42 protein-coding genes and 1 tRNA gene (1 of these 43 cut by a window edge) are annotated in these 57671 nt (G+C 66.3%); 22 read left to right on the top strand and 21 right to left on the bottom strand.

The window, feature by feature from the left end:
• The first annotated feature begins 202 nt into the window (after window positions 1–202).
• The 3 genes from AC1RL5_RS01950 to AC1RL5_RS01940 all read left to right on the top strand — a co-directional run bounded on the left by AC1RL5_RS01950 (window position 203) and on the right by AC1RL5_RS01940 (window position 2848).
• On the top strand, window positions 203–685 hold the full coding sequence (locus AC1RL5_RS01950; RefSeq protein ID WP_492588995.1) for a hypothetical protein: 483 nt from the start codon (window positions 203–205) through the stop codon (window positions 683–685).
• Window positions 686–827: 142 nt separating this feature from the next.
• Window positions 828–1790, top strand: coding sequence for a bifunctional GNAT family N-acetyltransferase/nucleoside diphosphate kinase regulator (locus tag AC1RL5_RS01945; RefSeq protein ID WP_019092746.1), 963 nt, complete (start codon window positions 828–830; stop codon window positions 1788–1790).
• Window positions 1791–2395: 605 nt separating this feature from the next.
• Window positions 2396–2848, top strand: coding sequence for a DUF1090 domain-containing protein (locus AC1RL5_RS01940; RefSeq protein WP_492588996.1), 453 nt, complete (start codon window positions 2396–2398; stop codon window positions 2846–2848).
• A 398-nt stretch (window positions 2849–3246) separates the two neighbouring features.
• Here AC1RL5_RS01940 and AC1RL5_RS01935 read toward each other — a convergent pair.
• A tRNA-Cys gene (locus AC1RL5_RS01935) sits at window positions 3247–3320 on the bottom strand.
• 405 nt (window positions 3321–3725) lie between these two features.
• Here AC1RL5_RS01935 and AC1RL5_RS01930 point away from each other — a divergent pair.
• From AC1RL5_RS01930 to AC1RL5_RS01920, 3 genes are all read left to right on the top strand, one after another.
• Window positions 3726–4826, top strand: a complete 1101-nt coding sequence (locus AC1RL5_RS01930) for a polyamine ABC transporter substrate-binding protein (RefSeq protein ID WP_103408302.1) — start codon at window positions 3726–3728, stop codon at window positions 4824–4826.
• Between the two features lie 53 nt (window positions 4827–4879).
• Complete coding sequence (locus AC1RL5_RS01925) at window positions 4880–6298, top strand: aminotransferase (RefSeq protein ID WP_011061747.1); 1419 nt, start codon at window positions 4880–4882, stop codon at window positions 6296–6298.
• 74 nt (window positions 6299–6372) lie between these two features.
• Window positions 6373–7254 (top strand): helix-turn-helix transcriptional regulator, encoded by an 882-nt coding sequence (locus tag AC1RL5_RS01920; protein ID WP_011061748.1) that lies wholly within the window; start codon window positions 6373–6375, stop codon window positions 7252–7254.
• A gap of 105 nt (window positions 7255–7359) precedes the next feature.
• Here AC1RL5_RS01920 and AC1RL5_RS01915 read toward each other — a convergent pair whose 3' ends face one another.
• Window positions 7360–8400 (bottom strand): ABC transporter substrate-binding protein, encoded by a 1041-nt coding sequence (locus tag AC1RL5_RS01915; RefSeq protein ID WP_011061749.1) that lies wholly within the window; start codon window positions 8398–8400, stop codon window positions 7360–7362.
• Between the two features lie 514 nt (window positions 8401–8914).
• On the opposite strand from AC1RL5_RS01915, the gene AC1RL5_RS01910 reads away from it, so the two are divergent.
• The 3 genes from AC1RL5_RS01910 (at window position 8915) to AC1RL5_RS01900 (ending at window position 12406) form a co-directional block, all read left to right on the top strand.
• Window positions 8915–10063: a MalY/PatB family protein gene (locus AC1RL5_RS01910; RefSeq protein WP_492588997.1), complete on the top strand. Its 1149-nt coding sequence runs from the start codon at window positions 8915–8917 to the stop codon at window positions 10061–10063.
• Window positions 10064–10341: 278 nt separating this feature from the next.
• A complete protein-coding gene (locus AC1RL5_RS01905; RefSeq protein ID WP_207239300.1) occupies window positions 10342–11400 on the top strand; it encodes a Rieske 2Fe-2S domain-containing protein in 1059 nt (352 codons plus the stop codon).
• 55 nt (window positions 11401–11455) lie between these two features.
• A complete protein-coding gene (locus AC1RL5_RS01900; protein WP_065364243.1) occupies window positions 11456–12406 on the top strand; it encodes a PDR/VanB family oxidoreductase in 951 nt (316 codons plus the stop codon).
• Between the two features lie 4 nt (window positions 12407–12410).
• Here AC1RL5_RS01900 and AC1RL5_RS01895 read toward each other — a convergent pair whose 3' ends face one another.
• The 6 genes from AC1RL5_RS01895 to mdlC form a co-directional block, all read right to left on the bottom strand.
• A complete protein-coding gene (locus AC1RL5_RS01895; protein ID WP_011061753.1) occupies window positions 12411–13124 on the bottom strand; it encodes a GntR family transcriptional regulator in 714 nt (237 codons plus the stop codon).
• A gap of 267 nt (window positions 13125–13391) precedes the next feature.
• Complete coding sequence (locus AC1RL5_RS01890; RefSeq protein ID WP_404672672.1) at window positions 13392–14630, bottom strand: OprD family porin; 1239 nt, start codon at window positions 14628–14630, stop codon at window positions 13392–13394.
• A 138-nt stretch (window positions 14631–14768) separates the two neighbouring features.
• Window positions 14769–16244 carry an aldehyde dehydrogenase family protein gene (locus tag AC1RL5_RS01885; RefSeq protein ID WP_011061755.1) on the bottom strand — a complete coding sequence of 492 codons (1476 nt, stop codon included), beginning with the start codon at window positions 16242–16244 and terminating at the stop codon, window positions 14769–14771.
• 138 nt (window positions 16245–16382) lie between these two features.
• A complete protein-coding gene (locus AC1RL5_RS01880; protein WP_207239304.1) occupies window positions 16383–17306 on the bottom strand; it encodes a ketopantoate reductase family protein in 924 nt (307 codons plus the stop codon).
• A 43-nt stretch (window positions 17307–17349) separates the two neighbouring features.
• On the bottom strand, window positions 17350–18741 hold the full coding sequence (locus AC1RL5_RS01875) for an MFS transporter (protein WP_015635941.1): 1392 nt from the start codon (window positions 18739–18741) through the stop codon (window positions 17350–17352).
• 81 nt (window positions 18742–18822) lie between these two features.
• Window positions 18823–20409 (bottom strand): benzoylformate decarboxylase, encoded by a 1587-nt coding sequence (mdlC, locus tag AC1RL5_RS01870; RefSeq protein WP_015635942.1) that lies wholly within the window; start codon window positions 20407–20409, stop codon window positions 18823–18825.
• Between the two features lie 115 nt (window positions 20410–20524).
• Between mdlC and AC1RL5_RS01865 the strand changes: the two genes are divergently transcribed.
• Entirely contained in the window at window positions 20525–21421 is an 897-nt protein-coding gene (locus tag AC1RL5_RS01865; protein WP_011061759.1) for a LysR family transcriptional regulator, read from the top strand.
• A gap of 109 nt (window positions 21422–21530) precedes the next feature.
• A complete protein-coding gene (locus AC1RL5_RS01860; RefSeq protein WP_019094486.1) occupies window positions 21531–22112 on the top strand; it encodes a hypothetical protein in 582 nt (193 codons plus the stop codon).
• On the opposite strand, the gene AC1RL5_RS01855 is transcribed toward AC1RL5_RS01860, so the two are convergent.
• The 3 genes from AC1RL5_RS01855 to AC1RL5_RS01845 all read right to left on the bottom strand — a co-directional run bounded on the left by AC1RL5_RS01855 (window position 22109) and on the right by AC1RL5_RS01845 (window position 26107).
• Window positions 22109–23455 carry an MFS transporter gene (locus AC1RL5_RS01855; RefSeq protein ID WP_103290105.1) on the bottom strand — a complete coding sequence of 449 codons (1347 nt, stop codon included), beginning with the start codon at window positions 23453–23455 and terminating at the stop codon, window positions 22109–22111. The two genes, AC1RL5_RS01860 and AC1RL5_RS01855, sit on opposite strands and share 4 nt — an antisense overlap.
• A gap of 456 nt (window positions 23456–23911) precedes the next feature.
• The gene (locus AC1RL5_RS01850) at window positions 23912–24919 is read right to left on the bottom strand and encodes a zinc-dependent alcohol dehydrogenase family protein (RefSeq protein WP_248765013.1); all 1008 of its coding nucleotides are present in this window, start codon (window positions 24917–24919) and stop codon (window positions 23912–23914) included.
• 216 nt (window positions 24920–25135) lie between these two features.
• A complete protein-coding gene (locus AC1RL5_RS01845; RefSeq protein WP_093403760.1) occupies window positions 25136–26107 on the bottom strand; it encodes a bifunctional helix-turn-helix transcriptional regulator/GNAT family N-acetyltransferase in 972 nt (323 codons plus the stop codon).
• A 181-nt stretch (window positions 26108–26288) separates the two neighbouring features.
• Between AC1RL5_RS01845 and AC1RL5_RS01840 the strand changes: the two genes are divergently transcribed.
• The 4 genes from AC1RL5_RS01840 (at window position 26289) to AC1RL5_RS01825 (ending at window position 31427) form a co-directional block, all read left to right on the top strand.
• Window positions 26289–26798 carry a sigma-70 family RNA polymerase sigma factor gene (locus AC1RL5_RS01840; protein ID WP_011061763.1) on the top strand — a complete coding sequence of 170 codons (510 nt, stop codon included), beginning with the start codon at window positions 26289–26291 and terminating at the stop codon, window positions 26796–26798.
• Window positions 26795–27778, top strand: coding sequence for a DUF4880 domain-containing protein (locus AC1RL5_RS01835; RefSeq protein WP_041774297.1), 984 nt, complete (start codon window positions 26795–26797; stop codon window positions 27776–27778). Before AC1RL5_RS01840 ends, AC1RL5_RS01835 begins: the two co-directional genes overlap by 4 nt.
• 116 nt (window positions 27779–27894) lie before the next feature.
• Window positions 27895–30315 carry a TonB-dependent siderophore receptor gene (locus tag AC1RL5_RS01830; protein WP_019094490.1) on the top strand — a complete coding sequence of 807 codons (2421 nt, stop codon included), beginning with the start codon at window positions 27895–27897 and terminating at the stop codon, window positions 30313–30315.
• 170 nt (window positions 30316–30485) lie between these two features.
• The gene (locus AC1RL5_RS01825; RefSeq protein WP_492588998.1) at window positions 30486–31427 is read left to right on the top strand and encodes an alpha/beta hydrolase; all 942 of its coding nucleotides are present in this window, start codon (window positions 30486–30488) and stop codon (window positions 31425–31427) included.
• Between the two features lie 76 nt (window positions 31428–31503).
• Here the strand turns inward: AC1RL5_RS01825 and AC1RL5_RS01820 are convergent, their stop codons facing one another.
• The 10 genes from AC1RL5_RS01820 to AC1RL5_RS01775 all read right to left on the bottom strand — a co-directional run bounded on the left by AC1RL5_RS01820 (window position 31504) and on the right by AC1RL5_RS01775 (window position 50031).
• Window positions 31504–31974, bottom strand: coding sequence for an Imm30 family immunity protein (locus AC1RL5_RS01820; protein WP_492588999.1), 471 nt, complete (start codon window positions 31972–31974; stop codon window positions 31504–31506).
• A gap of 356 nt (window positions 31975–32330) precedes the next feature.
• Complete coding sequence (locus AC1RL5_RS01815; RefSeq protein ID WP_072450099.1) at window positions 32331–33755, bottom strand: isochorismate synthase; 1425 nt, start codon at window positions 33753–33755, stop codon at window positions 32331–32333.
• The gene (locus tag AC1RL5_RS01810; protein ID WP_026020138.1) at window positions 33748–34071 is read right to left on the bottom strand and encodes an isochorismate lyase; all 324 of its coding nucleotides are present in this window, start codon (window positions 34069–34071) and stop codon (window positions 33748–33750) included. Before AC1RL5_RS01810 ends, AC1RL5_RS01815 begins: the two co-directional genes overlap by 8 nt.
• Before the next feature lie 23 nt (window positions 34072–34094).
• Window positions 34095–34874 (bottom strand): thioesterase II family protein, encoded by a 780-nt coding sequence (locus tag AC1RL5_RS01805; RefSeq protein WP_011061770.1) that lies wholly within the window; start codon window positions 34872–34874, stop codon window positions 34095–34097.
• Entirely contained in the window at window positions 34871–35986 is a 1116-nt protein-coding gene (locus AC1RL5_RS01800) for a saccharopine dehydrogenase NADP-binding domain-containing protein (protein ID WP_492589000.1), read from the bottom strand. The genes AC1RL5_RS01805 and AC1RL5_RS01800 overlap by 4 nt, the downstream gene beginning before the upstream one ends.
• Window positions 35983–41406, bottom strand: coding sequence for a non-ribosomal peptide synthetase (locus AC1RL5_RS01795; RefSeq protein ID WP_492589001.1), 5424 nt, complete (start codon window positions 41404–41406; stop codon window positions 35983–35985). The genes AC1RL5_RS01800 and AC1RL5_RS01795 overlap by 4 nt, the downstream gene beginning before the upstream one ends.
• Complete coding sequence (locus AC1RL5_RS01790; RefSeq protein ID WP_492589002.1) at window positions 41403–44873, bottom strand: non-ribosomal peptide synthetase; 3471 nt, start codon at window positions 44871–44873, stop codon at window positions 41403–41405. The genes AC1RL5_RS01795 and AC1RL5_RS01790 overlap by 4 nt, the downstream gene beginning before the upstream one ends.
• A complete protein-coding gene (locus tag AC1RL5_RS01785) occupies window positions 44863–46629 on the bottom strand; it encodes an ABC transporter ATP-binding protein (RefSeq protein ID WP_072450095.1) in 1767 nt (588 codons plus the stop codon). Before AC1RL5_RS01785 ends, AC1RL5_RS01790 begins: the two co-directional genes overlap by 11 nt.
• The gene (locus AC1RL5_RS01780; RefSeq protein WP_492589003.1) at window positions 46626–48371 is read right to left on the bottom strand and encodes an ABC transporter ATP-binding protein; all 1746 of its coding nucleotides are present in this window, start codon (window positions 48369–48371) and stop codon (window positions 46626–46628) included. Before AC1RL5_RS01780 ends, AC1RL5_RS01785 begins: the two co-directional genes overlap by 4 nt.
• Entirely contained in the window at window positions 48364–50031 is a 1668-nt protein-coding gene (locus tag AC1RL5_RS01775) for a (2,3-dihydroxybenzoyl)adenylate synthase (protein WP_072450093.1), read from the bottom strand. Before AC1RL5_RS01775 ends, AC1RL5_RS01780 begins: the two co-directional genes overlap by 8 nt.
• A 375-nt stretch (window positions 50032–50406) precedes the next feature.
• On the opposite strand from AC1RL5_RS01775, the gene AC1RL5_RS01770 reads away from it, so the two are divergent.
• The 7 genes from AC1RL5_RS01770 to AC1RL5_RS01740 all read left to right on the top strand — a co-directional run.
• The gene (locus AC1RL5_RS01770; protein WP_011061777.1) at window positions 50407–51309 is read left to right on the top strand and encodes an AraC family transcriptional regulator; all 903 of its coding nucleotides are present in this window, start codon (window positions 50407–50409) and stop codon (window positions 51307–51309) included.
• A 177-nt stretch (window positions 51310–51486) separates the two neighbouring features.
• Window positions 51487–53718 (top strand): TonB-dependent siderophore receptor, encoded by a 2232-nt coding sequence (locus AC1RL5_RS01765; protein ID WP_492589004.1) that lies wholly within the window; start codon window positions 51487–51489, stop codon window positions 53716–53718.
• 16 nt (window positions 53719–53734) lie between these two features.
• Window positions 53735–54607 (top strand): PepSY domain-containing protein, encoded by an 873-nt coding sequence (locus AC1RL5_RS01760; RefSeq protein ID WP_492589005.1) that lies wholly within the window; start codon window positions 53735–53737, stop codon window positions 54605–54607.
• Complete coding sequence (locus tag AC1RL5_RS01755; protein ID WP_011061780.1) at window positions 54594–55727, top strand: ABC transporter substrate-binding protein; 1134 nt, start codon at window positions 54594–54596, stop codon at window positions 55725–55727. Before AC1RL5_RS01760 ends, AC1RL5_RS01755 begins: the two co-directional genes overlap by 14 nt.
• The gene (locus tag AC1RL5_RS01750; RefSeq protein ID WP_011061781.1) at window positions 55724–56791 is read left to right on the top strand and encodes a FecCD family ABC transporter permease; all 1068 of its coding nucleotides are present in this window, start codon (window positions 55724–55726) and stop codon (window positions 56789–56791) included. The genes AC1RL5_RS01755 and AC1RL5_RS01750 overlap by 4 nt, the downstream gene beginning before the upstream one ends.
• A gap of 8 nt (window positions 56792–56799) precedes the next feature.
• Window positions 56800–57618, top strand: a complete 819-nt coding sequence (locus AC1RL5_RS01745) for an ABC transporter ATP-binding protein (RefSeq protein WP_011061782.1) — start codon at window positions 56800–56802, stop codon at window positions 57616–57618.
• 3 nt (window positions 57619–57621) lie between these two features.
• On the top strand, window positions 57622–57671 hold the beginning of the coding sequence (locus AC1RL5_RS01740) for an MFS transporter (RefSeq protein WP_492589006.1). 1165 nt of this gene lie beyond the right edge of the window; the window shows 50 of its 1215 coding nt (coding positions 1–50); its start codon is at window positions 57622–57624; its stop codon lies off the right edge, out of view.

Raw genomic sequence — 57671 nt, 5'->3', positions numbered from 1 at the left:
TGCGGGTCATTGCCCTCTGTGATGAGTAGTTGTTCTTAGCTATCTGCTTACCAGCCCAGGGCCTCGCCCCCCCCCATAACACCCAGCTCGCCAAATGCAACCAGGGTAGGGAGAATAGGACCTCGAACCCCTACCTGAATCTGCACTGACCGCTTTCGGCCGATTGCTGCTGCACGACAAGAGTAAAAGATGGAGCTGTATGATGATTGATAGCCTGGAGGTTCAAGAGTTCGATTACCTTGAACAGGCGTTACTTGAAGCGAGCGTGCCTTTCAGTGAAATAACACGTCAGTACGCACGCTATTTGCTCAGCCTGATCGACGGCGGTGTACTTGCTAGCATTTCCACCCCTAAGTTGAAAGTGCTGATTCCATATATCGAAAAAAGCATCCAGCGAGAACCTATAGAAAGCGATGGGGATCTCCGGAGAAGGCTTGTACTAGAACTCTGGACGGTAGAGCAACAGCACCGTAAATCAGATGAAGACTTTGCGAACCTCATACGCTGTGTACTTTTTTGCTTTGCAACAGAAGAGTGCTGGATAGCGGAAGGCACTGGGGACGCGACGCCTATTTATCTTTATTTTCTGGCTCTAAAAAAAATACTACCTGGCACAAGAAAAGCCTTTATCAACGGCTTTCAAGATTTTATTGCAGCCAACGGGAAATACACGTTTCACGAATAGATTGGCCCGGCCGGGCATCTTTAGATTCACTGCGCTGAAACGCCGCCAGACGGGCCTTGGCGGGCCGAAACTCTCGAAACCGCCGGGATGTTCGCCATTCCTCGCGGTATATCTTAAAATGCGCGGTTGCCGAAGAACCGTCATGACCATAGCCATGAAAGGCTTCCATTCTTTACAGATAAGTGTGGTCAAGATGAACAAGCCTTTCATTACACTGTGCCCTGAAATTACTCGGGCGCACGCGCTGACATTGATGGATTGGTTGGAGGATGAGCGCGTTACCTGCTTTCTGAGCGATTCGCGTCACGTCTCCCGCTCCATCGAACAAGTCATCGATCGGACTCAATTGCCGATCCTGACCCATCTATTCAACCGGGACGGCCGGTTCTTCATGGCCTATGACCGGCATGACGCCCCGGTGGGCTTTGTCCGTCTGGTCAAGACCGGCGCCAATTGCGAGATAGTCCTGGTCATCGGAGACAGCGACAAATGGGGCCGGAACCTGGGCGCCCGCACCATCCGCGAAGGCATGAAACTGGCCTTCCTCGACATGCGGGCCGAGAAGCTCATCGCCAAGATCCACCCGGACAACACGCGCTCGCTGAAAGCCTTTCAGCGCAGCGGCTTTGTGCTTGAAAGCGAAACGCCGACATTGAAATCTTTTTCCATGACGGCCGAGCGCTATCTCCAGTTCTTGCGCGAAGGTACCGTTGTCGACTCCACCGAGATCTACATCACTGAAATCGACAAGGCCAGGCTCGAGAGCCTGATCGTGTTCGAGCAAGGCCCGACGATTGTTGAACTCGAACATGAGCTTGAGCGAGCCATTGTCGTCAAGCCCCAGCAGGTGGCGCGCAACGTCATCACGATGAACTCCAGGGCCTTGCTGCAACTGGACGACGAAGAGATCGAAGTGGCCTTGGTCTACCCTGAAGACGCGGACAGCACCGCAGGGAAGCATTCGGTGTATTCCGATATAGGCGCCGCCATCCTTGGCTATCAGGAGGGGGACACCATCGACTGGCGAATCTCTGATCGCACCCGCCGGATTGAAATCAGGAAAGTACTTTACCAGCCGGAGGCTGCGGGGGATTTCCACCTGTAAGTGCGCCCTTTGCTTAGTGTTCGGCCATCAAGCGCGAGCGTTTCCCAGAGGACGGCGCCTCGCGCTCCATGCGTGAGCACCCCACCGCTTCGACACCTCCAATAGGTGCCCGTAATACTGGTGCCAAAGGGTGCCGAGCAGATCTCCCTCAGGCGCTCCGCATCTCGTCGCTACAACTCAAGAGCTCGATTGAAACCCGGGTTATTCAGGTTGCCGCGGCCTGCAGACTTGGCATGTACCTGGCCACCGCCTTCGAACCATGCGAACCGATGTCGCCGGCTACAGCGACTTGGCTGGTGCAGCGATCCCTTCCGATCGTCTAAGGAGTGGACATGCTGTTTTCCAGATACAGAAAAAGCGCTCACCCCGAGGGTATTAAAACCTCGTGACATATTCGCTGGATTGCTTATGGCGGGGTATTTTGTAATAAATTTGCAACATAAAAAACATGCTGATAATTTTTAAATATGGAATATCCCATCACATAAGAATATTCCTATTTTAATGAAAAATATGATTGCGCCATTGACACATTTATATTTTTTTGTCTGAAAAAACAGGAGTAACGGATCTGTGGGTTAGCCCGCTGAAAGGAGAACTCTGCTATGAAACTACACCACTCACTATTTCTAGCACTACCACTACTTGTGTATTCCTCGCTCTCATTGGCGACACCAAACTGTGCAATAAAAGAGCAGAAAATCAGAACACAACTCGAGTATGCAACTCACTATGGCAATATTCATCGCATTGCCGGGTTGAATCGCGCCTTGACCAATGTGCAGACCTATTGTTACGACGGCTACAAAAATGGCTATACCGGATACGATTACACCTCTGCGACTAAATCCACCACGCCCTCTGCCACTCCATCGTATGCACCGATTAGGCATTCTCAAGTGGCGGAAAAGCAGCGCAAAGTAGAAAAAATCAAGGAAAAGCTGCAAGAGGCACAGCTTAAAGGTAAACCAAGCAAAATCGCCAAGCAGCAGAGAAAATTGGATGAAGCCGAATTTGAACTAAGGCAGGCGCAGTCATTGGAGCAACAACCTGGTTGATGCGAGCAACGTTTAATCTCAGATAAACAACGCTGTAATAGCCTTTATGCCTGAAGGTGACCGATCACTCGGTCACCGAACTGCGCTATAAAGATATTATTTTATTTGTATCTACCTTGCTCATGCCTACATATTAATCACTTCAGCCCCCTTCCATTCGCAAGCTGAACAACTCAGGGTTTCACCGCTACCGCTGCCACCTTCTGGCCTCAGATCGACGATCCAATTGGCCGATTTGATGGCATCCAGGTCACGCACTCAATGGAGAGAACGCTCTCTCAAACGCCAGGCTAAGAACAGGCTATTTGCAGAATCGATCCCCACAATTGCGGAAGCGATTACCCAAATCCCAGGCAATAAAAAACCCCGTAGACGTTAATCTACGGGGTTTTCAAGGGTGGAGGCCGAGGTCGGAATCGAACCGGCGTAGGCGGATTTGCAATCCGCTGCATAACCATTTTGCTACTCGGCCCCAAATGTCCAATGCCTGAAACACAACACTGGACACGAACAAACTGGAACGGCTAACGAGATCAACTTAATCTCGTAACTCTTTGATTTCTAAAGAGTTTTTCCGTTTCCTCGCTGAGGAATGGTCGCAATTATGGACGTGTTTTCCATTCCTGGCAACTCCTATTCGAGATTTTTTCTGCCGGGCTGTTTCTACAGGTTTCCGGGCTGAGCCAATCCGTCGGGCGAACAGCCTGGTGTTCGCCAACGAGGCGGGATGATTGCACAAACCCATCCAGATAGCTGCCCCCTTCTGTGTTTGCCCACCTACCCGATCGGGTTATGGCGTGGGCCGAGGCACTCGCGGACAGTTACGCCAACGGCTCGACCCGGGCTCCTTCCATCACGTTCAAGGCGGAATTGAAGTATGCGTACAGCTTTCCCTGCGATGTTTGGCGTGGTTCTGGCACTGACGACGGCTTGGGCCCAGGCCGGGGAGCCCGGAGACAAGACCCTGCGCCTGTACAACTGGTCGGACTATATCGGCGAGAACACCCTCGCCGGGTTCGAGAAGGCCACCGGGATCAAGGTGATCTATGACACCTTCGATTCCTATGAAACCGTCCAGGGCAAGCTGCTGCCGGGGCGCTCCGGCTACGACCTGGTGGTGCTCAACGCGGCCCTGGTGCCGCCCTTGATCAAGGCGCGGGTGTTCCAGCCGCTGAACAAGGCCTTGCTGCCCAGTTGGCAGAATCTCGACCCGCAGGTGCTCAAGAGCCTGGAAAGCTACGACCCGGGTGTGCAGTACTCGGCGCCCTACACCTGGGGCAGCAATGGCGTGACCTATAACGTCGACAAGGTCCGCGAGCGCATGCCGGACGCGCCCATCGGTTCTCTGGCCATGCTCTTCGATCCCAAGGTGGTGTCGCGCTTCGCCGATTGCGGGGTGACGCTGCAGGATTCGCCCACCGACATTCTGCCGCTGGTGCTGGCTTACCTGGGGCGCAATCCCAACAGCGCCGCCCCCGAGGATTTGAAAGCGGCGCAGGATGCCTTGATGGCGGTGCGCCCCTATATCCGCAAGTTCGACTCCACCAGCTACCTCAATGGCCTGGCCAATGGCGACCTGTGCGTCAGCGCCACCTGGTCCGGCGACTACGCCACGGCCCAGGCCAGGGCCAACGAGGCCGGGGCACCGGTCAAGCTCGACTATTTCATTCCCAGGGAAGGCTCGCTGATCTGGTTCGACGATTTCTATATCCCTGCCGACGCGCCGAACGTGGCCAGCGCCCATGCCTTTATCCAGTACCTGCTGCAACCTAAGGTAATGGCCGAGGTCAGCGACTACATCCGCTACGCCAACGCCAATCTCAAGTCCACGCCACTGTTGAGCGCCGAGGTGCGGGACAACCCGGCGATCTACCCCGATGCCCAGACCCGCGAGCGGCTGTTCACCCAGAAGATCCAGACGCCCGCCAGCACCCGGCTGATCACCCGTACCTGGAACATGGTGAAGATCGGCAAGTGAGCCCCCCGCCCCCACAGACTTTCCACCCCATATTGCTACCCGAGGTGAAGCCCATGGCTATCCAACCCGACGCCTTCTTCCAGCAGTTCGACGATTCGAAACTGGTGGCCGCCGACAAGGCGCACTACATGCACGGCTTCCATATGTTCGACGAACACCGCGAGCAGGGGTCGTTGAATATCGCTGCCGGCGACGGCGCCTACATCTATGACACCGCCGGCACCCGCTACCTGGATGCCGTAGGCGGCATGTGGTGCACCAACATCGGCCTGGGCCGCGAGGAAATGGCCGAGGCCATCGCCGACCAGGTGCGGCAACTGGCCTACTCCAACCCGTTCTGCGACATGGCCAATGTCAGCGCCATCGAGCTTTGCCAAAAGCTGGCAAGCCTGGCCCCAGGGGACCTGAACCACGTGTTCCTGACCACCGGCGGCTCCACCGCGGTGGACACTGCCTACCGCCTGGTGCAGTTCTATCAGAACAGTCGCGGCAAGCATGAGAAGAAGCACGTGATCTCGCGGCACAACGCGTACCACGGCTCCACCTTCCTGACCATGTCCATCGGTAACAAAGCCGCTGACCGCGCGCCTGAATTCGACTTCATGAGCGACCTGTTTCACCACATCTCCTGCCCCAACTACTACCGGGCGCCGGCCGGCATGAGTGAAGCGGACTTCCTCGAGTTCCTGGTAGCGGAATTCGAAGACAAGATCCTCACCCTGGGCCCGGACAAGGTGGCGGCGTTCTTCGCCGAACCCATCATGGGCTCCGGTGGGGTAATCATTCCTCCCGAGGGTTATCACCGGCGCATGTGGGAAATCTGCCAGCGCTACGACCTGCTGTATGTCGCCGACGAAGTGGTGACCTCCTTCGGCCGCCTGGGTGCTTTCTTCGCCTCCGAGGAAGTGTTCGGCATGCAGCCGGACATCATCACCACTGCCAAGGGCCTGACCTCGGGCTACCTGCCCCTGGGCGCGTGCATTTTCTCCGAGCGCATCTGGCAGGTCATCGGCGAGCCGGGCAAGGGTCGCTGCTTCACCCACGGTTTCACCTATAGCGGGCACCCGGTGAGTTGCGTCGCGGCGTTGAAGAACATCGAGATCATCGAGCGGGAAAACCTGCTGGCCCATGTCGAAGAGGTCGGCGTCTATATGGAGCAGCGCCTGCAGACCCTGGCCGAACTGCCCCTGGTGGGCAGCGTGCGCTGCAAGCGGCTGATGGCCTGCGTCGAATTCGTCGCCGACAAGCGCACCAAGGCGCTGCTGCCCGACGGGCTGAACATCGCCGAGCGCATCCATCTGCGGGCCCAGGCCAAAGGCTTGTTGGTGCGCCCCATCGGCCATCTCAATGTGATGTCGCCCCCCTTGATCATCACTCGCCAGCAGATCGACGAAATAGTCGCCACCTTGCGCGACTGCATCCTCGAAGCCGCCGCCGAACTGCGCCAGAACGGCCAGTACCTGGGCCAATGACCCCTAGCCGCTGGCAGCGCGAATATCGGCCCGGGGTCTTACCGGGCCTGCGCCCGACCGTTAGACTGCCGGGCATGAGCGCACCTGCAAACACTTCTACCGCCCCCCTCAGCCTCCCTGCCCTGCAGGCCTGGCACGCCTGCCTGGCCCAGGCCTTCGGCAGCGTGGACGATGGCACTTTCCTGCAGCACCTGGCGACGGCGCTGAACGCCCTGACGCCCATCGAATCGATGATGATCAGCCTGGAACGCAAGGGCCTGCCACCGCAATTGCTGCATGAACGGGGCATAGTCGGCGCCTACCGCGACGAAATCATCAACCGCTACTTTTCCCGCGGTTATCTGCTGGATCCGTTCTGCCTGGCGGTGGAAAACGGCCTGGCCGAAGGTTTCTATCACCTGTCGGAAATCGCCCCGGACGACTTCTTCAGCAGCGAGTACTACAAGACCTACTACCTCAAGACCGGGGGCGCGGAAGACAGTTACTACATCGTCGACCTCGATCCCCAGAGCAAGATTTCCCTGTGCATGTTCCAGGGCCTGAGCGGTGAGCGCTTCGCCAGCGAACCCCTGGCGCTGCTGCGGGCGGTGGAACCGCTGGTGCGCGAGCTGATCCGCCGTTTCGGCGGTAGCGGCCTGCAACCGCTGTTGCGCCAGGCCAGTCAGGACGCGCTGCCCGCCCCGGCACCGGCCAACTTCAACCAGCAGATCGAAGCGGCGTTCATGAGCTTTGGCCAGCCACTGCTGACGGTTCGCGAGCGCGAAATTGCCCACCTGATCCTGCGGGGGCACTCGGTAAAATCCACGGCCAAGGTGCTGGAGATTTCCCCGGAAACCGTGCGCATGCACCGCAAGAACCTCTACACCAAGCTGACCATCAACTCCCAGGCCGAGCTGTTCGCGCTATTCATCGACTGGCTGACCCAGCCCGCACCCACCAGCCAAAGCCCCCTGTAGGAGCGAGCGTGCTCGCGATGCACTCAAAAACGCCGCGGTCACTGAGTGAACGCGGCGTTTTCGTTGACGATCTTCGCGAGCAAGCTCGCTCCTACGGCCTTTCCATCAGCGAGCGGCCCAGGCGTTGAAACGCTGCTCCAGCTCCTCGCCATGATCGACCCAGAACCCCGCGTCCACTGCCCTGGCGCCCTTCAAATTGGCCTCGAAGGTCGGCAGTTGCCGCTGCACCGCCTCAGGCAGCAACGGCAGCGCCTGACGATGCACCGGCCCGTAGGGGATGTTTTCAGAGAACACTTTCTGCGCCTGGGGCTGGCTGGCGAACAGAATGAAGGCTTCGGCCAGGGCCTTGTTCGGCGAGCCCTTGACTACCGCCCAGTACTCCGGGTCGTACAGGCTCTGGGGCCAGAGGATACTCAGCTGCATGCCCTCCTTCTGGGCCATGGCAATGCGCCCGTTGTAGGCTGCGCTCATCACCACGTCACCGGCCACCAGCCACTGCGGCGGCTGAGCCCCGGCTTCCCACCACTGGATATAGGGCTTGATCTGGTCGAGCTTGGCAAAGGCCCGGGTCACGCCCTCGGGGGTGTTGAGCACCTGATACAACTGGGCAGGCGCCACACCGTCGGCCAGCAAGGCAATTTCCAGGGTGTACTTGGCGCTCTTGCGCAAGCCGCGCTTGCCGGGGAAGTCCTTGAGGTTCCAGAAATCCGCCCAGGACTGCGGCGCCTTCGCCAGCTTCTGCGGGGCAAAGGCCATGACCATCGACCACACATAAGTGGCGACCCCGCATTCGGTCAACGTGCCGGGCACGTACTGCGCCGGGTCCCCGAAACGGGCCAGGTCCAGGGGTTCGAACAGGCCCTCGTCACAGCCACGCAGCAGCTCCGGGCTCTCCACTTCGACCACATCCCAGCTGGTCTTGCCGACATCGACCATGGCCTTGATCTTCGACAGCTCGCCATTGTATTCGCCGGCCACTACCCGGGCCGCCCCGCTCTGGTTGAATGGCTGGAAGTAGGCCTGCTCCTGAGCCTGTTTGGTGGCTCCGCCAAAGGAAATGACCGTGAGGTTCTGCGGCTGGGCGTAAGCCCCGGTGCACAGCAAGACCCACGACAACGCAACGCCGCAACGCAAGGTGTTGGACATGAAACCCATCCTCAAGAAAGCCGGCTCGCCCGCACGAACCCGCACAACAAGAGCCTGGAAGCGACCGTATGCAACGGGCGGTACAGCACCAGGCACTACGAGTCTTGGTCAGCGGCGCAAGGGCTCGCGCGGCGCAGGCCGCATAGCCGGATCATCACCGTTGCGGGCTCTGCGGCCCTGATCGTTTGGTGTAGTGGCGACCCGTCCGGAGCAACCGGCCGTGGTCATGCGCGAATGGCAGTTCATCGCTTGCTCCCTGTTGTTTTTGTAGGAAGAACAAATCGATCGGCAGTGCATCGCAGGAGCGCCCGTGGCAGTCGGGCAGGCGGATGCAGGGGTTCATTGTTTCCATAACCCGGGGCGTTGCGAAACGAGGTTTTTGTGAGGCACAGGCAAGGGAAAAGCTGCCTAGAGGACAACCGGGGTAAAAAAGCCGCAACCGGGCCGGCCGATTCAGCGCCAGGTGAGGCTAGAATCAGTTCCTTTCTCCCCCGCGACCCGACGAGATCCGTTCATGAGCTTCGATTTCGATACCCTGCACCCCCGTCATGGCACCGGCAGCACCAAATGGAGCCGCTACCCCGAGGATGTCCTGCCGATGTGGGTGGCGGACATGGATTTCGCCGTGGCCGATGGCATCCTTCAGGCCCTGCGCCAGCGTCTGGAGCACCCGCTGCTGGGCTATAGCGTGGCCCGGGACGAATTGCGCGAGGCGGTGGTCGCCGACCTGTGGGACAAATACGCCTGGCGCGTCAGGCCCGACGAGCTGATTTTCCTCCCCGGGGTCGAGCCCGGGTTCAACATGGCCCTGCACGCCTTCGTCCAGCCGCAGCAGAAGGTGGTGCTGCAAACCCCCAACTATCGCCCCCTGCGCCTGGCCCCTGGCAACTGGGGCCTGGACAAGGTCGAAGTGCCGTTCCAGCTCACCGTCGATGGCACGTACGACACCCCCATGGACGCCCTGCACCAGGCCTTGCAAGGCGCCGGCGCGATGCTCCTGAGCAACCCGCACAACCCCCTGGGCAAGGTCTTCCCCCGGGACGAGTTGCTGGCGGTGGCCACTGCCTGCCTGGACCAGGGCGCGTTGATCATTTCCGACGAGATCCATGCCGAGTTGTGCTTCGACGGCCGCCGGCACATCCCCACCGCCTCCCTGAGCCCGGAAATCGCCCGGCGTACCATCACCCTGATGTCGGCCAGCAAGGCCTACAACATCGCCGGGATGAAGACCTGCTTCGCCATCATCCAGGACCCTGCCACCCGCCTGGCCTTCAACAATGCCCGCGCCGGCATGGTAGACAGCGTCAGCCCCCTGGGCCTGGAAGCCACCCTGGCCGCCCTGACCCACGGCGGCCCCTGGCTCCAGGCCCTGCTGGGCTACCTGCAGGCCAACCGCGACTACCTGCTGCACGCGGTGCAGACCCGCCTGCCCGGCATCCGCATGCACGCGCCCCAGGGCACCTACCTGGCCTGGCTCGACTGCAGCGCCCTGGGCCTCGACGACCCCCACGCCTTCTTCCTCGAGCAAGCCAAGGTCGGCCTCAGCGCCGGCCTGGAATTCGGAGACGACTGCGGGCAGTTCGTGCGCCTGAATTTCGGCTGCCCACGGGCCTTGCTGGAAGACGGCATCCAGCGCCTGCAGGACAGCCTGCAACGGCGCTGATTCTGCAACCCCCACTTCGTCCCCGGCACCGCAGCCGCCAGATCCCCCCTGGCGCTGCGGCCCGCCCCCCAGCCTCGCCCCGCGACTGCCCACCGGCCCTTCGGCGCGCCGCGCCTTGACGCGCGAACAATGGATCCATAACCCCCCTTCACTGGATCCAAAACCCCTATAGCAGCCGATTATCGAACACTAAATCGGCATATTTGTTTGACACCCCCAGAGCGCCAACCATTTAATGGATCCATTAAATAAAAACAACAAGCGCCTGGAGAAACGTCATGTACCCCAAGAATGCCTGGTACGTTGCCTGCACCCCCGATGAATTGCAGGACAAGCCCCTGGGCCGGCAGATCTGCGGCGAACACATGGTGTTCTACCGCGCCCATGAAGGTCGGGTAGCCGCCGTCGAGAACTTCTGCCCCCATCGCGGCGCGCCGCTGTCCCTGGGCTATGTCGAGAACGGCAACCTGGTATGCGGTTATCACGGCCTGGTGATGGGCTGCGACGGCAAGACCGTGGAAATGCCCGGCCAGCGGGTGCGCGGCTTCCCCTGCAACAAGACCTTCGCCGCGGTGGAGCGCTACGGTTTCATCTGGGTCTGGCCCGGCGACCAGGCCCTGGCCGACCCGGCGCTGATCCATCACCTGGAATGGGCCGACAACGATCAATGGGCCTATGGCGGCGGGTTGTTCCACATCCAGTGCGACTACCGGCTGATGATCGACAACCTGATGGACCTGACCCACGAAACCTACGTGCATGCCTCCAGCATCGGCCAGAAGGAAATCGACGAGGCGCCACCGCAGACCACGGTAGACGGCGATCAGGTGGTCACCGCCCGGCACATGCACAAGGTCATGCCGCCGCCCTTCTGGCGCATGGCCCTGCGCGGCAACCAACTGGCCGACGACGTGCCGGTGGACCGCTGGCAGATCTGCCGCTTCAGCCCGCCCAGCCATGTGCTGATCGAAGTCGGCGTGGCCCATGCCGGCCACGGTGGCTACGACGCCCCTGCGCAGTACAAGGCGTCGAGCATCGTGGTGGATTTCATCACCCCCGAAAGCGACACCTCGATCTGGTACTTCTGGGGCATGGCGCGCAACTTCAACCCCCAGGACCAGGCGCTCACCGAGAGCATCCGCGAAGGCCAGGGCAAGATCTTCAGCGAGGACCTGGAGATGCTTGAGCGCCAGCAGCAGAACCTTCTCGCCCAGCCCCAGCGCAACCTGCTCAAGCTCAATATCGACGCCGGCGGCGTGCAGTCGCGCCGGGTCCTGGAGCGGCTGATCGCCCAGGAGCGCGAGCCCCGGGAACCCTTGATCGCCACTAGCCGTTAACCCCCCGAACCCGACAGGCTGGCGGCCCGGATGCGGCCACCGGCGAGGACCGATGATGATCGACGTACTGGTGGCCGCACGCCACGACGAAGCCCTGGACATCTGCAGCTTCGAACTGGCCGCGGCCGACGCAAGCCCCCTGCCCGCCTTCAGCGCCGGCGCCCATATCGACGTGCATCTGGCCAACGGCCTGGTGCGCCAATACTCCCTGTGCAACCACCCCGCAGAGCGCCACCGCTACCTGATCGGCGTGCTCAAGGACCCTGCCTCCCGCGGTGGCTCCAGCAGCCTGCACCAGCAACTGGAGGTAGGCACGCGCCTGCGCATCAGCGAGCCACGCAACCTCTTTGCCCTGGAGCACGCAGCACGGCGCAGCCTGCTGTTCGCCGGGGGCATCGGTATTACCCCGCTCCTCAGCATGGCCGAACAGCTGGCCCACAGCGGCGCGGATTTCCAGCTGCACTACTGCGCTCGTTCGGCCCAGCGCGCGGCCTTCGTCCAGCGCTTGCAGGCCTCGCCCTTTGCCGAGCGGGTGAGCCTGCATTTCGACGAACAACCGGACACCGCCCTGGATATCGCCCAGGCCCTGGCCGGGCCCCGGGACGACGTGCACCTGTATGTCTGCGGCCCCGGTGGCTTCATGCAACACGTGCTGGACAACGCCCGGGCCCAGGGCTGGAAGGAGCAATGCCTGCACCGAGAATATTTCAGCGCTGCGCCCATCGACCACAGCGCCGACGCCAGCTTTGCGGTGAAGCTGGCCAGCAGCGGCCAGGTGTTCCAGGTACCGGCCGATCGCAGCGTGGTCCAGGTGCTGCAGGACCAGGGCATCGAAGTGCCGATTTCCTGCGAGCAAGGGATCTGCGGCACCTGCCTGACCCGGGTGCTGGAAGGGGTACCGGAGCACCGCGACCTGTTCCTCACCGAGGACGAGCAGGCGCGCAACGATCAGTTCACGCCCTGCTGTTCCCGGGCCAGGAGCCCGCTGCTGGTGCTGGATCTGTAGAGCCTCACTGCGGGCGCAGGATCAGCCTCATGCGCTCGTCGGCCACGGCCGAGCCGAAGATCTCGGCATAGCGCAAGGTGGCGTTGGCATGCTCGCGCATCAGGGCCTCGGCCCGCGCACCCTGGCCATTGACCAGGGCATCGAATATCGAGTGATGCTGCATGTGGGCATAGTTGAAGCGCCGGTATTCCCGGGCCATGTCCTGGCGGTCTACTGCCAGGGCGGTGACCGAGGCGAACGGCAGGTGGTCGTTGCGCGCCAGGGCATCGGCGATCGCCGGGTTGCCGCTGCCCGCCACGATCACCTGGTGAAAACGCATGTTGAGGTCGTGATAGAGCTCCAGATCCTCTTCGTTGACATAGCCCTTGTCGAACAGCGCATCGCCCTCGACCAGGCAGCGTTCGAGAATCGCCCGGCCCTCGGCCGACAGCCCGCGCTCGGCGGTCTGGCGCGCCGCCAGGCCTTCCAGCACCCCGCGCACCTCCACCGCCCCGGCGATGTCTTCGGCGCTTACCGAACGCACCTGAAACCCGCGACCGCCGAACCGCACCAGCAGGCCTTCCTGCTCCAGGGTGCGAAAGGCCATGCGCACCGGCATGCGTGACACCCCGAACAGCTCGGCGGTGGGCACTTCCATCAAGCGCTCGCCTGCCGCCAACTCGCCCGAGGCGATCATCTTGCGCAGCGCGACCAGCACCGTTTGACCGGGTTTGCTCATCCGGGCAGCTTCCTGAAAACGTGGGCGGCCATAGTAACGCAAGCCCCCCCGCAACACGCACCCCGAGATTGCCATAGCCATACGAAGCAGCACGAAGCGGCGGCTACCTTGTAGCCGCTGCCGAGCCTCGGCGAGGCTGCGCAAAGGTCCGCAGGACCTTGCCTGGCGATCTGCCGCCGGACCTCCAGCGCCCGTGGGATCGTTGCGTCTGCTGCGTCGGAATGCCGCCCAAGCCGTTCGCAGCCTTCGGCAGCGGCTACAGGGTTTTCAGAGCGACAGCGGGTAGCTGACAATCAGCCGGGTCTGGTCGAAGTCGCTGTTGAAGCTGCGTCGGTTGGTGGCGTTGTTCAGCCGCAGGCTGAGGTTCTTCAAGGTGCCGCTCTGCAGGGTGTAGCCGATCTCGGTATCGCGCTCCCACTCATGGCCGTCATTGCCAACCTTGGTGGTGGCGCTGTCGCCACGACCGTAGCGCACCATGGCCAGCAGCCCGGGAATCCCCGAGGCAGCGAAGTCATAGTCATAACGCACCTGCCACGAACGCTCGCCGGCGTTGCTGAAGTTGCCGTTGAACATGTCGTTGCCCAGGGTCCGGCCGCTGCTGCCGTAGACCGACATCCAGGGGCTGTCGCCGCTGACTTTCTGCAACCCCAGGTACAGCGTGTGCCCGGCCCGGGAGGCGGAGAACAGACCATAGGCGGTGTGGCTGTCGACCCGGCCGATACGCGCGCTGCCATCGTCGCGGTCGATGAAGTAGCCCAGGTTCGCCCCCAGGCTCCAGTCCCCCAGCGGTTGCTTGTGCAGCAGGTTGAAGTAGCTCTGGCGGTAGATGTCTTCCAACTGCGAATGCCAGACCCCGAGCAAGGTGCGCTGCTGGTTGAAGCGGTATTCGGCACCGGCGTAGTTGAAGCCGTCGGACTTGACCCCGGGCGCGGCCCAGGCCGAAAGGTCCTGCATGTCCGAGGAGTTGCGCAGGCTGACGGCACGGTACTGCCCGGCCTGCAGCCCCAGGCCGCTGATCTCTCGGGAGACCAGCATGGCCCCGCGGAAGGTTTGCGGCAGCAAGCGGCCGTCGTCATAACGCAGCAGTGGAATGTCCGGCAGTAGCTCGCCGACCTTGAACTCGGTGGCGGAAATCCGCGCCTTGAGGGCCGCTCCGGCGCGACCGAAATTGTCCGCGGCGCGCCCGTCGTCGTGCACCGGCAGCAACTCCGAACCGCTGGCCTGGCGGCTGCTGTCGAGCTTGAGGCCGAACAGGCCGATGGCGTCCAGGCCAAAGCCCACGGTGCCCGGGGTGTAGCCGGAGCTGAACTTGAGGATAAAGCCCTGGGCCCACTCCTCGACCTGGCCCTTGGGCGCGTCATGGTCACGAAAATCCCGGTTGAAGTAGTAGTTGCGCAGCAGCAGGTCGGTCTTGCTCCCCTCGAAAAAACCGCTGTCGTCGGCGGCCCAGGCGGGCACGCACAGGCCCACGGACAAGCAAGCCCCCACCAGGGAACGGCACTGCATCGGATGACGGGTGTTCATTATTATTGTTCTCCGCTTTTCATAGGCGCAGCCGTGCCCGACAGGCCGACAAGGGCCCGCGCGCTCACGGATGCTCAAAAGCCCGGCCAGGGCGGCCGGGCGTTATTCAAAGGTGCCGGGTCAGAAGGGATACTGACGCGGCCGGTGCTGCAGGCTGATCCAGTGGTCCCGGGTGAATTCATCAATCGCCCAGTCGCCGTTGAAGCGCCCAAGGCCTGAGTTCTTCTCGCCACCGAAGGGCGCGTTGGCCTCGTCGTTCACCGGCACATCGTTGATGTGGGTCATGCCGGCGCGCACCTGCCGGGCGAAGTTCACCCCGCGCTCCAGGTTGCCGGTGAACACTGCACTGGCCAGGCCGAATTCGCTGTCGTTGGCCAGCTCCAGGGCATGGGCTTCGTCCCGGGCGCGCAGCAGCCCCACCAGCGGGCCGAAGATTTCATTGCGCGCCAGGTCCATGTCGGCACGCACTTCGCCGTACACATGGGGCGCCAGCAGGTTGCCGTTCTGCCCGCCCTCGTACAGTGGCTCGGCGCCCTGCTCGCGGGCCAGGGCGATCTTGTCCTGCAGGCCCTGCAACTGGCGGGCGTTGATCACCGGGCCGATCACTGTGTCCAGCGATTGCGGATCCCCCACCTTGAGCTGCTTGACCCGGGCCACGAAGCGCTGGGCGAAGGCGTCATAGAGGCGCTCGTCGACGATGATGCGGTTGATCGCCATGCAGATCTGCCCCTGGTGCAGGAACTTGCCGAACACCGCGGCGTTCACCGCCTGTTCCAGGTCGGCATCGTCCAGTACCACGAACGGGCTGTTGCCCCCCAATTCAAGCGCCACGTGCTTGAGGTGCTCGCCGCCACTGGCGATGCGGCCGATGCCGCGCCCCACCGGGGTCGAGCCGGTGAAGGTGATCAGCGCCGGCACCGGGTGCTCGACAAAGGCATCGCCGATCTCGCTACCGGCCCCCACCACCACGCTGAACACCCCGGCGGGCAGGCCCGCTTCCTCGAAGATCCTGGCCAGCAGCAGGCCGCCGCACACCGGCGTATCGCTGGCCGGCTTGACCACCACCGCGTTGCCCAGGGCCAGGGCCGGGGCGATGGAGCGCTGGGTCAGGTGCAGCGGGAAGTTCCACGGGCTGATCACTCCGACCACCCCCAGGGCGCTGCGGTACACCCGGCTTTCCTTGCCCGGCACATCGGATTCGACAATCCGCCCGTGGACCCGCGCCGGGAAGGACGCCGCCTCCAGGGTGATGGCCCGCGCCGCGCCCCACTCGGCCAGGGCCTTGATCCGCGTGCTGCCGGATTCGCGAATGATCCAGTCGACAATTTCCTCCTGGCGCCGGTCGAAGATCGCCACCGCCTGGTGCAGCACCGCCGCGCGCTGGGACGGGCCCAGGGCCGCCCATTGCGGCTGCACCTGGGCGGCCTTGGCGTAGGCCGCGTCCAGGTCGCTGCGGTTGGCCTGGGCCAGTTCCAGCAGCTGTGCACCGTCGAATGGATTGCTCACCACCAGGGTCTTGCCGGAGGCGCCGGCGCGCCACTGTCCGGCGATGGGTTGCAGGTGCAGGTCGCGATAGACCGCGTTGGAATCACTCATGGAAAATCTCCTCATGGAACAGCGTTCATAAACCGATGTGTCACACAAAAGCCGGCGTATGCAAGAGCTGGCTTGCCAGCGAAGGCGCCCGCCAGCGCCACACAAGCCCCAAGGCCCTCTTCGCCGGCAAGCCGGCTCCTACGAGGCGGCGCGTTTTTCGATCAGGCGCAGCAGGCCCAGCAGGGTTTCGGTGTGGGGCACGGGCACCCCCGCCTGCCGCGCCCGCTCCAGCACCTGGCCATTGATGGAGCCGATCTCCGTGGGCCGCCCTGCCAGCACGTCCTGCAACATCGAAGGCTTGTGGGTGCGGTGATGGGCAATGGCGAACGCCACACTGTCCAGGCAGCCCTGGGCATCCAGTTCTATTCCCTGGGACCTGGCCACCGCCACCACCTCCAGCACAATGGACCGGGCCAGGGCCACGCCTTCCGGCGCTGCGTCCAGCTGGCCCACGGTGCAGCCGGTGGCGGCGCACAGGCTGTTCAAGGCGGCGTTGAAGGCCACCTTCTCCCAGATAGAGGTCCAGACCTGCGGGTCCACCGCACAGTTCAACCCGGCAGCGTCCAGCACCGCCGCCACCTCCTGGCTGGCGTTGCGCTCGCGGCTGCCTGGGGCCAGCACCCGCACCATGCCCTGGCCGTGGGAATGCACCTGCCCCGGCCCGACCATGTCGGCGGGCCAGTTGGTCATGCCGATCAGCACCTGCTGCGGGGCCACATGCCGGGACAGCGCCTCGGCATTGCCCAGGCCGTTCTGCAGGGTCAGTACGAGGGTGTGGCCGGCGATGTGCCCGGCGACACTGCGCAAGGCACTGTCGGTGTGCAGGGTCTTGGTGAAGACCAGCAACAGGTCGGGGTGGCCCGTGGCCTGCTCCGGACGGCAGGCGTGCAGGCCGGTAATGCGCCGCTCGCCGCTGTCGGTGGCCAGCAGCAGGCCGTCGCTGCGGATCGCCGCAAGGTGCTCGTCGTTGATGTCCAGCAGGGTTACCCGCTGGCCGCTTTGCGCCAGCAGGCCGCCAAACAGCGAACCCATGGCGCCCGCGCCAAGAATGGTGATGTTCATCGAACCTCCTGTTTGAGTGGCCGGTTCACGCACCGGGCCGCGTTCATGACTGGCCCGGCAGGCGCCGGGGAATGTGCCGGCCCACGATCAGCAGCGCCAGCAGCGCCATGACCATCACCGAACCCAGCAGCGTGAGGTAGCCGTTGGCGCCGCCCTGGGTAATCACCAGGGCTCCGGCGAAGGCACTGAGAATCGCCCCCAGGCGCCCGAAGGCCAGGGCCGATGCGGTGCCGGTGGCGCGCACACTGGTGGGGTAGATAAAGGCGCACAGGGCAAACATGGTGGACTGCACGGCGTTGACGAACAGGCCGTGCACGCCGAAGCCGAAGATCAGCAGCCCGGTGTCCTGGTGGATGTCCACCACCTGCAACAGGAAGGCGCTGGCCGCGCCGCCGGCGCAGCAGATCAGCAGCGGCCAGAACGAACCCCAGCGAGTGATGGCCACCGCGCACACCAGCGCCCCGATCACCCCGCCCAGGTTGTAGGCGGTCAGCCCGGAACCGGCCACCGACAGCTCCAGGCCTTCGGACAGCAGCATGGTGGGCAGCCAGCTGAAGGCGCTGTAGACCGCGGTCAGGCACATGAAGAACGCCACCCAGAGGGCCAGGGTGTCACGCCCGTAGCCCAGGGCGAACAAGGCGCGGAAACCACCCTGCTTCTCGCTCTTCTGCTCCAGGGCATCGGTGTAGACCACCCCCGCCGCCATCGGCCGGCCCATGCGCCCGAGCAAGGTACCCAGTTCGTTCCAGCGCTGGGGCCGGCGCGCCAGAAAGCGCGGCGACTCCGGCAGCGTCGCCAGCAAGGCAAAGCCCAGGACGATGGGCAGGCTGCCGCCGATGAAAAACAGGGTGCGCCAGCCGTACAGCGGCAACACATGGGAGGCGAACAACCCCGCCAGCATCCCGCCCAGGGGCACGCAGACAATGGTGGCCGTCACCGCCAGGGTACGCCGCCGTGCCGGGGTGAACTCGGCCGTCACCGTGGTAGCGCTGGGCAGCGCGCCACCGATGCCCAGCCCGGCGATAAAACGCAGGGCCGCCACCGCTAGTGCATTGGGCGCCAGGCCAATGGCGCAAGTGGCCGCACCGAACACGAAGACACTGGCAATGATCGCCATGCGCCGGCCGAACCGGTCGGCAAACAGACCGGCGCATGCACTGCCGATGCCCATGCCTATCAGCCCAGCCGCCACCGCCGGAGCGAACGCCTCGCGGGTGATGCCCCACTCCTTGATCATCAGCGGAATGGCAAAGCCGATCAGTTGGCCGTCGAAGCCGTCCATGACGATGGACAGCGCCGCCAGCAACACCACCAGCTTCTGCATGCCGGTGAAGGGGCCATGGTCGAGCAAGGTGCCGATGTCGGCGTGGGTGGAACCGGAACGCGCCGGCTGGGGCGCGTCATCTATCACAGCAGTGACCGAAGTCGTGTTCATAACCACCTCTTTTTATTCTTCTGGTGAGTCCGCAGGTTGCGGTTGGCAAGGCCGGGCTCGCGCCCGGCGACAAGGCAGCCCTCAGGGTTCGATGGTCAGGGTCGGCACCTCGATCAGTACCGGGCGGTCGCCCGCCAGGGCCTCACTCAGGGCCTGGGCGAACGCCTCGCGGGTGTTGGCCTGCACCGAGTGCACGCCATAGCCGCGGCCGATGGCGCAGAAGTCCAGGCCGGGCACGTCCAGGCCCGGGGCGTCGCTGACCTGCAGCACACCGGCGAACCAGCGCAGGGCGCCATAGGTGCCGTTCTTGAGGATGATGAACACCACCGGGATCTGGTACTGGGCGGCCGTCCACAGCGCGGTGATACCGTAGTTGGCCGAGCCGTCGCCAATGACCCCGATCACCCGCCGCTCCGGCCGGGCCAGTTGCACCCCCACCGCCGCTGGCAGGCCGAAGCCCAGGCCACCGGCGGCCGGGAAGTAGTAGCTGCCGGGTTCGCGCATTTCCACCCGCTGCCAGAAGGCGCCTACGGTGGAGGTGGACTCCTTGACGTAGATCGCGTCCTTGGGCGCCAGCTCATCGATCACGTCGAACACGGTTTCCGGGCGCAGCAGGCCGCCCAGCTCCTCGACCGGAGCAGCCGGCGGCAAGGCCTGGGGCTGCGGCCGGTCGCAATCCGGCAGCGCCCAGACCAGGGCCTGCAGGGTCTCGGCGATGTCCCCCACCAGCGCATCGCCCATGGGCGCACGCGCCGCTTCGCCGGGGTCGCAGGTGATGTGCAGCAGCTCGGTGCCCGCGGGCAGGTAGTCCCCCGGGGCGAACTGGTGGTAGCGGAATACCGGGGCCCCCACCACCAGGATCAGGTCATGGTCCGCCAAGCAGCGGCTGATGCCGGCAATGGCTGCCGGCAGCACCCCGCGAAAGCTCGGGTGACGGGTGGGAAACGGGCAGCGCGAAGCGGACGGCGCGACCCAGGCCGGCATACGCAGTTTCTCCGCCAGTTGCACGGCCAGGTGGTTGCTCTGGCTGCCATCCACATCCGGCCCCAGCACCAGCACCGGGTTGCGCGCTGCCGCCAGGCGCTGCACCAGCGAACGCAATTGCGCCGCCGAGGGCAGCCCGGCAGTGGCCACCTGGCGCCGGGCCAGATGCTCGACCCCGGCCGGCGCCGGGCGGGCCCAGTCGTCGTAGGGAATGGACAGGTACACCGGGCCCTTGGGCGCCTGGTTGGCCATGTGGATCGCCTGGCTCAGGGCCCGCGGCACGTCCTCGGCGCAGGCCGGCTCGGCGCTCCACTTGACCAGGGGCTTGGGCAGCTGCGGTGCATCGACGTTGGCCAGCATCGCCTCGACGCCGATCATCGAGCGCACCTGCTGGCCGGCGGTGATCACCAGCGGGCTGTGGGAGTACCAGGCATTGGTCAGGGCGCCCATGCCATTGCCGGTGCCGGCCGCGGCGTGCAGGTTGACGAAGGCCGGCTGGCCGCTGGCCAGGGCGAAGCCGTCGGCCATGCCCACCACCGCGCCTTCATGCAGGCCGAGGATGTAGCGGAAGTCTTCGGGGAAGCCCTTGAGAAAGGGCAGCTCGTTGGAACCCGGGTTGCCGAACACGGTGGTCAGGCCTTGTTGCCGCAGGATGTCGTAGGAGGCGCTATGGACGGTTTTCATATGGACCTTTGCCGCTGTTTTTTAGAATTTGAGTTACTCTTGCAGCCGCCACGAAATTGATCAAATCGATACTATCTCTATTAAAAATAAGACCCGTCTATATCCATGAGGCAGCATGAGCCACATCGATCTGAACCTGATCCGCACCTTCGTCACCCTCTACGAAGCCCGCAGCGTGACCCTGGCCGCCGAGCGCCTGTTCGTCACCCAGCCCTCGGTCAGCTACGGCCTGGCGCGGCTGCGCGAGCTGTTCGACGACGGCCTGTTCAGCCGCACCCGGGACGGCATCCAGCCCAGCCAGTTGGCCGATGAGCTGTACCCGGCCTTTCGCGAATCCCTGACGCGGATCGAGAACACCGTGCACAGCACCCGGCGCTTCGACCCGGCGACCACCGAACGGCGCTTTCGCATCGCCCTCTCCGACCTTGGCGAAATGGGCTTCCTGCCGCTGATCCTGGCGCGCCTGAACCAGCAGGCCCCCGAGGCCGAAGTCGAAGTCCTGCCGCTGCAGGTGGACCAGGCCGGCGAGTGGCTCAGCAGCGCCAAGGTCGACGCGCTGATCTGCCGCAAACCCTTGACCGGCACCCGCAGCCAGGTGCTGATCCGCGAGCGCTACGTGTGCCTGCTCAGCGACCGTCATCCGCGCATCGGCACCCAGCTGAGCCTGGAGCAGTTCCTCGCCGAGCGGCACATCGCCGTGACCCGCACCACCGGCCACGGCAGCGTCGAGGACGTGCTCAAGCAGATGGGCGCCCGGCGCCGCATCAGCCTGCACGTGCCGCACTTTTCGGTGCTGCCCAAAGTGCTGCCCGGCACCGACCTGCTGACCGTGCTGCCAGCGCAGATCGCCCGCCTGTTCACCCTCGAAGGCGGCCTGCGGCAACTGGAACTGCCGTTTTCCGTGGGGGAGTTCGAAGTCTCGCTGCACTGGCACCCCAACAGCGACAGCTCCGCCGCCCTGAGCTGGTTCCGCCAGGCCGTGGCCGCGGCGATCATCGACGGCCAGTCTTGAAACAGCGCCCGCACTTTGCCGGGCCGTGCTGACAACCGCCCATCCCTTGGGCGACCATGGCCGGCCTGGGCCACAACCAGGCACCTCTCTTGAAAGGACTCTGACCACCATGAGCACCCGCTCCCTGCCTTTAGTTTTCCTGACCATTTGCATCAGCTTGCTGCTGAGCGCCTGTGGCCCCAACGTGCGCTGGATGCACCCGGACCCGTCGAAGGAACTGCTGCTGCGCGCCATGACCGAGCTCAACGGTTTTCATGCCTACGACTTCAGCGGTGAAGACAACAGCCTGATCAGCGCCGCCGAAGCCAGGGCGCTGCTGGAAGACAGCACCCGGATCACCGAGCGCACGCCGACCTTCATGTTCGTCGAGATCAAGGGCCGCACCCTGAGCATCGTCGGTTACTCCTCCACCTATCGCCCGCGCACCCAGGACTACACCACGCCGATGATCTTCAGCTACGTCGGCGAGCTGAAAAGCGCCCGCTATGCCCTGCCCCACATGGCGCCGAACATCGCCGACCTGAAGTTCACCTCGATCCCCGTGGAAAAGCTCAAGGTGGCGCTGCTGCCGCTGTCCAGCGGGCGCGTGAGCTATCCCGACTTCAATGGCAACCTGAACGTCGAGTCGGTCAACGGGCGCTACACCCGGATCAGTGCCTTTACCCGCAAGGACAGGGACTCGATCTTTTAACCCCCACCCTGGCCACACGAGGCCAGGGCCGGCTGCGGTTGCGCCGATACCGGCCGCAGCAGCAACAGGCAAGCGGCCGCCAGCACGAAGACCACGGCAAACACTGCGTACAGGTGCAGCGGCTGCCAGCCGGCATCCAGCAACACCCCGGCCACCGTGGGCGAGACAATCGCGCCCATGCGCCCGATGCCGATCCCCCAACCGACCCCGGTGGCCCGTACCGAAGCGTCGTAGACCACCGGTGACAGGGCGTAGAGCCCGGCCACGCAGCCGTTGGCGAACAGCCCGATCAGCAGCCCCAGGCCCAGGGCCGCGGCAATCGAGGAAGCCGAGCCGACGAACAGCACCAGCAGCCCGGCGGTCACCAGCATGAACAGCGACAGCACCCGGGTCAGCGGCCAGCGCGAGGACAAGCCGCCGATCAGCGCCGCGCCGAAGATCCCGCCGACACTCAGCAGCACCCCGCCGGTGATCCCCTGCTGCGCCGAGAGCCCGGCGGCCACCAGCAGTTTCGGGGTCCAGCTCATGACGAAGTAGAAACCGAACATCACCAGGAAAAACAGCAGCCAGATCAGCAGCGTGGTACGCCGCATCGGCCCGGCGAACAGTTGGCCAAAACCGCTGCCGGCGCCCTGCTCGCGTACCGCTGCCGCGGGCATTTGCAGCAGTTGCGGATGGCCCAGGCGCCCGGCCAGGCGATTGATTCGCGCCAGGGCACCGGCCGGCCGCCGGGCCAGGAGAAAGTCCAGGGATTCGGGGAGCCAGAGCAGCACCAGGGGGATCACCAGCAAGGTGACGATGCCGCCGAACAGGAACACCGAGCGCCAGCCCCAATGAGTCAACAGCCACACCGCCAGCAGCCCGCCCAGGGTCGCGCCCAGGGCATAGCCGGTGGATTGCAGGCTGACCGCCAGGCCGCGCCAGCGGCGGCTGGAATACTCGGCGGCGATCACGTTGCTGCTGGCCAGGATGCCGCCGATGCCCAGGCCGGTCAGGCCGCGCAACAGCGCCAGTTGCAAAGGGCTCTGGCTGCCGGCCGAAAGCAGCATGCCGACACCCGACAGCAGCAGGCAGAACAGGATCAGCGGCCGGCGCCCGAAGCGGTCGGCCCAGGGCGCGATAAACAGCGAACCGGCGGCCATGCCGAACAGACCGGCACTGAGCAGCAGACCGATCTGCGCCCCGTTGAGTTGCCACTCGGCGGACACCGAAGCGGCGGTGAAGGCCATCACCAGCACATCGAAGCCGTCGATCATGTTGAGGACGATGCAGATACCGATCGCCAGGCACTGGAAGGAGCCCATCGGGCCTTGGTCGACCCGTTGCTTGAGATCGTGGTTCATGGCCGTCCTCCCATGCTCGGGCTGGACGCGCAAAGCGCGGGGACGGACAGGCACACAGGCAGGTGGCACGCAGGACCGAGAACGGCCCGTGCCCTTGGGAGAACGCGCATGACGAAACCCTTTTCTTGTAATTGTTATGCGGGGACGGCCAGGAAGGTTCCTGCCATCGCCAGGGGCCTAATCAATCAATTAATGGATCCACAAACAATAGAGAGACACGCGAATAGTGCTTTTTATGGGCGATTATCGCGCACTTTCGACTTTTCACGCTGTAAACGAAGAAGCCTTTAGATAATGGCTTTATTTTTGGATCCATTAGCATGGATCAACTGTTTGTGAGTGGCTGGCCGGGGCAGGCAGGCGCTGCGCCTTTTGTCGCCACCTGCAGCAGCGGCGACGGAGATCGGATCCTCTGGGGATCCGATCAGTAGGCTGGGCCCGGGTTGCGGCATCGCTTCAGAGGCTCAGGCAGATTTTCCCCAGGTGCGCGCCCGAGGCTTCATGGGCGAAGGCCTTGGCGATATCCGCCAGGGGGAAGGTGCTGTCGATGATCGGCTTGATGCCGGTGGCTTCCAGGCCACGGACCATGTCGATCTGCTGCTGGCGGCTGCCGACGATCAGCCCCTGCAGGCGCTGTTGCCTGGCCATCAGCGCCGCCGTCGGCACCGGTCCGGCCCAGCCGGTGAGCACGCCGATCAGGGCGATGTGCCCGCCAATGCGGCAAGCCGTTATCGACTGCGGCAAGGTGCCCGGGCCACCGACTTCCACCACGTGATCGACGCCGCGGCCGCCGGTGAGCTTGAGCACTTCAGCCCCCCACTCGGGGTGGGTGCGGTAGTTGAGGGTATGGTCGGCCCCCAGCTCGCGCACCTTGGCCAGCTTGGCGTCCGAGGAGGAGGTGGCGATTACCGTGGCGCCCATGGCCTTGGCCAGTTGCAGGGCGAAGATCGACACCCCGCCGGTGCCCAGCACCAGCACCGTTTCCCCGGCCTTGAGCGCGCCGTCCACCACCAATGCGCGCCAGGCAGTCAGGCCGGCGGTGGTCAGGGTCGCCGCCTCGGCATGGCTGTAGCCCTTGGGCGCATGGGTGAACCAGTGGCTGGGCTGGATCACCACTTCACGGGCGTAACCGTCGACGCCATCGCCCGGGGTGGTGCTGAAATCGGCGATCGCCGGGCCGCCATCGTGCCAATGGGGGAAGAAGCAGGACACCACCGCATCGCCCACCTTGAACTCGCTGACGCCCTCGCCCACCGCTTCCACGACCCCGGCGCCATCGGCCATGGGAATCCGCCCGTCGGCGGTGGGCAGCGCGCCGGTCACCACGGCGTAATCGTGGAAGTTCAAGGAACAGGCATGGATACGCACGCGGATCTGCCCGGCGCCGGGCTGGCCGGGGTCTGCCAGCTCCACGCGCTTGAGGTTGTCCAGGGATGCCGGCAGGCTGAGCTTGATGGCTTGCATGGGATGCTTCTCCACAGATCGATAATCATCAGGGGGCGAACCCTACCACCAATACCGGCTATCTGTAGCCGCTGCACCAGGCTGCGAACGGCTTGGGCGGCATTCCGACGCAGCAGACGCAGGTTTTCAGGGCCGCCACAGGCTCGGCTCGGGACCGCCAGGCAAGGCCCTGCGGGCCTTTGCGCAGCTTCGCAGGCTCAGCAGCGGCTACAGCGCTCAGCGGATGGTGTCGCGCTGCGCCACCCTTGCTCGCACAAAACACTGCTCGGTCACTGGCGCGCCCCATTGCTCGCCCTCTTGCTCCTGCACCAGCACAAAGCCCTGTTCCTCATACAACGCGCGCGCCGCATCCAGGCCCTTGAAGGTCCACAGCCGGGTGGCGGCAAAACCCCACTGGTCACAAAAGCCCAGGGCCTCGACCAGCAGCCGCCGGCCCAGCCCCTGGCCGCGGGCGGCCTCATCCAGAATGAAGCAACGCAGGAGCGCCTCGCCGCCCTCGCCCTCCCCATCAATGGCGATGGAACCGACAATCCGTTCCCCCTGCAGCGCCACCCAGACTTCATTGCGCGGGTTGTGCAAACGCCCCATCAATTCGGCCATGTCCCGCGCCACCAGGCTTTCGAAGGGCTGGCCGAAACCCGCCAGATCCGCGTAGTAACGGGCGTGCATTTCGGCGATGCGGCCAATCACTCCGGGCCGGTAGCCACGGGCGATGGAGCAGCGCTCCGACTGTTCGGGCGCCTCTCCCAGCCGCACCGCACGCAATGCCCGGGCGTAGTCGGCGATGCCCGCACAGGCGCTGCGCTGCTGTGCCGGGCTCAGGTGGGCCAGGGCCGCGGCCACCTGGGCCTGGGCGAAACGGTCGATGCCGGCCAGGGTCTGGCGCCCCCGGGCGCTGAGCTGCAGCTTCTTGGAGCGGGCGTCCTGGTCATGGGCCTGCTCGCTGATCTCGCCGGCGTCCACCAGCTTGCGCACCAGGCGGCTGACGCTGGATTTCTCCAGGCCCAGCAGGGTCACCAGGTCACCGGCTGTCAGGGCATTGCCCTGGCCGATCTCCAGCAGTGCGTGCACCGCCGAGGGCGGGTAGTCGGTGGCGGCCAGGGTGGCCTGCATGAAGCCCAGCTCGCGGACCATCTGCCGGGAGGCCTGGCGCAGTGATGGGATAAGGGAAGCGGATGAACTCGGCATGGGCGTGACCTCGCAAGTGAGGCATTTAGTTGTACCTTGCAACCAATTAAACCTCAACCCTGCTCACTTTTCCGAGTGACAGTCAGCCCTGGTGAACGGCAATAAAAACTCAAGCACTCACTAATGAGAAGCATTACCATAAACGCCCATTTCACCCACCTCGACCTCGGAACCCCTATCGATGGTGCCCAACCCTTCGCTACAGCACGCCGTGGGCGAGCTCTACCTCCAGCATCACAACTGGGTGGTGCAACTGCTGCGACGCAAGCTCGGCAACCAGGACCAGGCCATGGACCTGGCGCAGGACACCTTTGTGCGCATCTTGCGCAGCGAGCGACTGCCGGTACTGCGCGAACCCCGGGCCTACCTCAACACCGTGGCCAGCCGCCTGTGCGGGCAGTATTTCCGGCGCCAGGCCCTGGAGCGCGCCTACCTGGAAACCCTGGCGCAGCTGGAGCCGCAGTACCAGCCCTCGCCGGAAACCCGGCTGCTGGTGCTTGAGGCCCTGGACGCCGTGGGCCAGGTGCTGGACGGCCTGGGCAGCCGGGTGCGCGAGGTGTTTCTGCTGTCCCAGCTCGAAGGCCTGACCTACCCGCAAATTGCCCAACGCCTGCAGCTCTCGGTCAACGTGGTGCAGAAAGCCATGCTCAAGGCCTACCGCCACTGCTACGCGGCGGTGTACCCGGGATGAACGCCTTCCAGCCAGTGGACGATCAGGGCGCCGTGGAGCAGCAGGTACTGGACCAGGCCCTGGAGTGGCTGGTGCTGCTGCAATCGGGCATCAGCCCCCCCGAGCAGCAGGCCGCCTGCCTGGCCTGGCGCCGGGCCGACCCGCAGCATGAGCTGGCCTGGCAGCGCCTGGCCGGCATCGGCCAGGACCTGCGCGACAGCACCCGCAGCCTGCCCGCGCCCCACGCCCGGCAACTGCTGCAGGCTCGCAGCCACCCCGGGCGGCGCACCCTGCTCAAGGGCATCGTCGGCCTGGGCGTGGTCGCCGCCAGCAGCTGGAGCGTGCGCGAACGGTTGCTGTTGCCGCAACTGTTCAGCGACTACCACACCGCCACCGGCGAGCGCCGCCAGCTGCAACTGGCCGCTGGCGCCAGCCTGCAACTGGACACGCGCACCAGCCTCGACCAGAAGGCCAGCCCCCAGGGCCTGCAACTGCGGCTCAACAGCGGCCGCCTGTTGCTGACCCTGGGCAACGCCGCGCCCGTGCAGGTCACCACCACCGATGGGCACATCCAGCTCGCCCCGCGCTCGCAGTTGATCCTCAGCGTCGGCTTGCCGGGCATCAACGGCACCCGGGTACAACTGCTCGCCGGCAGCGGCTCGGTGAGCACCGCCCATGCCCCCGCGCTAAGCCTGGACCCGGGCCAGCAAGTGGATATCGCCCAACAGCGGATCAGCGCCCTGGCCGCCGTGCCCACCACGGCCAATGCCTGGACCCAGGGCCTGCTGATCGCCGAGCGTCGCCCCCTGGGCGAGGTGATCGCCGAACTCGACCGCTATCGCCCAGGCCTGCTGCGCTGCTCCGCCGAAATCGCCGGGTTGCGGGTTTCCGGCTCGTTCTCCCTGGACCAGCCGGACGCCAGCCTCGAATTGCTGGCCAGGACCCTGCCGATTCGCATCCGGCGGGTAATGGGGTACTGGGCCTCCGTGGACGCTGCCTGATTGTTTTCCTGTTTTTTTCAGGGCGGCGGCAGTTTTTTCAATCTCGTGCATCAAGACCAGGGAAGAAGCTGGAAAACAGCTCAGCGCCATCCCTTCCCAACCCACGGATTTTCCTTATGCACATTCGCCTTACGCCCCTTGCCGCGACCTTGCGCCCGGTCATCATCGGCCTGTCCATCGCCAGCACCAGCCTGCCGCTGCTGGCCGCCGAAACCGGCGCCGCCGTGACCGACCACCAGCAGCGCGACTACGCCATCGCCCCGGGCAACCTGGACCAGGTGCTGGGCATCTTCGGCCAGCAATCGGCAAGCATGATCGCCATCGACGCCAACCTCAGCGCCGGTAAGCGCAGCACCGGCCTGAATGGCCGTTTCAGCGTGGCCGAAGGCCTGCAGCGCCTGCTCAAACCCCTGGGCCTGCAAGCCGTGGCCGAGGGCGCGGGCTATCGGGTAATACAGGCCAGCGGCGGTGAACGGGTCGAGCTGGGAGCAACCACGGTCACCACCAACCAGCTGGGCACCGTCACCGAAGGCAGCGGCTCCTACACGCCGGGCACCATCGCCACCGCCACCCGGCTAGTGCTGACACCGCGAGAAACCCCGCAGTCGATCTCGGTGGTGACCCGCCAGGCCATGGATGACTTTGGCCTCAACTCCATCGACGAGGTGATGCGCCATACCCCAGGCATCACCGTGGCCACCTACGACAGTGACCGCACCAGCTACTACTCCCGCGGTTTTGCCATTCAGAACTTCCAGTACGACGGGATTCCGATCCTGCAGGACGCACAGTACTCCTCGGGCCACACCCTCACCGACACGGTGATCTACGACCGCGTGGAAATACTCAAGGGTGCCACCGGCCTGCTCACCGGTGCCGGTGGCCCCGGCGGCACCATCAACATGGTGCGCAAGAAACCCACTGCCGAATTCGCCGGGCACATCGACCTGGGGGCCGGTTCCTGGGACAACTACCGTTCGCAGGTCGATGTCAGCGGCCCCCTGACCGACAGCGGCAATGTCCGCGGGCGGATGGTCGCCGCCTATCAGGACAAGAAATCCTTCCTTGACCACTACCAGCGCCAGACCAGCGTCTACTACGGCATCCTCGAGTTCGACCTGTCACCGGACACCCTGCTGACCGTCGGCGCCGACTATCAGGACAACGACCCCAAGGGTTCCAGCTGGTCGGGCAGCAGTTCGCTGTACGACTCCAAGGGCAACGCCATCAGCACCTCGCGCTCCTACAACAACGGCGCGAGCTGGAGCCGCTGGTCGCAATACACCCGCACCGTGTTCAGCACCCTGGAGCACAGCTTCGCCAACGGCTGGGTGGCCAAGGCCCAATACAACCACCAGATCAATGGCTACAACGCGCCCTTGGGTTCGCTGATGTCGCCCAATGCCGAGACCGGCATCGCCTCGCTGCTGACCCGCAAGTACACCGGCGAAACCGTCAGCGACAGCGGCGACCTTTACGCCACGGGCCCCTTCGACCTGCTGGGGCGCGAGCATCAGTTGGTGGTCGGTGCCTCGATCTCCAACTCGCACTGGAAAGGCCGGGACTTCACCAGCGCCACCAATCACAACAATTTCTACGACTACTTCAACTGGGACGGGCACAGCCCCAAGCCCGATTGGGGCAGCATGACCAAAAAGAACGACGAGACCACCCGCCAGAGCGCCGGCTACATGACCGCGCGCTTTAGCCTCAACGACGATCTTTCGTTGCTGCTCGGCAGCCGGGTCAACAACTACGAGGTCAGCGGTACCAGCAGGACCAAGGACACCGGCAAGGTCATTCCCTATGCCGGGGTGGTCTACGACCTCGACCAGAACTTCTCCGTCTATGCCAGCTACACCGAGATCTACCTGCCCCAGGACGACTACCGCGACCGCAACGACAAGGTGCTCAAGCCCGACGAAGGCACCAATTACGAGGTGGGTCTCAAGGGCGAGTTCTTCGACGGCCGCCTGAACTCCAGCCTGGCCTATTTCGAAGTGCATGAAGAAAACCGGCCGGTGGATGACCTGGCCTACAACGCCAACCCCACCACCCCCGGGCTGGACTATGCGTCCAAGGGCATCAAGTCCAAGGCCAAGGGTTATGAAGCGGAAATCTCCGGAGAGCTCGCTCCCGGCTGGCAGTTGCAGGCCGGCTACACCCACAAGATCATTCGCGACCAGAGCGGGGCCAAGGTCTCCACCTGGGAACCGGAAGATCAGGTCAACCTCTATACCAGCTACAAGCTGACCGGCAGCCTCGACAAGCTGACCCTGGGCAGCGGCGTGCGCTGGCAGGGCACTGGCTGGAAGATACTCAGCAACTACGGCAAGGGCACCGAGGAAAAATTCGCCCAGGACCCTTACTGGCTGGTGGACCTGATGGCCCGCTACCAGATCACCGAGAACGTCTCGGCCACCCTCAACGTCAACAACCTGTTCGACAAGAAGTACTTCACCAACATCGGTTTCTACAACTCGTCGTACTACGGCGACCCGCGGAACGTGATGCTCAGCACCCGCTGGAACTTCTAAAGCCCCACCGTCGTGGCCCGCCCCGGCAGCGGGTGGCCACGACATCTGTTCCCCCTCCCCCCGTAGCATTTTCTAACCTTTGCCGCCGACCGCTGCGCTGAAAATGAGTGCCGTCATCCCGGCACATCTGTTAAAAACGCGCTGTCGTCCGTCCTGTGGTGAAGCCCTGCATGTCCCCAACCCTGTCCCAGCGCCTGCGCCGTCGCTGGTTTGCGCTGCTGTGCCTGGCCACACTGATCGTCGGCCTGCCGGTGAGCTGTGCGGTGCTCGAACACAAGGAGCGCCAACTGGTGTTTCGCATCGAGCCGGGTAACGCCGGCTGGTATCGCGGTCTGCCCAGCACAGTGCAGGAACTGCAACTCAAACCGCAAAGCTTCAAGCCCGGACAGAACATCCACGCCTGGTGGTGGCCGGCCAAACGCGCCGATGCCCCGGCGATCCTCTACCTGCACGGCGTGCGCTGGAACCTCACCGGCCAGTTGTTTCGCATCGAGCAACTGCACGCCCTGGGCTACTCGGTGCTGGCCATCGATTACCGGGGGTTCGGCCAGAGCCATGGCGACCTGCCCTCGGAAAACAGCGTGTATGAAGACGCGCGCGTCGCCTGGGAGCGGCTCAAGGTGCTGCAACCCGATGCCAGCAAACGCCTGATCTACGGCCACTCCCTGGGAGGGGCGGTGGCCATCGACCTGGCTGCCGAACTGGGGCGCAATGCCGCCGCCGAAAAGGCCCCGATTGCCGCTCGCGGGCTGATCGTCGAATCCACCTTCACCACCCTGGCCGATGCCGCTGCCGCAGCGACCAAGACCTCGCTGCCGGTGCGCTGGCTGCTGTCGCAGAAGTTCGACTCCATCGACAAGATCGGCGAGATCGGCATGCCCTTGCTGGTGGTCCACGGCCTCAAAGACGACTACGTACCGCCGCGCCTGAGCCAGCAACTGTTCAAGGCCGCCCTGGAGCCGAAGAAACTGCTGCTGGTGCCCGGCGGCACCCACAACAACAGCATGCGCCTGGCGGGCAAGGACTACGGCCAGGCCATCAACGCCCTGCTGCGTGCCAAACCCAGCCAAAAATTCGCCGGCCCGCCCCCCACCGCCGCCCCCACCAGCTGAAGCTGGCTTGTATAGGAGCTGGCTTGCCAGCGAATGGGCCCGCGGCACCTGCAAAAAACCTGTCCCTAGACGTCCCTCACGCAGCCGGCTGAGCCGCCACCATGACCACCACGGTCTTGGCCAGGAATGCCGGAGACTGCTGATTGATCGAATCGGCCAACTCCAGGGCCGCCGCCTTGACCGCAGGCGCCGCTTCGCGCAAGGCACGGACCATCTCCAGGCGCGCGGGCTCGCTGTTGAGCACCCGCATGAAAAGCGTCTGCGCCCACCTCGGGCTGTGTTCCTGCAAGCCGGGCAGCGCCGCCAGCAACGCCGGCACATACACAGCATCATCGAAATGCTCGGCGGCGTGAATCAGCGAAAACATCACCTCGTCATATTCGGCCTCATCGTCGAGCAACGACAACAGCGGGCCAATGCTGGCCGGGTCGGCCAACTGGGCCACCTCGGCGATGCAGGCGTCGATGCGCCGCACAGGGTTCTCGCCAGGGTCGTTGAAGGCGTTTTCGAGCTTTAGCAGGATGTCGGTCAACGCGTCGAATTTCATGGGTACTCGCCAGGGAGCTCGAAGGGAGGGAGGCGCAACGATACGCCATCGACACCATCCGCGAAATCGGCATGCCGCTGCGGGTGGTCCATGGCCTGAAGGACGACTACGTACCGCCGCGCCTGAGCCTGGCGGGCAAGGGCTCCGGTCAGGCCATCAACGCCCTGGTGCATTCCTTCGCCATGAACCGCGCCAACTGGCCGCTGTGCGGCTCGCCGGCAAGCCGGCTCCTACGGGTGCACACCCGCTCATCCGTAGGAGCTGGCTTGCCAGTGAAGAGGCCCGCAAGAGCGTCGCATTCCTTCGCCACGAACCGCGCCAACTGGCCGCTGCGCGGTTCGCCGGCAAGCCGGCTCCTACAGGGAGAGGCCGAGCTTTTCGTAGGTGGCGGCCGGTTGCGGGCGCAGGGCTTCGCCGATGGTGCGCAACTTCAGGCAGGTCTCCTGGTATTCGCTCGCCGGGTCCGACTCGCCGACGATGCCGCAACCGGCAAACAGGTGCGCCTGGTTGCCGCGGATCAGGGCGGAACGCAAGGCCACGGCAAACTCGCCATCGCCCTCGGCGTTCAGCCAGCCCACCGGGGCGGCGTACCAGCCGCGGTCCAGTTGCTCATGCTCGCGGATATAGCCCAGGGCCTTGCCCCGAGGCAGGCCGCCCACCGCCGGGGTCGGGTGCAGGGCATCCACCACTTGCAGCAGATCGACCTGGGGCCGCAACCGCCCCAGCACCGGGGTCAGCAGGTGCTGGACGTGGGCCAGGCGGTGCAGTTGCGGCTGCGGGGGAATCTCCAGCATCGCGCAGTAGGGCTGCAGGGCTTCGCGCAGGGTCTGCACCACCAGGGCGTGTTCATGGCGGTCCTTGGCGCTGTCCATCAGGGCCTGGCCCAGTTCCGCGTCCTGCTGCTCATGCTGGCCGCGCGCGCAGGTGCCGGCCAGGGCCACGGTGTTGAGGGTGCCGCGGGCCAGGCGCACCAGGCGTTCCGGCGTGGCACCGAGAAAGCAGCTGTCGCCACGGCTGAAGGCGAACAGGAAGGCCTGGGGATAGGCCGCCCTGAGGTTTTCCAGCAGCGGCCCGCAAGGAATGCTGCGGCTCGCCCGCAGGCAGACTTCCCGGGCCAGTACTACCTTGCTCAGCTCGCCGCCCTGGATCCGCGCGATGGCTCGGGCCACGCAGTCCTGCCAGCGGTCGGCGGCCTGGGTGTCGTCCTCGGCCTGGGTGCCAACGGGCATCTGTGCCAAGGGGGCGTGGGTATAACGCGCCTGCAACAGGGCCCACTCCGCCTCCAGGGCGCCGGCGCACTGGGCCACGTCGGCGCCGGGCTCGACCCACAGGCTGAACAGCCAGTGCTGCTGCTCGCCTTCGCGCAGCAGCAGGATCCGCGGCAGCACCAGGGACGTGGCGGCGAACGACTGCCACTGGGCACTGCGCGGGCCCTGGGGGTCGAAGGCAAAGCCGCCGCACAGGTAGGCCCGCTTGGGCCCCACCTGATGGGCCTGCAGCAGCAACTGGCGCCAGGCCTGGGTACTGGCGGCAAAACGCTCGGCGGCCGGCGGGCTGATTTCTTCGGTGCAGCCGAACCCGGCCAGGGCCAGGGCGCCCTGGTCGCTGGACCAGAACAGGCTCTGGCCGAACACCTGGCGGTTGGCGGCAAACAGCCGCAGCGGCTCCAGGCGCTCGGCGGCCAGGCTGTACACCACCAGCACCGCCCGCCCCCTGCGTCGGGCCAGGGATTCGCCCTTGCGCAGGGCCCGGGTCAAGCCGGACAGGCAGGACTCACTCATCTTGGGCTCCTTGATCCAGCCCGTGCTGACGGCGCCAGTGGCGCACTTGCTGGGCAATGTTCCAGTGGATGATCTGGGCGAACAGCGGCACCACGAACATCGGGTCCAGGCTCGCCTGCTCGGCCCATTGCCGACGTTGCGGGAGCATCGCCGCAACCCGCTCCGGGGCGGCGATGCTGTCCTCGGTCGGCTTGAACTGCGCCGCCGCCTTGACGTAGGCCAGGCGCCGGCCCAGGGCCTGGATGATCTGCTGGTCCATGGCGTCGATACCGCAGCGGACGTCGTCCAGGCCGCTGCACTGCTCGGGTGTCTTCATGTCGGGGTCTACCAAGGGAAAATTCATGGGGTCGAGGGCCAGCACTGCCACGGCTGCTCGCCATGGCCGGCCAGCAGCCGGGTCAGGTGGCGCAGCAGTTCGGCCTGTTGCTCGCGCAGGTAGAAGTGCCCGCCGGGGAAGGCCTGGAAGTCGGTGACCTGGGCGCTGACCTCGGCCCAGGCATAGGCTTCGTCCTGGTCCACCTCGGTGTCCCGGGCCCCCAGGCACACGCTCAGGGGCAGGTCCAGGGCGCGGCCGGGCGCACCGCGGTAGCACTCGATCAGCCGGTAGTCGTTGCGCAACGCCGGCAGGTACAGGTCGCGCAGCGCCGGGTCATCCAGGGGCGACGGCGCACCGTCCGACAGGCGCCGCACATCCGCCAGCAGGTCCTCGTCCGGGCCCAGGTGCAGTTCGCCGCTGCGCTGGCGATGGGGCGCGGGGTGCGCGGACACGATCAACCGTTGTGGCGCCGAGCCCTGCTGCTGCATGCGCGCCGCCACCTCATAGGCCAGGGCCGCGCCCATGCTGTGGCCGAACAGCACCAGGGGCCGATCCACCAGGTCCGACAGGGCCCGGGTGATAGTGCCCGCCATCCACTCCAGGCTGCCGGGCCAGCTTTCGCTCAGGCGCTCTTCGCGCCCCGGGTACTGCACGCTGACCAGCTCGACATCCGCCGGCAACTGGCCACGCCAGTCGTTGAAAAAGCTCGCGCTGCCACCGGCATGGGGCAGGCACACCAGGCGGCAGCGCGGCGGTTGCGGCTGCGGATAACGACGCAGCCAGGCACTGGGAACCTTTCTCACAGCACGCCCTCCTCTGGCTCGACCAGCGCCACAGCGGCGAAGTCGGGCAGGTGCACCCGGGTATCCGGCAGCCAGCGCAGCAGTTGTTCCAGGCAGGCCGTCGCGTCCAGCACCTGGGCGGCGTAGTGCAGCCCCTCAGGCAGATGCGCCCACTGCAGTGCACAGAAGGCTGCGACGCTGCCGGTCAGGCGCGAGCCGTCGCTGGCCCGCAGCCAGGCGCTGGCCTGCTGCTGGCGGCCCTCGCGCAGGCCGTCGATTTCCACCGCCAGCAGTTGATAGGGCCGGCGCCCGGCCACATCCAGGGCGCTGGCCTGCACCAGCGCAGCGATGTTCTGCGCGCTGCTCCGCGCCTCTGGCGCCGAGCCCTGGATACGTTGCAGGGCCGCCGCCAGTTGGCCGCCCTCGAACAGGTTGAAACCCTGACCGTGGCGCACCGGCACATCACCGAACAGGCGCTGCTGCTCGGTGCTCAGGTACGGATAGGCCTGCACCCCGGCCGGTGGCAGCCAGTCGCGTTGCAATGCCTGTTCGGCACTTGCCGTGCTGCGCACCACCTGCCCTTCGCACCAGCCGCACTGGGCCTGGCCGAAGCCGTTGCCCAGGCTCAGCAGGAAATCCTCGGCAGCCGTGGCGGACAAGCGCCCCAGCCCACCGGCATAGCAGCGCAAGGCATCGACCCGCTGGAAGGACTGCGCCAGCAGTTGCGGAAACAGCCCCGAGAGCCCCGGCAGCATGCCCGCCGACAACAGCACCCGGTGCCCCGCCGGCAGCTGTCCCACCAGCCGCTCATGGAGTGGATCGTCGCCCCCCACATCCAGGTAGTCGGCGCCTGCGGCCAGGGCGGCCCGGGCCACCCGATCGAGAATCCGGTAGCTGGGCCCGGCGCAGTTGATCACCAGCGAACAGCCGGCGCAGAAGTCCGCCAGGCTCTGTGGCTCCCACAGGTCCAGGGCGCGCACCTCGGCGCGCGCCCCCAACTGCTGGTTCAGTTGCTCGGCCTGCCGCGGATCGCGTCCACCCAGGCGCAGTGCCACCTTGCCGGCCAGCAACTGCGCGACCTGACGGCCGACGCTGCCGTAAGCGCCGACCAGCCCCATCACCCCTGCCCTCATGCCGCCACCTCGGTGGGTGCATCGAAGGCCTGGGCCACGGCTTGCACCTGGGGCTGCTGCATGCAACTGAAATGATCCCCGGGCACATCCACTACCCGCAGCTCACCCAGGCACAGGGCCTGCCAGTAGGCGCTCATGTCGCGGTGCATGCCGGGCAGCACCTGCACCTCGCCGCTCTGGCGAATGAACAGCATGTCGCCCTGGTACGGCGTGGCCTCGTGCAGGGCTACCGCGGCCAGGCTGTGGCGCAATACCTGCAACTGCTCGCGCAGCCAGTGCAGGTCGCTCAGTTGCGAACCGGCGTGGCGCATGGCCTCGGCAATGGCCTGCAGGCGCTGCTCCGGGGTCTTGTGTGCCAGACGCCGCAGGCAGGCCAGGGCCGGGGCGCACTGGGCATCCTCGCTCAAGGCCAGCAGCGAACCCTGGGGCACGCGCCCCGGAGTCTGCGCCAGCACCCGGGCGATGGTGCGTTCCATGGCCTGTTCATCCTCGGGGTAACCCAGGGCCAGCGGATCGGCCTGCATCACCCGGGCGAACACGTACTCGGCCAAGAGGTCGTCCTCGATCATGAACGGCACCCGGTAGCTGCTGATCACGCTCAGTTGCAGCACCTCGATGGAGCGCGCCGCCAGGCACGCCGCCAGCTCGGTGGCCAGCAGCCCGCCCAGGCAGTAGCCGACGATGCTCACCTGGCGCCGGCCTTCGGCCTGCAGAGTGTCGGCATAACGCTCGGCCAACTGGCGGATCGCCGTGGCCGGCTCCAGGGCCAGGTAGGCCGGCACATCGTTGAGCACCAGCCCTTCCAGGGGCGCTTCTTCCCCCAGGGCGGCAAACAGGGCTCGGTACGGCGCCAGGGTGCCGCTGCCGTCGTGGACGAAGATCCGCGTCGGGCCCTGGGCCTTGTCGCTGATGCGCACCAGCGGCGAATCGCCCTCCACGCCCTGGCCTCGCAGGTAATCGGCCAGGGCCGCCACCGTGGGCTGGTTGATCAACTGGCGCAGCAGGTCACTCCAGGGCAACTGCCGGGCCTGGGGCAAGGCTTCACGCAGGCGGCCCACCACCTGGGCCACCAGCAGCGAGTCGCCGCCAAGCTCGAAGAAGCCCTGGTCACGGCCCACCGCCGGCACCCGCAACAGGGTCTGCCAGACCTCGGCAATGCTGCGTTCCAGCTCATCCACGGGCGCCGCGCCGCTGCTGGCCTGCTGCTCGGGGCCGGCCACGCCGATCCGCGCCAGGGCCTGGCGGTCGACCTTGCCGTTGGCGGTCAGGGGCATTTCATCGAGGATCTGCCAGTGGCTCGGGATCATGTACTCCGGCAGGTGCCGGGCCAGATGGGCCCGCATCTGCTCGGGCTCCAGGGCCTGGCGCTCGCTCTTGAAGCGGGTGATGAACAGGTGCTGGCCGATCTGCGACATGGCGTCATCGGCCCCGGGCAGGCACAGCGGGGTCTCGCCTCCGGCCTCCAGCAGCAACTGCTGCCACTGTTCGCGGCGGATGAAGGTGGTATCCAGTTCGGCCCGGAAATCCTCGAAGGCGGTGAGGCCCTCCTTGAACTCCATGGACGCCATGATCTGGTAAGTGTCGCGAGTGGCCTCGATGAAGATCAGCCAGCCGCCCGGGGCCAGCATCTCCCGCAGCCGCGCCAGCACCCGGCTGGCGTGCCGCGAGTTGTGCAGCACGTTGGCGCAGAGGATCACGTCCAGGGAGTTGGCGGCCACGCCCTGGGCCCAATGGTCCTGGTTGAGGTCGAACAGCCCGTAGCTGACCCAGGGGTAAGCGGCGAAATGTTCCCGGGCCTCGTTGAGGAAGAACTGCGACAGGTCGGTGAACTGGTAGTCCACCGCCAGCCCGTCCAGGGCCGGGATCAGGTCGGCGCTGGTGCCGCCGACCCCGGCGCCGATCTCCAGCAGGCGCAGGCGCTGGCCGGCCGGACGCTGGCGGATGATCTCCTGCACCGCGGCGCACACCGCCTGGTTCAGGTACTGGCTGATCAGGTTCTTGCGGTAGGCGCCTTCGGCGGTGTCGGTGCGGCCCTGGGGAAACAGCAGGTGCAGCGGGTCCAGTTGGTCGCTCATCAGCGCCGGCAGTTGCTCCTGGCTTTCGCGCAGGTAGCGCAGCACTTCGCCGCCCCAGCCCACGGACGGTTCCAGGGCATCGATGCGCTGCCATTGCTGGCGGTATTCCTCGGCCGATACCTGCAGGCCCGAATAACGCCCGGTGTGCAGGTCCCGGTGCACCAGGCCTTCCCGGGCCAGGGCTTGCAGCCAACGGCGGATCAAGCGCTGGTTGCGCGGCGCCACCTCACAAGCCGCGACAATCTCGTCCAGGGCATGGCTCTGCCCGGCACTCTCGAACAAGCCGGGGCGTTGCAGGGCCAGGCCCATGGACAGCAGTGCGGCGCGCTCGACACAGGCCGACATCTCGCTCACCAGGGCATCGCTCAAGCCGCCGCGCACGGCTTCGGCCGCCGCCTGGGTGCGCGCCTGCAACTGCGCCGGCCAGGCGATCGGCGTGTCCCGCAGGCTGGCCCGCAGGCAGGCTTGCAAGTGCCGCTCGAAGGCGCCCTCGCCCGCTGCAACCACCACCGCGGACTCCACATGGGGATGGCTGAGCAGCGCGCTTTCCACCTCCGCCAGTTCAATGCGGTGGCCACGGACCTTGACCTGGAAATCTTCGCGGCCGAGGAACTCGATCAGGCCGTCGTCCAGGTAGCGCCCCAGGTCGCCGGTGCGGTACAGGCGCTCGCCGCTGCGCGGATGATCGACAAAGCGCTCGGCGGTTTTCTCGGCATCCCCCAGATACCCCAGGGCCAGACCGCTACCGGCGATGTACAGCTCGCCGGCCACCCCTTGCGGGCGATCCCGGCCCTGCTCGTCGAGCACCATGAAGCGCTGATTGGCCAGGGGCATGCCGTAGGGAATGCTGCGCCACTGGGGGTTGACCTGGGTAATCGGATAGTAGATCGACCAGATCGCCGCTTCGGTGGCGCCGCCGAGGCTGATCAGCCGCAGCCCGGGCAGTAGCTGGGCGGCCTCCGCCGGCAGGTTCAGGGGGATCCAGTCTCCAGACAGCAGCGCCAGGCGCAGGGAACCGGGGGCCATGGATGGCACGGCCTGCAGGTAGTGGGTGAGCATCTGCAATTGCGCCGGCACCGAGTTCCACAGGGTCACCCCGTGTTCCCGGACGCACTCGGCCCAGTGCGAAGGGTCGGCGCGGCGTTGCGGGTCCGGCAGCACCAGGGCGCCGCCCACGGCCAGCAGGCCGAAGATGTCATACACCGACAGATCGAAGCCCAGGCTGGCCAGGGCCAGTACCCGGTCTTGGGCCTCGATGGCAAAGCGCTGGTTGATGTCGACGATGGTATTGAGGGCCGCCTGATGGTTGATCATCACACCCTTGGGCACCCCGGTGGAGCCCGAGGTGTAGATCACGTAGGCCAGTTGCTGCGGGTCGATGTCCAGGCTCGGCAACGCCCGTTGTGCCGCCCGCGGGCCCTGGTCCACCGCGATCACCTGGGTCACCCGCGCCGGCCAGCACAGGCTGTCGCTCAGCCAGGACTGGCTGAGCACCCGGGCGACCTCGGCGTTGTCCAGGATCAACTGGCGCCGGGCCTCGGGCTGGTTGGTGTCCAGGGGCAGGTAGGCGGCCCCGGCCCGCAGGATGCCGAGCACCGCGATCACCTGTTCCAGGCCCTTGTCCATGCACACCGCGACCCGCTCTCCAGGCTGGCAGCCGGCGTCGAGCAAGGCTTCGGCCACGGCTTCGGCGCGCCCGGCCAGTTCGCCGTAGCTCAGTTGCGCGGCGCCCTGGATCAGCGCCACACGCTCGGGAGCAGCCGCGGCCTGGCGCCAGAACGGCTCATGCAGCAGGCCGGAGGGCAAAGGCGCGGCAGTCTGGTTCACCAGCTCGCGCTGCAGACGCTGGGCCGCCGGCAACTCCAGGCAGTCATCCAGGGTCCAGGCCGAGGGCTCCCGGGCCAGGCGCTTGAGCAGGCGTTCGAAGGTGTCGAACAGCGCATCCAGCAGGGTCTCGCTGAACACCCCTTCGCGGATGTCCCAGTTGATCGCCAAGCCGTCGTCACGCTCGCTGACCTGGCAGTCGATCAGCACCTGGGGTGTCTGGCTGATGCCGAACACCAGCTCGGCACCGGGCATGAAGGCCCCGCCGCCGCTCTCGCCGCCGGCCCCCAGGGTGCTGGTGAAGGCGTAGGGCATCAGCGCCGCGTCCTGGCCCTTGCGCCGCGCCAGCTCGCGCAGCACTTCGATACCCGAACACAGGCGATGGTCCATGTCCTGCCACAGGCGCTCCTGCAGCTGCTGGCTGCGCTGGCCGAAGCTGCCGCCTTGCAGGGTCTGCACTTCCAGCAGTTCCACCGAGCTGAAGTCCCCCACCAGGCGATCCACCTGGGGGTGCAGGGACAGGCGATTGAGCAGGGTCAGGCTCAGGCAGAAGTGCCCGCGCCGGCTCCAGCGGCCCAGGGTTTCGGCATAGGCCGAGAGGATCGCCGCCGACACACCGACCCCGGCCGCCGCCGCGTTCAGGCGCAAGGCATTGCAGTCCCGGGCCTCCAGGCCCATGGCCCGGCGCTGGAAGCGCGGCCCGCTGGGCGGCCCCAGCAATGGCAGTTCCGGCGCACCCGGCAGGCTGTCGACCCGCGCCCACCAGTAGTCGCGATCACGCTGGTAGCGCGGCTGCTCGCGCAGGCGGCGCTCACCCAGCACATAGTCGCGAAAGCTGATCTGCGCCGGCGCCGGCAGGCTCTCGCCGCGGTACAGCTGCTGCAGTTCGACCAGCAGCATGCGCACGCTCTGGTAGTCGCACACCAAGAGGTCCACTGACAGGTGCAAGCGCGAGGTGTCGCGGCCCTGGCTCACGCACAGCTCGATCAGCGGCCATTGCTGGGGCGGTGCACGGCGCAATTCCATGCGCTCGCGCAAGGCCTGCAAGGCGCTGCCGTCGTCCCGGCTCAGGTCGTGGCGGGCGATGGAGTAATGCGGCACCTGGGGCAGGATGCGCTGGTAGCCCTCCTCCAGGACCACGGCCCGCAGCATCTCGTGACGCGCGATCAACTGGTTCCAGGCCTGCTCCAGGCGCACCGGGTCCAGGTCCTTCTGGGCGAACTCCAGGTAGCCGTGGCAGGCCACGCCGCCGTAGCTGAAAGCCGTGGTGCGGCCCAGCAGGTAGGCGGCCTGCACGTCGGTCAGCGGGAAGGGTTCTTCCCGGGACGAATGGTCGGCCTCCAGGGTCGGCATCTGCGCCGCTTGCAGCTGTTGCAGCAGCGCCTCCTTGTGTTCGCGCAGCTGTTGCAGGCGCGCCTCGTCCATGACCCCGGCCGGGGCCCGATAGCGCAAGCGACCCTGTTCTTCCCAGAGTTCCACACCCAGTTGTTGCAGATCCTGTTGCAGTTGCTGCAGCGTCATAACACGCCCTCCACCATTGCGTTCTGATTGACGGGCCGCTGTTCCCGGCGCGAGGCAAGCAACTGCCCCTGCAGGGCCACGGTGGCCGCGTTGAAAAAATCCTTGAGCGACAGTTCCAGCTGGAACTGCCGGGCGATGCGTTCGATCAACCGGGCCGCCAGCAGGCTGTTGCCGCCCAGGGCAAAAAAGCCCTGGTGCCGGCCCACCTGCGGCACCTCCAGCAGCTCCTGCCAGAGCGCGGCCACGGCCTCTTCCCATTCCCCTTGCGGCGGCTCGGCACTCTGCGGCTGGATGCCCCGGCGCTGCTCCTGCAGCAGCCACAGCAAAGCCGCGCGATCGACCTTGCCGTTAGTGCTCAGGGGCAGTTCCGGCAGGCTCAGCCAGAGGTCCGGGAGCATGTGTTCGGGCAGCCATTGCCCCAGCCACTGGCGCAGGGCCTGGGGTTCGGGCAGCGGCTCCCGGGCCAGCAGCACCGCCGCCAGCTGCGCTTCGCTGCCGGGCAGCACCAGGCTCAGCGCGCGGTCGATGGCCGGGTGGCGCTCCAGGGCCACGTCGATTTCTGCCAGCTCGATGCGAAAGCCGCGGACCTTGACCTGATGGTCCAGGCGCCCGAGAAACTCCAGGCTGGCGTCGGCCCAGTAGCGGCCCTGGTCGCCGGTGCGATACCAGCGCCGGCCCTCGTGCTCGACAAAGCGCTGGGCGCTGAGGGTCGGCAGGCCGCGATAGCCGGCGGCCACCCCGGCACCGCCGATCCACAGCTCGCCGGGCACCCAGTCCGGGCAGTCACGGCCCTGGCTGTCCACCACCCGGAAGCACTGGTTGTCCAGGGGCCGCCCGTAGGGGATCGAACGCCAGTGCCCGGGCACCTGCGCCACGTCCTGGTAGTTGGACCAGATCGCCGCCTCGGTGGCGCCGCCCAGGGCCACGAACGGCACGCGGTGGCCCGCCGCCCGCTCCAGGCGCCGTGGCAGGTCGAGGCCGACCCAGTCACCGGAGACCATGGCCAGGCGCAAGGCTCCCAGGCCGCCGTCGTCGCGCACTTGCAGGGTCAGCATGTCCAGCAGCGCCGGCACCGAGTTCCACACACTCACCCGCTGTTCGCGGATCAGCCGCAGCCATTCCCGGGGCTCCTTGCGCAGCCCGTCCGCCGGCAGCACCAGGGCGCCGCCGACACTCAGCAGGCCGAACAGGTCGTACACCGACAGGTCGAAATCCAGGGCCGAGACCCCCAGCACCCGATCCTCGGCGCTCACCTGGTAGCGCCGGTTGATGGCGGTGATGGTGTTCATCGCCGCCTGATGGGACAGTTCCACGCCCTTGGGTTCGCCGGTGGTGCCCGAGGTGAAGATCACGTAGGCCAGGGCATCCGCCGTCATCTCCAGGGGTTGCTCCAGCGCCGGTGCGACAAGCGCCTGGGCCAGGGTCACCACCCGCAGTTCGGCGAGCCAGATACCGCCCTCGCGGTGGGCCTGATCGGTGATCACCACCCGCGCCCCGGCGCGCTGGTAGATCATGTCGCGGCGCGCCGGCGGCTGCTCGATGCCCACCGGCACATAGACCGCCCCGGCGGCAAGGGTCCCCAGCACCGCGACCACCTGGTCGCGGCCCTTGGGCAAGGTGATCGCCACCGCGTCACCCGGCTGCACGCCCCACTCGCCCAAGGCCCCGGCCAGTTGCAGGGCCTGCCGGGCGAGCTCGGCGTAGCTCAGGCTGCCCTGCTCGCAGATCAGCGCCACGGCCTCGGGGTTCAGGCGCGCCTGCTGGAAAAAGCCCTGGTGCAACAGCTGCGCCGGGGTCGCGTGTGCGGTGGCATTGACCTGCTGGCGGCGCTGCTGTTGCGCCGCCGGCAGCGGCAAGGGCGCCACCTGCTGCCAGTCGTTGGCGCACAGCCACAACAGCAAGGCGCGGTAGGCGTCGAACATCTCGTCCAGCAGGCCTTCGGGGAACAGCGCGTCCACCGCGTCCCAGTTCAGCAGCAGGCCGTCGGCCAGCGGGTAGCTCTGGTGGTCGAGCCAGACCTGGGGCGTCTGCGACAGCGCCCAGCCCGGTTCGCCCAGTTGCTCGCGGCAGGTGGAGTCGACAAAGGCCGGGCCCAGGTTGCAGGCGAACACCACCGGCGCGCCCTGGCCACCGCCCTGGCGCAGCCGCGCCCGCTCGCGCAGCACCTCGACCCCGGGCCAGGCGCTGTGGGCGATGTCGCGGTGCAATTGAGCCTGCAACGCCAGGGCCTGCTGGCTGAAGGGCGCGGGCTGGCGCTGGTCGACCTCCAGCAGCACCAGGTTGGAAAAGTCCGCCAGCAGATGAGGCACGCACGGGTGCAGTTCCTGGCGATTGAACAGCGGCACGTTGAGCAGGAAATGCTGGCTGGCGCTCCAGCGCCCCAGCACCTGGGCATAGGCGCAGGCCAGCACGCTGGCCAGGGTCAACCCGTGCTGCCGGGCGCGCTGCTCCAGGGCCTGCAACTGGCCCTGGTCCAGACGCATGGCCAGGCGGCGAAAACGCGCAGTGCCGGCGTTCTGCGGTTCCTGGGCCAGGGGCAGTTGCGGGCCGTCCGGTAGCTCTTCCAGGCGCTCCAGCCAATAGTTCCGGGCCGCCGCCAGCAGTGGCGCGCGCGCCGCCTGTTCGGCCCGCAGGTAGTCGGCGAAGTTCCAGTCCAGGGCCGGCAGGCTGTGCTCCTGGCCGGCATGGATCAGCGCCAGGTCGCGCAGCAGGATGCCAATGCTGAGCACGTCGGCCACCAGCAGGTCGATGTTCAGGTGCAGGCGGCTGCGGCCTTCGGGCAGCAGGCTCAACTGCACATCGAACACCTGCCCGCGGCTGACCTCCAGGCACCGGTGCGAGAGGTTTTCGCGGATCTGCTCCAGGGCCTCGGCAGCCCCGACGCAGGAAGCCTGGCGCAGGTCGTGGACGGTCAGCCCGGGCCAGGGGCTCTGGGGCAGGATGCGCTGGCAGGTGTCGCTGATAAAGCACGCCCGCAGCATCGGATGGCGCTGGCACAGGCGGCGCAGGGCCTGCTCCAGGCGCTGGGGCTCCAGGCCCTGGCCGTCCAGTTCCTGGTACAGGTGGCAGCCGACGCCGCCCAGGGGCATGCCCGGATCGCGGCCGAACCAGTAGGCCTGCTGCAATGGGGTCAGGGCGAAATCGCTGTTGCCAGGGGCGCTGGCCACGGCCTGCAGGTGCGGCGTCGCGAGGCCACGGCGAGCCTCGATCAGCGCCCACCAGGCGTCCAGGGTCGGTTGCTGGATCAGTTCGGCGAAGCTCAGGGCCACGCCTTCGGCGGCCAGCAGCGCCGGCAGGCGCATGATGCTCACCGAGTCGAGCCCCTGCTCGATCAGGGAGGCCTGGGGTTCAAGATCCTCGGCGCTGTAGCCGAGCAGCCGGGCAATGCCTTCGCAGAGTCCTTGGGGTGAATGACTCAGGCCGGCGTCCGCTGGATGAGCGCGTGCCAGTGCTGGGTTATCGGTCATGGTGGACGTTCCTTTGGGGTACGGAAGGGGGTTGGCGCAGGCGCCAGCGATTGATCGCCTCGCGCTCGTGGAACAGCTCGCGATAACGGCCCGGGGCCGCCATCAGTTGGGCGTGGGTACCGCGCTGGGCCAGGTGGCCCTGCTCCAGCAGGAGGATCTGTCCGGCGCTGGGGGCCAGGGTCGGTTTGTGAGTCACCAGCAGCACCGTGTGCTTGCGCGCCAGTTGCAGCAGGCAACGGTTGACCCGGGCCTCGCTGATGGCATCGAGGGCCGCGGTGGGTTCGTCCAGCAGGATCAGGCTGGCGTCCTTGAGCAGCACCCGGGCCAGGGCCAGGCACTGGCGCTCGCCCCCGGAGAGGCTGACGCCGCCCTCGCCGACCCGGGTCTGCCAGCCCTGGGGCAGGCGCTGGGCCACAAGGTCCAGGCCGGTGGCTTGGGCGGCGTCCATCAGTTGGCTGTCGCTGGCCTCGGGGTCGCCCAGGCGCAGGTTGTCCAGCAGGCTCGCAGCCAGCGGCGGACAGTCCTGGAACATCAGGGCGATGGAACGATCGCGCTGCGCGGCGGACAGTTGGCGCAGGTCGACACCACCCAACAAAATGGCGCCGCTATCGACATCGCTGAACCGCGCCAGCAGGCGCAGCAGGCTCGACTTGCCGGAGCCGGAGGCGCCCACCAGCAGGTTCAGCGAGGCCGGCGCCAACTCGAAGCTGATGCCCTGCAGGATCACCTGCTCCTGGCGCACCAGCCCCAGGTCGCGGACCTGCACCTGATGCCCCCGGGGTTCCTCGGGCTGGCTCGGCTCCGGCAGCGCCGGCAGGCGCAACAAGTGGCGCAAACGGTTCAGGCCATGGCGGGTCTGGCGCAAGGTCGTGCCGAGGTTGACCAGGGTGCCCATGGGCTCCACCAGGCAGGTGGCGAGCACCGCCAGCGCCAGGTACTGGGCCACTCCCAGGCTGCCACCGAGCACTGCATACAGGCCGCACAGCAGCATCGCGGTGTAGCCGGCCTGGAGCACCACCGCCAGCCCCAGGGCCGCCGGAAAGGTCCGCCAGTGGGCCCGACGCTGGGCCCGGCGCTGTTGCTGCAAGGCCTCGGTGAGCAGGCTGAAGCCTTCGCCGGTGCGGCCACTGGCACGCAGCAGCGGCTGCTGGCGCAGGAACTCCAGGACCCGCGCCGCCGCCTCGTTGGCCGCCGCCTCACTGCGGCTTTCGGCCTGGCCGCCCCAGCGCACGCCCCAGTGGTAGAACACCAGCAGCAGGGGCACGCTGGCCAGGGCCGCCAGGGCCATGGTGCGGTCATAGAAGAACAGCGCCACAAGCAGCGCCAGGGGCGTCAGCAAGGCGTTGGCCATGGGCTGCAACAGGTGCGCCGGGGTGCTCATGATCTGCAGTACGGTGTGGGTCACCAGCCGATTGAGCTCGGCGCTGCGGCGCTCGACGAACCACTCCAGGGGCAGGCGCACCAGTTGTTCGCCGATGCGCAGGTTCAACGACTGGGCCGCCGCGGCGCCCGCGCGGTAGCCCGCCAGTTGCGCATGCCGGCGCAACCCCAGGCACAGCAGCGCGAAACCGGCAAAGGCCCCGGCCCATCGCCACGGCGCCTGCCCGGCAGCGGCATCGAACAGGCTGGCAAAGGCCATGGGCAACAGGGCCAGCGCCGCGCCCTGGGCCAGGGCACTGGCGGCCATGGCCAGCAAGGCCCGGCGCAGCAGGCTGGCTTCGGCCGGCTGCAAACTGCGTAACAGTGCGCCAATCATGCCTGCTCCCCCGCCGTTTCCACGGCGCAGAACTGCTGCGCCGCCCACAGCCCGGCATACACCCCCTGCTGCTCCAGCAGGGCCTGGTGCCGGCCGCATTCCACCAGTTGCCCGGCCTGCAGCACGGCAATCTGGTCGGCATCCTGGATACTGCTCAGGCGATGGGCGATCACCAGCACCGTGCGCCCCGCCGCCAGCCGCGACAACGCCTGCTGGATCGCCGCTTCGGACTCCGGGTCGCTGGCGGCGGTGGCTTCGTCCAGCACCAGGATCGGTGCCTGGCTGAGCATCGCCCGGGCAATGCCCAGGCGCTGCACTTCACCACCGGAGAGCTGCACGCCACTGCCCAGCTGGGTGTGATAACCCTGGGGCAAGGCGGTGATACGACTGTGGATCTGCGCCGCCCGGGCCGCCTCCTCGGCCTCGGCCAGCGTGGCCTCGGGACGCCCCAGGCGCAGGTTGTCCAGAACGCTGCTGCGCAGCAGGCGCACGTCCTGGAAGACAAAGGCCACCTGGCGATAGAGGGTCGCGCTGTCCATGTCCCGCAGGTCGACGCCGCCGATGCGGATGGCCCCGGCGCTGACGTCGGCAAAGCGCGCCAGCAAGGTGGCCAGGGTCGACTTGCCAGCGCCCGAATCCCCCACCAGGGCGGTCAGGGTCCCCGGTTGCAGGCACAGGTCGATGCCGTGCAGCACCTGGGTGCCGTCGGGGTAGCTGAAAGCCACTTCATCAAAGATCACCTGATGCCCCTCGGGCTCCCGGGAGAACGCCGGCTGCGCCTGCACCGGGGTACTCAGCACGGTGCTGATGCGCTGCGCCGCCGCCCGGCCCTGGACCAGGGAATCGGCGCCATGCCCCAATGCCGCCACCGGCGCCGCCAGGGCCGGGCCAAGCAGGGCGAACGGCAACAGTTGCACCGGGTGCAGCCAGCCGGCCGCCGTCAGCGCCACCCCGGCCACCAGCACCAGGGCCAGCACCAGCAAGGGCGACAGCAGCACCTCGACACTCGCCCCCAGGCCCGCCCAGCGCTCCACCCACTGGGAGAAAAAACGCCCGAAACCCTGCACCGCGCTGACGAAATCCGCCTGCACCCGCTCGGCACGGCCGAACGACTTGACCATGGCGATGCTCTGCACAAAGTTCAGGGTCGCGGTGGACAGGTCGCCCAGGGCCGCCCCCAGGCGCTGGCGCTCGGCCTGATAGGCCGGGGTGCGCATGACCCGCAAGCGCCACAGCGCCAGCAATGGCGGCAGCAGCACCACCAGGGTCATGGGCAGGCTCACCGTGAGCAGGTAGACCAGGCTGGCCAGGGGCACCACCAGCGCCGCCACCAGGTTGTTGGGCAGGTGCGCCACCAACTGGTGCAGGGCGCCGACATCATCCAGCAAGGCCCGTTCGGCGGTCTCCCGCTGCTGGCCGAACCAGGCCAGGGGCACCCGTGCCAGGTGCGCGGCGATGCGCTGGCGCAGTTGGCGTTGCAGGTCGCTGTCGGCCAGGTGGGTGATCTGCAATGCCGCCGCCAGCCCCAGCAGGCGCAGGAGCAAAGCGGCGGCGCCGGCCAGCAGCCAGAACTGCGCACGCTGCGCATCCAGCTCGCCGGCCAGCAGCAGCGGCGCCAGTTCGGCCACGGCAATGAACGGCAACAGCCCCACCAGCGCCGCCAGGGCCTGCAGCAGCATGGCCGCCAGCAGGCGCCCGCGCACCGGGTGCAACAGGTCGCAAAGTCCTTGTCGTTCAGCCACGGGCGCCACTTCCCTCCAGGGGTTCGGCCTGGGCGCCGAAGTACAGGGCCTGGATCGCCTCGCGCAGGTGCTTGCGGCTGACCTTGCCGACCCCGGTCTGGGGGAAGGCCGGGATGAACTCGAAGCGGTCCGGCAGCTTGAACGCCGCCAGGCCCTGGGCCCTTAGGTGACGCAGCAGTTCCGGGGCCCGGGGCGCGGTGCCGCGGGGGATGACGAAGGCGCAGGTGCGTTCGCCCAGGAAGGCATCAGGCATCGCCACCAGGGCGATGTCGGCCACCGCCGGGTGGCTGAGCAGCAGGTTTTCCACTTCTTCGGCAGCGATCTTTTCGCCCCCGCGGTTGATCAGGTCCTTGTCGCGCCCTTCCACCATCAGGTAGCCGTCGGCGGTGAGCATGACCCGGTCGCCGGTGCGGTAGAAACCATCGGCCGTGAAGGCCTGGGCGTTGTGCTCGGGGTAACGGTAGTAACCGCGGATGGTGTAAGGGCCGCGGGTCAGCAACTGCCCCACCTGCCCCACCAGCACCGGCTGGTCGTGCTCGTCCACCACACGAATTTCGTCCGCCGGCGACAGCGGCCGGCCCTGGGTGTGCAGCACCCGCTGTGGCGGGTCCTCGGGGTCGGTGTAGCAGATCAGCCCCTCGGCCATGCCGAACACCTGCTGCAGGCGGCAGCCGAGCACCGGTTCGATGCGCCTTGCGGCCTCGTAGCTGAGTTTGGCGCCGCCCACTTGCAGCAGTTGCAACGGCGCCAGGCCACGCCCGCGGGCCTGGGCCGCTTCCAGCCAGACCAGGGCCAGGGGCGGCACCAGCGCGGTGTGGGTCACCCCCTGGCGCTCGATCAGTTCGAAGCAGACTTCCGGGCTCGGCGAGGGGCTCAGCACCACCCGCCCGCCCACCGAAAAGGTGCCGATGAACCCTGGGCAGCACATGGGAAAGTTGTGCGCCATGGGCAGCGCCACCAGGTACACGCTGGCCTCGGACAGGCCGCAGCGCTCGGCACTGGCCCGCAGGTTGTAGAGGTATTCGTGGTGCCGGCGCGGGATCAGCTTGGGCACCCCGGTGGAGCCGCCGGAGAGCTGGAAACAGGCCACCGCGTCGGCGCTGGGGGACGGGAAGGTGCGCGCAGGCGCAGGCTCATACAGGCTGTGCAAGGCCGTGAATTCCTCGGCTTCGCCGGCGACTACCACCCACTCCAGCTGCGGGTTGCGGTCCTTGAGGTCGCGGGCCATGGCCCGATAGTCGAAGCTGGCGTCCCGGTCGGCGCAGAAGTAGGCCCGGGCCTGGGCGAACTCGCAGAAGCGGCCGATTTCCAGGTGCCGGTGGGCCGGCAGCGCGAAGATCGGCCGCACCCCGAGGCGGTAAAGGGCAAAGCAGACTTCGACGAAGGCCGCACTGTTGGGCAGTTGCAGCACCACGTTGTCGCCGGCCCGCAGACCCAGCCGGTACAGGCCGGCGGCCAGTTGGTCGACCCGCAGGTCCAGTTGCCGGTAGCTCAGGTGCTGCTCGCCTTCGGTCAGCGCTTCACGCTCGGCAAAGGCCTGGGCGGCGCTGCGCAGCAGGTCGCCAAAGGTTTCGTCGCGCCAGTAGCCGGCCTGGCGGTAGCGCTGGGCGAAGTCTTCGGGCCAAGAGGGGCAATCCTTGAGGTCATCGAAAGTGGACATGCTGTCTCCTGATGTTTTTTACGCAAAAAGCGGCCCTGGACCTGAAAGATCAGGCCCCTGGAATGAGCTGGGAATCCGCCGTCAGGGTTGGCGGGAATGAAGAGTTGCCGGCGGTCCTGCGGCGCTGTCGAGCAAGGGGTCGTCCATGGGAGGCTGCCGTGCCTGGAAATGAGAGTGATTATTAATAGGCAATTTGCCGGACCCGGCAATCGGCAGGACATTCGTTTGCGCGGCTTTTTCTTTTGATTGCGCGGCGCGCCCCGGAAAGAGCCCGGCAGGACGGAGCTCGAAGGCTAAAGGATAATCATTCTTAATTACAGAAAGACAATTTCCTGCTAGCGTATGGCCTCTTTTCAGGTCCACAGGGAGTTCGCCATGCTCAGCCCCAACGCTGCGCCGCAGCCTGTCAAAAGGGATTCCACCCTGCACTTTCCCAACCCGCAGCACACCGGGTCGGCCGCTGTAGTCCCGGAGGTCACCCTCTCCACCGGGACCGTGCTGATGGACAGCCAGATGTGGATGCAGGAGCCGCTCTGGGAAGGCCTGAAAATCATCCTGGTGCTCAGCGGCCAGCTCAATTGCCGGGTCGAAGGCCAGCCCGAAGTGGAGATCCGCGGGCCGACCCTGTGCGCCGTGGCCAACCAGGGCGAGCACTGCGGCGACCACCTGTTCGCCAGCGGCGTGCCGGTGCGCTACACCACGGTGCAGCTGGACTTCCCCTCGATCCGCAATGTCGGCCTGGAACCCGAGCGCCTGCTCGATCAGCGCGGCGGCGGCCCGATGCTGTTCTGCCAGCCGGCGAGCAAACCGCTGCTGGCCCTGGCGCAACAGATCTTTACCTGCCCGCTGCAGGGCCCGACCCGTTCCTTCTACCTGGGTGGCAAGGCCCTGGAACTCACCGCCCTGGGGGTCGAGGGGATTCTCGCCCAGGCCGAATCCAGGCCACTGCAGGACAGCCCGTGCAGCTCGGCGGACATCGAGCGCATCCATGCCGCCCGTGACCTGCTGCTCAACTCATTGCAGGATTCGCCTTCGCTGTCGGAGCTGTCGCGCCAGGTGGGCCTGAACCCGCGCAAGCTCACCGCCGGTTTCCGTCAGGTGTTTGGCACCAGCGTCTATGCCTACCTGCAGGAGCAGCGCCTGGGAGAAGCCTATCGCTTGCTGGCCAGTGGCGAGACCAATGTCTCCAGCGCGGCTTATCGGGTCGGCTACAGCCCGGCGCATTTCTCAACGGCCTTTCGCAAGCGCTTCGGGGTGTCGCCCAAGTCCTTGCGTTGAGCCCGCTCCTGCTCGAGCCTGCTCCATCCAAAGCTGCGCCTGGTGATCCGGGCGCCCTCCCCGCGCCGTACCGCAAACGAAAGAAATGGTCGCTCAAGCCAAAGTTTTAGCCCGCAACCCAAGCTCACAAATGAGATACGTTTGCATTCTCATTTAATCCCCATCACGGAGTGAAGCATGGGTAGCCGCGTTGCGCACCGAAACACCTCAGGTTGTCCCGTCAATTGTGTGGTCTCGCGTCCGGCTCTGGGCCGCAACCCGCTGGCGTGCCTGATCCACGGCCTGGCCCTGGGCCTCTCGCTGACCCAGGCCGGCGCCGCGCTGGCCGCCGATGGCGATACCGACCAGGACCACGCCCTGACCCTGGACACCAGCGTGATCAGCGCCACCCAGCCCGACTCCGCCACCGGGCCGCAGGCCGGTTACGTGGCCAAGCGCAGCCTCAGCGGGACCAAGACCGATGCCAGCCTGAGCGAAATTCCCCAGTCGATTTCCGTGATCACCCGCGACCAGATGGATGCCCAGCAGGTGCAGTCGGTGAACGAGGCGCTGCGCTACACCGCCGGGGTCCAGGCCAATACCACCGCCGCCAGCCAGCGCTTCGACACCCTCTCGATCCGCGGTTTCGACGTCACCACCGGCATGCTCCGCGATGGCCTCAAGGGCAATACCGCCCAGGCCTGGCCCAAGGTCGAAGCCTATGGCCTGGAGCGCATCGATGTGCTCAAGGGCCCGGCCTCGGTGCTGTTCGGGCAGAACTCGCCGGGGGGCGTGGTCAACCAGATCAGCAAGCGCCCGCTGGACAAGCCCTTCCATGAAGTGCAGATCCAGGGGGGCAGCTTCGACCGGGCCCAGGGCCAGTTCGACTTCAGCGGGCCGCTGGACGATGAAGGGCAATTCCTCTATCGCCTGGTGGGTCTGGAGCGCGACAGCGGCACCCAGTTCGATCACATCAAGGACGACAAACAGTACTTCGCGCCCTCCTTCACCTGGAAGCCCAACGACGACACCAGCCTGACCCTCCTGGCCGACTACACCCAGGACACGTTCGGCGCGCCGCGGGTGTTCCTGCCGGCCCAGGGCACCCTGCTTGGCAACCCCAATGGCAAGGTCAAGCACAACGTCTTCCTCGATGAACCGGGGCTGGACAACGACCGCACCCAGTACTCCCTGGGCTACCTGCTGGAGCACCGCCTGAATGACGTCTGGAGCCTCAATTCCAGCGCCCGCTACGGCCACGTCAACCTGCTGACCAACACTGCCAGCGGTAGAGCCCTGGAGCCCGATCTGCGCACGTTGAAACGCGATGCCTATCGCTTTCGCATCGTCGGCGACACCTACTCCCTGGACAACAATGCCCAAGCCCGCTGGAACCTGGGCAGCACGCAAATGGTGTCGCTTTTGGGGATCGACTACCGGCGCACCCGCGAGGACTACTACCTGCGCGGCGGCGCGGCTTCGCCCATCGACATCTATAACCCGGTGCACGGCGGCGTGTTCGACCCCAGCACCCCCTTCACCAACACCGTGCAGCGCGCCGATCAGGTCGGGGTCTACGCCCAGCAGCAGTTCACCTTCGATGAGCATTGGGTGCTCACCGTCGGCGGACGCCAGGACCGCTCCAGCGCCCGTACCGATAACCGCATGAACGACAGCGGCAGCAAGCAGGACGACGAAAAGTTCACCTACCGCACCGGGCTGGTGTACCTGGCGGACAACGGCCTGGCGCCCTACATCAGCTATTCCACGTCCTTCGACCCGGTGCTGGGCACCAACTTCTACGGCACGCCGTACAAGCCCACCAGCGCCAAGCAATCGGAAGTGGGGCTCAAGTACCAGCCGCCGGGCATCGACAGCTACATCACCCTGTCGCTGTTCGACCTGACCCAGGAAAACGTCAAGACCGCCGATCCCGCCAACCCGTTGAATACCCTGCAGACCGGCGAAGTGAACGTGCGCGGCATCGAGCTCGAAGGCAAGGCCAGCCTGGCCCGGGGCCTGGACCTGCTGGCGGCGCTGACCTACAACGACGCCGAGGTGAGCAAGAGCAACAACCCGCTGGAGAAGGGCAAACGCCCCACCGACACCCCGGAAAAAATGGCCTCGCTGTGGGCCGACTACACCTTGCCCGAAGGCCCCCTCAACGGCCTGGGCTTTGGCGCCGGGGTGCGTTACATCGGCTCCACCGAGGCCGATGCCGCCAACACCCAGCGCGTGCCCTCCTACACCTTGCTGGACGCGGCGGTGCACTACGACTTCGACAAGCTGATCCCGGCGGCCAAGGGCCTGCGCCTGGCGGTGAATGCCACCAACCTCACCGACAAGCGCTATTACGAAGGTTGCTCGCTGACCAATTGCAGCGCCGGTTATGACCGCAGTGTCATCGCCAGCCTGCGCTATCGCTGGTAAGCCGCCGATGCTGTCCATGCGTGATATCTGGCTCAGGCTGCACCGCTGGCTGGCCCTGTGCCTGGGGCTGTTCCTCGCGCTGCTGGGCCTCAGTGGTTCGCTGCTGGAGCTCAAGGGGCCGATCCTGCGCTGGGAGGTCGGTGCGCAGATGCTGCAACTGGCCCCTGGCGAGCATGGCGCGCTGCTGCAACAGGAAGCCTGGATCAGGGCCGCCTCCGACGCCTACCCGCAATTGCACAAGGTCTTCGGCGCAGCCCCACCGCGCCAGGGCTTTCTCGAATCGGACAATGTGATCGTCTTCGGTGCCCTCAAGGAGCGTCCCGGCACCGGCATCGCCATGATCGATCCTTATAGCGGCGAACCCCGGGGCTTCTTCGTCTTCGAGGACCTGTGGCTGGCCAAGCTGGTGGCGCTGCACCGCAGCCTGCTGCTGCCGCCAGCCTGGGGGTCGAACCTGGTGCTGCTCTGTGGCCTGGCGCTGCTGGGCTCCCTGGGCAGTGGCCTGTACCTGTGGTGGCCGGGCCGGCGCAGCTGGTGGAAGGCCGCCAGCCTGCGTCCCGGCAGCCGGGGCAACCGGCGCCTGCGGGAATGGCACAACGTGGCGGCGGCCTGGCTGTGCCTGCCGCTGCTGCTGATTGCCGGCAGCGGTGCCTGGCTGGCGCGCCCCGACCTCTTCACCTGGCCCGGCGCCCAGCCGATGGCGATCAAGCCGCTGTTTTCCGCGGCCCACGGGCATTTGCTGCTGGGCACCCCCGGCGCCTGGCTGGCTTTTCTCTGCGGTATTTCGTTACCCCTTCTGTACCTCACCGGCCTGCTGCTGTGGTGGCGCAAGCGCGCTGCCCGCCGGGCCGTCCAATCGTTCAAGGAAACTAGCCATGACACACCGTGATTTCTTGCGCCGGGCCCAGCGCGGGCTCTTGCTCGGCCTGCTGCCCCTGGGCCTGCTATGGGCCGCCACGGCCAGCGCCGCGACCCTCACCGATCTGGCCGGACGCCAGGTCCAGGTGCCGGAGAAGGTCGAGCACATCCTCCTGGGTGAAGGCCGGATGATCTATTCCCTGTCGCTGCTCGAAGGCCAGAACCCGTTCGCCCGTCTCGCCGGCTGGCAAGGGGACTTTCGCGGCCTCGACGTGCAGGGCTACGAGGCCTATCACAAGGTCTTCCCCCAGGCCGACAAGGTGCCGCTGGTGGGCGGCACCTCGGCCGAGACCTTCAGCGTCGAAAAGGCCCTGGCGGTGCACCCGGACCTGGCGATCATGGCCCTGAGCGGCGGCCATGGACCCGGCCCCGACAGCGAGGCGGTGAAACAGCTGGAGGCCGCCGGGGTGGCGGTGATCTTCGTCGACTTCAGCGACCATCCCCTGAGCAACACCGTGCCCAGCATGCGCCTGCTGGGCCAGGCCCTGGGCCGTGAGCAGCGGGCCGAGGAATTCATTGCCTTCTATCAGCAGTCCCTGGCCAAGGTCACCCAGACCCTGGCCAAGGCCGGTACCGTCAAGCAGCCGAAGATCTTCATCGACATGCTCGCCGGGCTGCAGGACTGCTGCGGCTCCCCGGGCACCGGCAACTTCGGCGAGATGATCAAGCTGGCCGGCGGCCACAACATCGCCGACGGGCGCATACCCGGCCCCATTGGTGTGCTCAACGTGGAGTACATCCTCTCCAGCGACCCGGACGTATACGTGGCCACCGGGGTCTTTGCCGCCGGCCAGGGCGGCGTGACCCTGGGTTATTCCGCCACCTTGCAACAGGCCCGGGACAGCCTGCGCCAGGCCGCCAACCGCCCGCCGCTGAATGAACTGCGAGCGGTGCGCGAAGGCAATGTGCACGGCTTGTGGCACATCTTCTATGACTCGCCGGAACACCTGATCGCGGTCCAGGCCCTGGCCAAGTGGCTGCACCCGGAGCTGTTCAAGGACCTGGACCCGGACCAGACCCGCCGCGAGCTGTACCAGCGCTTCATGCCGATTCCCGCCAGCGGCGTGTTCGCCACGAGCCTGAAACCATGACCCAGGCTGCCACCGACGTGGCGGACAACCTTGCCGCCGGCCATTACCAGCGACGCCACGGGCGCCGAGTGCTGCTGTTGGGCGGGCTGGCCCTGGCCCTGCTGCTGTCCCTGGCCCTGGACATCACCACCGGGCCTTCGGGGATGAGCCTGTCGCGCCTGCTGCAGGTGCTCTGGGACCCGGGCTCGATGCCCCGGGTGGAAGCGGTGATCGTGTGGAACGTGCGCCTGCCTTACGCCCTGATGGCGGTGCTGGTGGGGGCCGCCCTGGCCCTGGCCGGCGCCGAGATGCAGACCGTGCTCGACAACCCCCTGGCCAGCCCCTTCACCCTCGGTGTATCCGCCGCCGCGGCGTTCGGTGCAGCCCTGGCCATCGTCCTCGGCCTGGGCCTTCCCGGGGTGCCGGCGCAGTACCTGATCTCGGCCAACGCCTTCCTCTTCGCCCTGGCCTCAGTGGCCTTGCTCTACCTGCTGGCACGCTGGCGTGGCTTCGGCGTGGAAAGCCTGGTGCTGTTCGGCATCGCCCTGGTGTTCGCCTTCAATGCCCTGGTGGCGCTGCTGCAATTCGTCGCCACCCAGGACAGCCTGCAGCAACTGGTGTTCTGGACCCTGGGCAGCCTGGCCCGGGCCTCCTGGGAAAAGCTCGCGGTACTGGCCCTGGCGCTGTTGCTGTGCCTGCCCTTCTCCCTGCGCCAGAGCTGGGCCCTGACCGCCCTGACCCTGGGCGAGGAACGGGCCCGCAGCTTCGGCATCGACGTCGGTCGCCTGCGCCTGCTGTCGCTGCTGCGCATCAGCCTGCTGTCGGCCCTGGCGGTGTCCTTTGTCGGCACCATCGGCTTTATCGGCCTGATCGCCCCGCACATCGCCCGCCTGCTGGTGGGCGAAGACCATCGGCTGTTCCTGCCGGCCAGCGTGCTCAGCGGCGGGCTGATCCTGTCCATGGCCTCCATCGCCAGCAAGGCGCTGATCCCCGGGGTGCTGATTCCGGTGGGTATCGTCACCGCCCTGGTGGGCATTCCCTTCTTCATGGCCATCGTCATGCGCAACCGTCGAGGTGTCCTGTGAAGCCGCCTGTGTCCTCCAACGCCGGCCTGTGCACCGCCGGCCTGAACATGCACTACGGCAACCGCCAGGTGCTGTGCGACGTGGCCCTGCCGCCCCTGGCCGGGGGCAGCGTGACCGCGCTGATCGGCCCCAACGCGGCGGGCAAGTCGACCCTGCTGCGGGGCATCGCCGGGTTGCACAAGACCTCGGGCCAGGTACTGCTGGACGGCGTCGATCTCAACCGCCTGCCCCAGGTGGAACGGGCGCAGCACATCGTCTACCTGCCCCAGAGCCTGCCGGAACGTACCCGCCTGTGCGCCTTCGAAGCAGTGCTCAGCGCTGCCATGGCCGGGCATCGCACTGGCGGTTTCGCCCCTGGCCGGCCCAGCGCGGCGGTGTTGCACGGGGTCGAACAAGTGCTGCAGGACCTGGACCTCACCGCCCTGGCCGACCGCCCGATCGACGCCCTCTCCGGTGGCCAGCGCCAACTGGTGGGCCTGGCCCAGGCCCTGGTGCGCCAGCCCCGAGTGCTGCTGCTGGACGAACCCACCAGCGCCCTGGACCTGTACCACCAGTGCCAGGTAGTGGAAGCCATCACCCGGGCCACCCGCGAGCGCCAGTTGATCACCCTGGTGGTGGTCCACGACATCAACCTGGCCCTGGGTTTCAGCCAGCAGGTGGTGGTGCTGCACCATGGCCGCCTGGCCGCCGCCGGGCCGGCCCTGGAGGTGATCAACCCACAACTGCTGCGCGACGTCTACGGCGTCGACGCCAGCCTGGAACAGGTACGCGGTCGACCGCTGGTGATGGTCGACGGCCGCCTGCCCTCTCACTCAGCCCTGGGATAAACCATGACCAACGCTCAACAGCTGCCCCTCGACACCCTGGACACGCCCCAGGC

Source organism: Pseudomonas sp. GW822-FHT06D10 (genome assembly GCF_058799535.1).
The sequence above is the reverse complement of the archived record's forward strand: the minus strand, read 5'-3'. Positions and strand labels throughout refer to the sequence as shown.

What these genes read in the sequence shown, in the direction of transcription:
- AC1RL5_RS01920 (WP_011061748.1), top strand. Translation starts at nt 6,373, where the DNA reads ATGAGCGCACCTGCAAACACTTCTACCGCCCCCCTCAGCCTCCCTGCC.
- AC1RL5_RS01830 (WP_019094490.1), top strand. Translation starts at nt 27,895, where the DNA reads ATGCACATTCGCCTTACGCCCCTTGCCGCGACCTTGCGCCCGGTCATC.
- AC1RL5_RS01770 (WP_011061777.1), top strand. Translation starts at nt 50,407, where the DNA reads ATGCTCAGCCCCAACGCTGCGCCGCAGCCTGTCAAAAGGGATTCCACC.
- AC1RL5_RS01845 (WP_093403760.1), bottom strand. Translation starts at nt 26,107, where the DNA reads ATGCCGAGTTCATCCGCTTCCCTTATCCCATCACTGCGCCAGGCCTCC.
- mdlC (WP_015635942.1), bottom strand. Translation starts at nt 20,409, where the DNA reads ATGAAAACCGTCCATAGCGCCTCCTACGACATCCTGCGGCAACAAGGC.
- AC1RL5_RS01895 (WP_011061753.1), bottom strand. Translation starts at nt 13,124, where the DNA reads ATGAGCAAACCCGGTCAAACGGTGCTGGTCGCGCTGCGCAAGATGATC.
- AC1RL5_RS01940 (WP_492588996.1), top strand. Translation starts at nt 2,396, where the DNA reads ATGAAACTACACCACTCACTATTTCTAGCACTACCACTACTTGTGTAT.
- AC1RL5_RS01800 (WP_492589000.1), bottom strand. Translation starts at nt 35,986, where the DNA reads ATGAGGGCAGGGGTGATGGGGCTGGTCGGCGCTTACGGCAGCGTCGGC.
- AC1RL5_RS01775 (WP_072450093.1), bottom strand. Translation starts at nt 50,031, where the DNA reads ATGTCCACTTTCGATGACCTCAAGGATTGCCCCTCTTGGCCCGAAGAC.
- AC1RL5_RS01750 (WP_011061781.1), top strand. Translation starts at nt 55,724, where the DNA reads ATGACCCAGGCTGCCACCGACGTGGCGGACAACCTTGCCGCCGGCCAT.
- AC1RL5_RS01755 (WP_011061780.1), top strand. Translation starts at nt 54,594, where the DNA reads ATGACACACCGTGATTTCTTGCGCCGGGCCCAGCGCGGGCTCTTGCTC.
- AC1RL5_RS01835 (WP_041774297.1), top strand. Translation starts at nt 26,795, where the DNA reads ATGAACGCCTTCCAGCCAGTGGACGATCAGGGCGCCGTGGAGCAGCAG.
- AC1RL5_RS01840 (WP_011061763.1), top strand. Translation starts at nt 26,289, where the DNA reads ATGGTGCCCAACCCTTCGCTACAGCACGCCGTGGGCGAGCTCTACCTC.
- AC1RL5_RS01760 (WP_492589005.1), top strand. Translation starts at nt 53,735, where the DNA reads ATGCGTGATATCTGGCTCAGGCTGCACCGCTGGCTGGCCCTGTGCCTG.
- AC1RL5_RS01820 (WP_492588999.1), bottom strand. Translation starts at nt 31,974, where the DNA reads ATGAAATTCGACGCGTTGACCGACATCCTGCTAAAGCTCGAAAACGCC.
- AC1RL5_RS01850 (WP_248765013.1), bottom strand. Translation starts at nt 24,919, where the DNA reads ATGCAAGCCATCAAGCTCAGCCTGCCGGCATCCCTGGACAACCTCAAG.
- AC1RL5_RS01910 (WP_492588997.1), top strand. Translation starts at nt 8,915, where the DNA reads ATGAGCTTCGATTTCGATACCCTGCACCCCCGTCATGGCACCGGCAGC.
- AC1RL5_RS01880 (WP_207239304.1), bottom strand. Translation starts at nt 17,306, where the DNA reads ATGAACATCACCATTCTTGGCGCGGGCGCCATGGGTTCGCTGTTTGGC.
- AC1RL5_RS01915 (WP_011061749.1), bottom strand. Translation starts at nt 8,400, where the DNA reads ATGTCCAACACCTTGCGTTGCGGCGTTGCGTTGTCGTGGGTCTTGCTG.
- AC1RL5_RS01815 (WP_072450099.1), bottom strand. Translation starts at nt 33,755, where the DNA reads ATGAGTGAGTCCTGCCTGTCCGGCTTGACCCGGGCCCTGCGCAAGGGC.
- AC1RL5_RS01810 (WP_026020138.1), bottom strand. Translation starts at nt 34,071, where the DNA reads ATGAAGACACCCGAGCAGTGCAGCGGCCTGGACGACGTCCGCTGCGGT.
- AC1RL5_RS01950 (WP_492588995.1), top strand. Translation starts at nt 203, where the DNA reads ATGATTGATAGCCTGGAGGTTCAAGAGTTCGATTACCTTGAACAGGCG.
- AC1RL5_RS01855 (WP_103290105.1), bottom strand. Translation starts at nt 23,455, where the DNA reads ATGAACCACGATCTCAAGCAACGGGTCGACCAAGGCCCGATGGGCTCC.
- AC1RL5_RS01900 (WP_065364243.1), top strand. Translation starts at nt 11,456, where the DNA reads ATGATCGACGTACTGGTGGCCGCACGCCACGACGAAGCCCTGGACATC.
- AC1RL5_RS01930 (WP_103408302.1), top strand. Translation starts at nt 3,726, where the DNA reads ATGCGTACAGCTTTCCCTGCGATGTTTGGCGTGGTTCTGGCACTGACG.
- AC1RL5_RS01875 (WP_015635941.1), bottom strand. Translation starts at nt 18,741, where the DNA reads ATGAACACGACTTCGGTCACTGCTGTGATAGATGACGCGCCCCAGCCG.
- AC1RL5_RS01825 (WP_492588998.1), top strand. Translation starts at nt 30,486, where the DNA reads ATGTCCCCAACCCTGTCCCAGCGCCTGCGCCGTCGCTGGTTTGCGCTG.
- AC1RL5_RS01795 (WP_492589001.1), bottom strand. Translation starts at nt 41,406, where the DNA reads ATGACGCTGCAGCAACTGCAACAGGATCTGCAACAACTGGGTGTGGAA.
- AC1RL5_RS01860 (WP_019094486.1), top strand. Translation starts at nt 21,531, where the DNA reads ATGAGCACCCGCTCCCTGCCTTTAGTTTTCCTGACCATTTGCATCAGC.
- AC1RL5_RS01865 (WP_011061759.1), top strand. Translation starts at nt 20,525, where the DNA reads ATGAGCCACATCGATCTGAACCTGATCCGCACCTTCGTCACCCTCTAC.
- AC1RL5_RS01890 (WP_404672672.1), bottom strand. Translation starts at nt 14,630, where the DNA reads ATGCAGTGCCGTTCCCTGGTGGGGGCTTGCTTGTCCGTGGGCCTGTGC.
- AC1RL5_RS01945 (WP_019092746.1), top strand. Translation starts at nt 828, where the DNA reads ATGACCATAGCCATGAAAGGCTTCCATTCTTTACAGATAAGTGTGGTC.
- AC1RL5_RS01885 (WP_011061755.1), bottom strand. Translation starts at nt 16,244, where the DNA reads ATGAGTGATTCCAACGCGGTCTATCGCGACCTGCACCTGCAACCCATC.
- AC1RL5_RS01765 (WP_492589004.1), top strand. Translation starts at nt 51,487, where the DNA reads ATGGGTAGCCGCGTTGCGCACCGAAACACCTCAGGTTGTCCCGTCAAT.
- AC1RL5_RS01905 (WP_207239300.1), top strand. Translation starts at nt 10,342, where the DNA reads ATGTACCCCAAGAATGCCTGGTACGTTGCCTGCACCCCCGATGAATTG.
- AC1RL5_RS01925 (WP_011061747.1), top strand. Translation starts at nt 4,880, where the DNA reads ATGGCTATCCAACCCGACGCCTTCTTCCAGCAGTTCGACGATTCGAAA.
- AC1RL5_RS01785 (WP_072450095.1), bottom strand. Translation starts at nt 46,629, where the DNA reads ATGATTGGCGCACTGTTACGCAGTTTGCAGCCGGCCGAAGCCAGCCTG.
- AC1RL5_RS01790 (WP_492589002.1), bottom strand. Translation starts at nt 44,873, where the DNA reads ATGACCGATAACCCAGCACTGGCACGCGCTCATCCAGCGGACGCCGGC.